The sequence below is a fragment of the Kurthia sp. YJT4 genome (genome assembly GCF_030219945.1).
GTDB classification, from domain to species: Bacteria; Bacillota; Bacilli; order Bacillales_A; family Planococcaceae; genus Kurthia; species Kurthia gibsonii.
Window position 1 is genome coordinate 674,215 of the sequence record NZ_CP126689.1, and the last position, 57,671, is coordinate 731,885.

The 57,671-nt window shown below is 36.4% G+C and carries 58 protein-coding genes and 1 other annotated feature (2 of these 59 only partly in view); of the genes, 53 read left to right on the forward strand and 5 right to left on the reverse strand.

Going from position 1 to position 57,671, the window contains the following annotated elements; translation table 11 throughout:
- The 6 genes from pyc to QN089_RS03220 all read left to right on the forward strand — a co-directional run.
- Window positions 1-1,167, forward strand: the end of a protein-coding gene (pyc, locus tag QN089_RS03195) for a pyruvate carboxylase (RefSeq protein ID WP_285215944.1). 2,268 nt of this gene lie to the left of the window's left edge; the window shows 1,167 of its 3,435 coding nt (coding positions 2,269-3,435); its start codon lies beyond the left edge, outside the window; the stop codon is at window positions 1,165-1,167.
- Between the two features lie 148 nt (window positions 1,168-1,315).
- The gene (locus tag QN089_RS03200) at window positions 1,316-2,164 is read left to right on the forward strand and encodes a cytochrome c oxidase assembly protein (RefSeq protein WP_285215945.1); all 849 of its coding nucleotides are present in this window, start codon (window positions 1,316-1,318) and stop codon (window positions 2,162-2,164) included.
- Window positions 2,165-2,189: 25 nt separating this feature from the next.
- Window positions 2,190-2,648, forward strand: coding sequence for a DUF420 domain-containing protein (locus tag QN089_RS03205; protein WP_068455147.1), 459 nt, complete (start codon window positions 2,190-2,192; stop codon window positions 2,646-2,648).
- Between the two features lie 215 nt (window positions 2,649-2,863).
- Window positions 2,864-3,922, forward strand: a complete 1,059-nt coding sequence (locus tag QN089_RS03210; RefSeq protein ID WP_285215946.1) for a CAP domain-containing protein — start codon at window positions 2,864-2,866, stop codon at window positions 3,920-3,922.
- A gap of 51 nt (window positions 3,923-3,973) precedes the next feature.
- Window positions 3,974-4,420 carry a YlbF/YmcA family competence regulator gene (locus tag QN089_RS03215; protein WP_068455141.1) on the forward strand — a complete coding sequence of 149 codons (447 nt, stop codon included), beginning with the start codon at window positions 3,974-3,976 and terminating at the stop codon, window positions 4,418-4,420.
- 61 nt (window positions 4,421-4,481) lie between these two features.
- Window positions 4,482-5,219 (forward strand): alpha/beta fold hydrolase, encoded by a 738-nt coding sequence (locus QN089_RS03220; RefSeq protein WP_285215947.1) that lies wholly within the window; start codon window positions 4,482-4,484, stop codon window positions 5,217-5,219.
- On the opposite strand, the gene QN089_RS03225 is transcribed toward QN089_RS03220, so the two are convergent.
- Complete coding sequence (locus tag QN089_RS03225; protein WP_068455136.1) at window positions 5,203-5,454, reverse strand: hypothetical protein; 252 nt, start codon at window positions 5,452-5,454, stop codon at window positions 5,203-5,205. The genes QN089_RS03220 and QN089_RS03225 overlap by 17 nt on opposite strands.
- A gap of 138 nt (window positions 5,455-5,592) precedes the next feature.
- Window positions 5,593-6,501, reverse strand: a complete 909-nt coding sequence (locus tag QN089_RS03230; RefSeq protein WP_068455133.1) for a glycerophosphodiester phosphodiesterase family protein — start codon at window positions 6,499-6,501, stop codon at window positions 5,593-5,595.
- 135 nt (window positions 6,502-6,636) lie between these two features.
- Here QN089_RS03230 and QN089_RS03235 point away from each other — a divergent pair, with 135 nt between their 5' ends.
- Window positions 6,637-6,909, forward strand: coding sequence for a YlbG family protein (locus QN089_RS03235; protein ID WP_068455130.1), 273 nt, complete (start codon window positions 6,637-6,639; stop codon window positions 6,907-6,909).
- Window positions 6,910-6,981: 72 nt separating this feature from the next.
- On the opposite strand, the gene QN089_RS03240 is transcribed toward QN089_RS03235, so the two are convergent.
- Window positions 6,982-7,371, reverse strand: coding sequence for a DUF7147 family protein (locus QN089_RS03240; RefSeq protein WP_068455126.1), 390 nt, complete (start codon window positions 7,369-7,371; stop codon window positions 6,982-6,984).
- Window positions 7,372-7,426: 55 nt separating this feature from the next.
- Between QN089_RS03240 and QN089_RS03245 the strand changes: the two genes are divergently transcribed.
- The 4 genes from QN089_RS03245 (at window position 7,427) to QN089_RS03260 (ending at window position 11,219) form a co-directional block, all read left to right on the forward strand.
- Window positions 7,427-8,863: a hypothetical protein gene (locus QN089_RS03245; RefSeq protein WP_068455123.1), complete on the forward strand. Its 1,437-nt coding sequence runs from the start codon at window positions 7,427-7,429 to the stop codon at window positions 8,861-8,863.
- Between the two features lie 64 nt (window positions 8,864-8,927).
- Window positions 8,928-9,503: a 16S rRNA (guanine(966)-N(2))-methyltransferase RsmD gene (gene rsmD / locus QN089_RS03250; RefSeq protein ID WP_285215948.1), complete on the forward strand. Its 576-nt coding sequence runs from the start codon at window positions 8,928-8,930 to the stop codon at window positions 9,501-9,503.
- A complete protein-coding gene (gene coaD, locus QN089_RS03255; protein ID WP_434784123.1) occupies window positions 9,490-9,978 on the forward strand; it encodes a pantetheine-phosphate adenylyltransferase in 489 nt (162 codons plus the stop codon). Before rsmD ends, coaD begins: the two co-directional genes overlap by 14 nt.
- A gap of 194 nt (window positions 9,979-10,172) precedes the next feature.
- Window positions 10,173-11,219: a SepM family pheromone-processing serine protease gene (locus tag QN089_RS03260; RefSeq protein ID WP_285215949.1), complete on the forward strand. Its 1,047-nt coding sequence runs from the start codon at window positions 10,173-10,175 to the stop codon at window positions 11,217-11,219.
- A 45-nt stretch (window positions 11,220-11,264) separates the two neighbouring features.
- On the opposite strand, the gene QN089_RS03265 is transcribed toward QN089_RS03260, so the two are convergent.
- Entirely contained in the window at window positions 11,265-12,452 is a 1,188-nt protein-coding gene (locus QN089_RS03265; RefSeq protein ID WP_068455111.1) for a nucleotidyltransferase, read from the reverse strand.
- Between the two features lie 126 nt (window positions 12,453-12,578).
- Between QN089_RS03265 and QN089_RS03270 the strand changes: the two genes are divergently transcribed.
- The 36 genes from QN089_RS03270 to QN089_RS03445 all read left to right on the forward strand — a co-directional run bounded on the left by QN089_RS03270 (window position 12,579) and on the right by QN089_RS03445 (window position 50,279).
- Window positions 12,579-13,109 carry a YceD family protein gene (locus tag QN089_RS03270; RefSeq protein ID WP_068455110.1) on the forward strand — a complete coding sequence of 177 codons (531 nt, stop codon included), beginning with the start codon at window positions 12,579-12,581 and terminating at the stop codon, window positions 13,107-13,109.
- A 26-nt stretch (window positions 13,110-13,135) separates the two neighbouring features.
- A complete protein-coding gene (gene rpmF / locus QN089_RS03275; RefSeq protein ID WP_068455109.1) occupies window positions 13,136-13,309 on the forward strand; it encodes a 50S ribosomal protein L32 in 174 nt (57 codons plus the stop codon).
- A 464-nt stretch (window positions 13,310-13,773) separates the two neighbouring features.
- Window positions 13,774-14,337 (forward strand): hypothetical protein, encoded by a 564-nt coding sequence (locus QN089_RS03280; protein ID WP_141272694.1) that lies wholly within the window; start codon window positions 13,774-13,776, stop codon window positions 14,335-14,337.
- 85 nt (window positions 14,338-14,422) lie between these two features.
- Entirely contained in the window at window positions 14,423-14,686 is a 264-nt protein-coding gene (locus tag QN089_RS03285) for a hypothetical protein (RefSeq protein WP_141272696.1), read from the forward strand.
- Between the two features lie 245 nt (window positions 14,687-14,931).
- Complete coding sequence (locus QN089_RS03290) at window positions 14,932-15,693, forward strand: enoyl-CoA hydratase/isomerase family protein (RefSeq protein WP_285215950.1); 762 nt, start codon at window positions 14,932-14,934, stop codon at window positions 15,691-15,693.
- A gap of 59 nt (window positions 15,694-15,752) precedes the next feature.
- Entirely contained in the window at window positions 15,753-16,148 is a 396-nt protein-coding gene (locus tag QN089_RS03295; protein ID WP_285215951.1) for a DUF3397 domain-containing protein, read from the forward strand.
- Window positions 16,149-16,230: 82 nt separating this feature from the next.
- Window positions 16,231-17,844, forward strand: coding sequence for a bacillithiol biosynthesis cysteine-adding enzyme BshC (bshC, locus tag QN089_RS03300; RefSeq protein ID WP_285215952.1), 1,614 nt, complete (start codon window positions 16,231-16,233; stop codon window positions 17,842-17,844).
- A gap of 427 nt (window positions 17,845-18,271) precedes the next feature.
- Window positions 18,272-19,210, forward strand: a complete 939-nt coding sequence (gene rsmH, locus QN089_RS03305; RefSeq protein ID WP_068455098.1) for a 16S rRNA (cytosine(1402)-N(4))-methyltransferase RsmH — start codon at window positions 18,272-18,274, stop codon at window positions 19,208-19,210.
- An 18-nt stretch (window positions 19,211-19,228) separates the two neighbouring features.
- Window positions 19,229-19,624 (forward strand): cell division protein FtsL, encoded by a 396-nt coding sequence (gene ftsL2, locus QN089_RS03310; RefSeq protein ID WP_068455094.1) that lies wholly within the window; start codon window positions 19,229-19,231, stop codon window positions 19,622-19,624.
- 38 nt (window positions 19,625-19,662) lie between these two features.
- On the forward strand, window positions 19,663-21,807 hold the full coding sequence (locus QN089_RS03315) for a penicillin-binding protein (RefSeq protein WP_121175728.1): 2,145 nt from the start codon (window positions 19,663-19,665) through the stop codon (window positions 21,805-21,807).
- A 149-nt stretch (window positions 21,808-21,956) separates the two neighbouring features.
- Window positions 21,957-22,928, forward strand: a complete 972-nt coding sequence (mraY, locus tag QN089_RS03320; RefSeq protein WP_068455084.1) for a phospho-N-acetylmuramoyl-pentapeptide-transferase — start codon at window positions 21,957-21,959, stop codon at window positions 22,926-22,928.
- Between the two features lies 1 nt (window position 22,929).
- Window positions 22,930-24,288, forward strand: a complete 1,359-nt coding sequence (gene murD / locus QN089_RS03325; RefSeq protein WP_285215953.1) for a UDP-N-acetylmuramoyl-L-alanine--D-glutamate ligase — start codon at window positions 22,930-22,932, stop codon at window positions 24,286-24,288.
- Window positions 24,289-24,300: 12 nt separating this feature from the next.
- The gene (locus tag QN089_RS03330; protein ID WP_068455081.1) at window positions 24,301-25,050 is read left to right on the forward strand and encodes a cell division protein FtsQ/DivIB; all 750 of its coding nucleotides are present in this window, start codon (window positions 24,301-24,303) and stop codon (window positions 25,048-25,050) included.
- 313 nt (window positions 25,051-25,363) lie between these two features.
- A complete protein-coding gene (ftsA, locus tag QN089_RS03335; RefSeq protein ID WP_285215954.1) occupies window positions 25,364-26,653 on the forward strand; it encodes a cell division protein FtsA in 1,290 nt (429 codons plus the stop codon).
- A gap of 57 nt (window positions 26,654-26,710) precedes the next feature.
- The gene (ftsZ, locus tag QN089_RS03340; RefSeq protein ID WP_068455074.1) at window positions 26,711-27,859 is read left to right on the forward strand and encodes a cell division protein FtsZ; all 1,149 of its coding nucleotides are present in this window, start codon (window positions 26,711-26,713) and stop codon (window positions 27,857-27,859) included.
- 169 nt (window positions 27,860-28,028) lie between these two features.
- Window positions 28,029-28,721 carry a YggS family pyridoxal phosphate-dependent enzyme gene (locus QN089_RS03345; RefSeq protein ID WP_068455073.1) on the forward strand — a complete coding sequence of 231 codons (693 nt, stop codon included), beginning with the start codon at window positions 28,029-28,031 and terminating at the stop codon, window positions 28,719-28,721.
- Between the two features lie 2 nt (window positions 28,722-28,723).
- Window positions 28,724-29,239, forward strand: a complete 516-nt coding sequence (locus QN089_RS03350) for a cell division protein SepF (protein WP_325921845.1) — start codon at window positions 28,724-28,726, stop codon at window positions 29,237-29,239.
- Window positions 29,240-29,251: 12 nt separating this feature from the next.
- A complete protein-coding gene (locus tag QN089_RS03355) occupies window positions 29,252-29,512 on the forward strand; it encodes a YggT family protein (protein ID WP_068455063.1) in 261 nt (86 codons plus the stop codon).
- Window positions 29,513-29,595: 83 nt separating this feature from the next.
- The gene (locus QN089_RS03360) at window positions 29,596-30,384 is read left to right on the forward strand and encodes a YlmH family RNA-binding protein (protein ID WP_285215955.1); all 789 of its coding nucleotides are present in this window, start codon (window positions 29,596-29,598) and stop codon (window positions 30,382-30,384) included.
- Window positions 30,385-30,477: 93 nt separating this feature from the next.
- Entirely contained in the window at window positions 30,478-30,987 is a 510-nt protein-coding gene (locus tag QN089_RS03365) for a DivIVA domain-containing protein (protein ID WP_068455061.1), read from the forward strand.
- Window positions 30,988-31,039: 52 nt separating this feature from the next.
- Window positions 31,040-31,268: a binding site (T-box leader), on the forward strand.
- 74 nt (window positions 31,269-31,342) lie between these two features.
- Window positions 31,343-34,114 (forward strand): isoleucine--tRNA ligase, encoded by a 2,772-nt coding sequence (ileS, locus tag QN089_RS03370; protein WP_285215956.1) that lies wholly within the window; start codon window positions 31,343-31,345, stop codon window positions 34,112-34,114.
- 172 nt (window positions 34,115-34,286) lie between these two features.
- Window positions 34,287-34,763, forward strand: coding sequence for a signal peptidase II (gene lspA / locus QN089_RS03375; RefSeq protein ID WP_068455058.1), 477 nt, complete (start codon window positions 34,287-34,289; stop codon window positions 34,761-34,763).
- On the forward strand, window positions 34,763-35,683 hold the full coding sequence (locus QN089_RS03380; protein WP_285215957.1) for an RluA family pseudouridine synthase: 921 nt from the start codon (window positions 34,763-34,765) through the stop codon (window positions 35,681-35,683). The genes lspA and QN089_RS03380 overlap by 1 nt, the downstream gene beginning before the upstream one ends.
- 218 nt (window positions 35,684-35,901) lie before the next feature.
- A complete protein-coding gene (gene pyrR, locus QN089_RS03385) occupies window positions 35,902-36,441 on the forward strand; it encodes a bifunctional pyr operon transcriptional regulator/uracil phosphoribosyltransferase PyrR (protein WP_068455056.1) in 540 nt (179 codons plus the stop codon).
- A 29-nt stretch (window positions 36,442-36,470) separates the two neighbouring features.
- Window positions 36,471-37,829: a uracil-xanthine permease family protein gene (locus QN089_RS03390; RefSeq protein WP_285215958.1), complete on the forward strand. Its 1,359-nt coding sequence runs from the start codon at window positions 36,471-36,473 to the stop codon at window positions 37,827-37,829.
- A 166-nt stretch (window positions 37,830-37,995) separates the two neighbouring features.
- Window positions 37,996-38,874, forward strand: a complete 879-nt coding sequence (locus tag QN089_RS03395) for an aspartate carbamoyltransferase catalytic subunit (protein ID WP_141272728.1) — start codon at window positions 37,996-37,998, stop codon at window positions 38,872-38,874.
- 1 nt (window position 38,875) lies between these two features.
- Window positions 38,876-40,153, forward strand: coding sequence for a dihydroorotase (locus QN089_RS03400; RefSeq protein ID WP_285215959.1), 1,278 nt, complete (start codon window positions 38,876-38,878; stop codon window positions 40,151-40,153).
- The gene (locus QN089_RS03405; protein WP_285215960.1) at window positions 40,150-41,253 is read left to right on the forward strand and encodes a carbamoyl phosphate synthase small subunit; all 1,104 of its coding nucleotides are present in this window, start codon (window positions 40,150-40,152) and stop codon (window positions 41,251-41,253) included. Before QN089_RS03400 ends, QN089_RS03405 begins: the two co-directional genes overlap by 4 nt.
- The gene (gene carB / locus QN089_RS03410) at window positions 41,246-44,422 is read left to right on the forward strand and encodes a carbamoyl-phosphate synthase large subunit (RefSeq protein ID WP_087682420.1); all 3,177 of its coding nucleotides are present in this window, start codon (window positions 41,246-41,248) and stop codon (window positions 44,420-44,422) included. Before QN089_RS03405 ends, carB begins: the two co-directional genes overlap by 8 nt.
- A gap of 23 nt (window positions 44,423-44,445) precedes the next feature.
- Window positions 44,446-45,213, forward strand: a complete 768-nt coding sequence (locus tag QN089_RS03415) for a dihydroorotate dehydrogenase electron transfer subunit (protein ID WP_422393535.1) — start codon at window positions 44,446-44,448, stop codon at window positions 45,211-45,213.
- Complete coding sequence (locus tag QN089_RS03420) at window positions 45,210-46,124, forward strand: dihydroorotate dehydrogenase (RefSeq protein ID WP_285215962.1); 915 nt, start codon at window positions 45,210-45,212, stop codon at window positions 46,122-46,124. Before QN089_RS03415 ends, QN089_RS03420 begins: the two co-directional genes overlap by 4 nt.
- Complete coding sequence (pyrF, locus tag QN089_RS03425; RefSeq protein WP_285215963.1) at window positions 46,124-46,834, forward strand: orotidine-5'-phosphate decarboxylase; 711 nt, start codon at window positions 46,124-46,126, stop codon at window positions 46,832-46,834. The genes QN089_RS03420 and pyrF overlap by 1 nt, the downstream gene beginning before the upstream one ends.
- Window positions 46,834-47,466, forward strand: a complete 633-nt coding sequence (gene pyrE / locus QN089_RS03430) for an orotate phosphoribosyltransferase (RefSeq protein ID WP_087682424.1) — start codon at window positions 46,834-46,836, stop codon at window positions 47,464-47,466. Before pyrF ends, pyrE begins: the two co-directional genes overlap by 1 nt.
- A gap of 163 nt (window positions 47,467-47,629) precedes the next feature.
- Window positions 47,630-47,917: a TM2 domain-containing protein gene (locus tag QN089_RS03435; protein ID WP_068455031.1), complete on the forward strand. Its 288-nt coding sequence runs from the start codon at window positions 47,630-47,632 to the stop codon at window positions 47,915-47,917.
- 123 nt (window positions 47,918-48,040) lie between these two features.
- Window positions 48,041-48,952: a VOC family protein gene (locus tag QN089_RS03440; protein ID WP_285215964.1), complete on the forward strand. Its 912-nt coding sequence runs from the start codon at window positions 48,041-48,043 to the stop codon at window positions 48,950-48,952.
- Window positions 48,953-49,439: 487 nt separating this feature from the next.
- Entirely contained in the window at window positions 49,440-50,279 is an 840-nt protein-coding gene (locus tag QN089_RS03445) for an aminoglycoside 6-adenylyltransferase (protein ID WP_285215965.1), read from the forward strand.
- Window positions 50,280-50,325: 46 nt separating this feature from the next.
- Here the strand turns inward: QN089_RS03445 and QN089_RS03450 are convergent, their stop codons facing one another.
- On the reverse strand, window positions 50,326-52,023 hold the full coding sequence (locus QN089_RS03450) for an Rqc2 family fibronectin-binding protein (RefSeq protein ID WP_285215966.1): 1,698 nt from the start codon (window positions 52,021-52,023) through the stop codon (window positions 50,326-50,328).
- A 188-nt stretch (window positions 52,024-52,211) separates the two neighbouring features.
- On the opposite strand from QN089_RS03450, the gene QN089_RS03455 reads away from it, so the two are divergent.
- From QN089_RS03455 to priA, 6 genes are all read left to right on the forward strand, one after another.
- Complete coding sequence (locus QN089_RS03455; RefSeq protein WP_285215967.1) at window positions 52,212-54,350, forward strand: M28 family peptidase; 2,139 nt, start codon at window positions 52,212-52,214, stop codon at window positions 54,348-54,350.
- A 176-nt stretch (window positions 54,351-54,526) separates the two neighbouring features.
- Window positions 54,527-55,390, forward strand: a complete 864-nt coding sequence (locus QN089_RS03460) for a YicC/YloC family endoribonuclease (RefSeq protein WP_350310918.1) — start codon at window positions 54,527-54,529, stop codon at window positions 55,388-55,390.
- 50 nt (window positions 55,391-55,440) lie between these two features.
- The gene (gene gmk, locus QN089_RS03465) at window positions 55,441-56,058 is read left to right on the forward strand and encodes a guanylate kinase (protein WP_068455018.1); all 618 of its coding nucleotides are present in this window, start codon (window positions 55,441-55,443) and stop codon (window positions 56,056-56,058) included.
- 5 nt (window positions 56,059-56,063) lie between these two features.
- Entirely contained in the window at window positions 56,064-56,288 is a 225-nt protein-coding gene (gene rpoZ / locus QN089_RS03470; RefSeq protein WP_068455013.1) for a DNA-directed RNA polymerase subunit omega, read from the forward strand.
- Between the two features lie 84 nt (window positions 56,289-56,372).
- Window positions 56,373-57,578 carry a bifunctional phosphopantothenoylcysteine decarboxylase/phosphopantothenate--cysteine ligase CoaBC gene (gene coaBC / locus QN089_RS03475; RefSeq protein ID WP_285215969.1) on the forward strand — a complete coding sequence of 402 codons (1,206 nt, stop codon included), beginning with the start codon at window positions 56,373-56,375 and terminating at the stop codon, window positions 57,576-57,578.
- Window positions 57,575-57,671: the 5' end (the start) of a primosomal protein N' gene (gene priA / locus QN089_RS03480; protein ID WP_285215970.1), read on the forward strand. 2,312 nt of this gene lie beyond the right edge of the window; only the first 97 of its 2,409 coding nucleotides appear in the window; the start codon lies at window positions 57,575-57,577; its stop codon lies beyond the right edge, outside the window. Before coaBC ends, priA begins: the two co-directional genes overlap by 4 nt.

Sequence of the window (57,671 nt, forward strand, 5' to 3'; positions counted from 1 at the left end):
GGTGTAGATATTATCGATACAGCAATCGGTTCGATGGCAGGCTTAACATCTCAACCAAGTGCGAACTCGTTATATTATGCAATGAAGGGTAGCAAACGCCAAGTACGTGCTGATATTGAAGGAATCGAAAAATTATCGTACTACTGGGAAGATATCCGTAAATACTATAAAGATTTCGAAAGTGGCATGAATAGCCCACATTCAGAAATTTATGTACACGAAATGCCAGGTGGACAATATTCAAACTTACAACAACAAGCAAAAGGTGTAGGTCTTGGCGATCGTTGGGATGAAGTGAAGAAGATGTACTCAAATGTGAACTTACTATTCGGTGATGTTGTAAAAGTAACACCATCTTCAAAAGTAGTAGGCGACATGGCATTATTCATGGTACAAAATGATTTAACAGATGAAAATGTAATTGAAAAAGGACAAACAATTGACTTCCCAGATTCAGTTATTGAATTCTTCCAAGGATACTTAGGTCAACCAGTAGGTGGATTCCCTGAAGAATTACAAGAGGTTATTTTAAAAGAGCGTGAAGCAATTACAGTACGTCCTGGTGAATTACTAGAAGCTGTCGATTTTGATGCAGTTAAAAAAGAATTAGACGAAAAATATAATCGCGATATGACATATCAAGATGTACTTGCATATGTACTATATCCAAAAGTATTTGAACAATACATGACAACATATGATCAATTTGGCAATGTGTCTGTATTAGATACACCTACATTCTTACATGGTCTACGTCTAGGTGAAGAAATTGAAGTAACAATCGAAAAAGGTAAAACGCTAATTATTAAATTAGTATCGATTGGTGAACCACAACATGATGGAACACGCGTTATTTACTTCGAACTAAACGGACAACCACGTGAAATCGTTGTTCAAGATTTAAATGTTGAAGTTTCTGGTGAGAAAAAACCAAAAGCAGATCCATCAAATCCAAATCAAATTGGCGCAACAATGCCAGGTACAACATTAAAAGTAGTTGTATCACCAGGTAGTCGCGTACGTCGTGGTGAGCATTTATTAATCACAGAAGCGATGAAGATGGAAACAACTGTACAAGCACCGCGTGACGGTATTGTAAAAGAAATCTTCGTTAAAGAAGGCGAAGCTATTTCGACAGGTGACTTATTAATCGAATTGGAAGACTAATTGCACCTTAAAACGCTGTTATTGAACAGTTATTTATGTTGAATTACAGTTCACATTTTAGACACAAAATAAAAGGTACTTATAACATAAGCTGTTATAAGTGCCTTTTTGTGTATAATAACATGTAGAAAGAAATAGGAGGTGTAAGATGTTTTTATCGCTATTTGGTTTTCGCGAATTGTGGAGTCCGGGAATGATGATTGTTTGTCTTTTTGTCCTCAGTATTTATCTACTGATGACAATCAAGTGGCGAAAAGATTTTAAAAACAGTACGCCTTTAAGTATTTCAGAAGCTTTCTCTTTCATTCTGGCACTACTATTTTTATATGCTGTAAAAGGCGCACCTATTCAAATAATGACCTATCTTATTTATACAGCCTATACTATTCAGACAGTGATTTTATTTGTTCTCGTTCCTTTTTTAGTGGTGAGAGGAATACCGAACTATTTACTCGCCTATATTCGTTCTACACCCTTTGTATCAACTTTATTATGTTCGCCCATTTATTTGAGTGTGGTGTGGAGTATTCTATTTGTGTGTAGACAAATTCCGATTGTGTTTGATTACTTACGCCTACATGAAACAGCAGAGAGTATCTATACGATTCTATTGTTTACATGTTCTTTTATTTTCATGTGGTCAATGAAAGGAAAACGATTCAACTTGGTTTGGAAGCCGCTCCTACTCATGTATATTATGATGACATTAGTTGCGTCCATCATCCTTTTTAGTCCGGTAGATTTGTATAAGACATATACAGATGGTGCAATGTGGATGCAAGCAATGGCCTTATGCGTTCCAGCTGATACGCTGAATCAATTAAGCGCTTTTTCAGGACCATCATTGTTCACAAATATGACACCAAAACAAGATCAACAATTAGGCAGTAAGCTAATCCAAGTTATACAAACCATTATTTTTGGTATAATACTAATTGCAATGCGATGGAATCAAAAAAGTCGCACATTCAGCACATCACAACACTGTGATGACTAAAATTTGATATAAGGAGCAAAAACGTATGTTACCTATTTTACCAACGATTAGTACATTCTTTATTGTATTAAGTGCAGTGCTTATCGCAATCGGCTGGATTCAAGTAAAGAATAGAAAAATTGAAGCGCATAAAAAGACAATGACAGCAGCAGCAATTTCTGCATTAACATTCTTTATCATTTATGCTTCTCGTACGATATTTATTGGAAACACAGCATTTGGCGGACCTGAAGATTTAAAAGTATATTACACAACATTCCTTGTATTCCATATTATTTTAGCAACAACAGGAGCAGTATTTGGAATTGTGACATTAATTGCAGGTTACACGAACAATCTTGTACGTCACCGTAAAATTGCGCCAATCACATCGGTTGTATGGTTCTTTGTAGCAATTACAGGTGTAGCAGTATACTTATTACTTTATGTATTTTATAAAGGCGGAGAAACAACGTCTGTAATCAAAGCGATTATTAATCCTTAAGTATGTTGGTTTACATATTGAAATAATTGAACAACATATAAAATGAATGTAAGTGAGAAAAAATCGTGCGATAGCGCGGTTTTTTCTTTGTGTTTTAAAATAAGAGGTTAAACCGTATTCGAGTAGATGGATTATAAAAGGTCTTTTACTATTTTATAAGATGTATGAAAGAGTGTTATAATAATAAATAAGAATTTTAAAAAGAAGGAGACAGAATGTTGAAGGCACTATTACGATTTTTAGTACTATTTGTCATTTTATTAATCGGATTTTTCTACTTCGATCAACCTGTAAAAGAAAACGAGCCTCTTAAAGGTCCCACAAAAACAGTGCCGAATACAACTGCGCCTCAGCTATCAGGAGATGTACAGCAACGCCCTAAAACAGGCTGGTCTACATATGTTGGAAAAGATATTTCTACATTTGAAAAGAAAATGGGGCAACCAATTCGCAAGGGCCCTTCAGCTTATGGGTTTACATGGTGGGTATATGGCGACGAAAATCAATATATGCTTGTAGGGGTAGAAAAGGATAAAATTAACCAGGTCTATGTTACAGGTACGAGAGTCGACTTTGCGCCATTTAAAATGGGACAAACACTCGATGAATTATATCGTACAACGATTACAGATATGGAAGTTAATATTAAAATTCAGCAAAATATCTATACGATGGTATTGAGCGAAGAAGATTTACAATCACGTTTACTCATCATGTATAATGGTGTTTTAGCTCAATTGTATTTTGATTCTGCAACGAAAAAACTAATGGCAGTTCGATATATTGATGGTGAGACACTTGTTAAACAGAAGCCATATGACATGACCTATGTGGGTGAAGTCATCGAAACGAAAAAGCCTTCTTCTTTTGAACAAGAAAAAATCAATCAAGAAAATGCGCAACAGTTATTTGAATTATCTAATGTATATCGTGAAATAAATGATTTACCTGCTCTTGAAAAAGATGGGAAATTAAGTGGAGTGACAAGTACACAATTAAAAGGACTTGTAATGGAACGATTAGCGAAATCAGACGCACCTGATACGGATTTGCAATCTTTATTAAAAGAAAATGATGTAGACTTTGAAGAAACTGCTGAAAATATTGCGGAAGATTATGCTGATGCAGCAGATGCAATTAGTGGTATTTTAAATTCTGAAAAACATCGCCAAGATTTACTCAATGCAACATATAACCATTTGGGAACGGCTTCTTTTGAAAATAATTTTGCGCAAATTTTTATTGAACAAAAACCAGAAAGTGACTCAAAATAACATACAACTGCCCCTGTTTTTGATATGATAGTAAAGAAACGGGGGCTTTTTATGAAAATGACATCAGAATGGGTCATGATTTTGGATGAAGTCGATCAATTAAATGATTTAATCCTTAATTCAGACGTACATCGTCAACTAGTTGACGCGACAGAAGCTGTGTACTCAAACCCGTCACTAGTTCAAAAAATTACGGAATTTAACAAAACAAAAGATTTATATGAAGATGTACAGCGTTTTGGTAAATATCATCCGGATTATACACAAATTATGAAATTAATTCGTACACAAAAGCGCGAATTAGATATGGACGAAACAATTTCAGCTTTAAAGGTTGCTGAAAATGAGTTTCAAGATTTACTTGATGAAATAGGTATCATCATAGGAAAGACCATTTCAGAAGCTGTAAAAGTGCCAGTAAGCAATCCATTTTTCCAAACGGATACGGGATGCGGTGGAAGTTGTGGAACAGGTGGCGGCTGTTCATGCTCAGCATAAAATAAACATGTTGTACGTGTAAAAGCGTACAGCATTTTTTTATAGAAGGAGAAGGGGATTAATGGAATCAATTATAGCATTGCATGGTTTGGGCGGAACAAAAGAAGTGTATTTAGAAGTGCAAAATGAGTTAGCGTCTTTTAACATAACAGCCATTGACTTACCTGGTCATGGAAAACAGCCAACTCTAGAATATTTTACAAAGGAAAGCTTAATTGAATGGCTTACGAAATATGTGAAAGAGCCGACTATTTTTATTGGCTATTCTATTAGTTGTCACATTCTAATTGATTTTGCCTATACATATCCACATCTTGTTAAAAAATTAATATTTATCGATGGTGGTTATTTTTCACCAAAGGATTTTGGACAATCTATTGAAGAAGTCATTGAACAAACAAAAATATTCGTCGACCAATCTCGAGTAAGTTCTGTTGAACAAGTTGTTTTAGATGAACAAAAAGAACTCGGACGCTTTACTGAGGAAATTGCTGAATCGATTCGCGCGCGGTATAAAATCGAGAAAGATGGGAGCGGATCATTACGAATCCAGCCAGAAGTAGCAGCTGCTTATAGTGAAATTTTTTATGAGGATGATGAAAAAATCCTCTGTGTGCCTATTTTTTTAATCACTGTAACGCAACCAAAAGAATTAACAAATATTCGAATTGCGGCAATCGAAAAGTTAAAACAAAAAACCCCTCAACTGCAACAGATTGAAGTAGAGGGATCTCATGAAATAATTGCTGAAAAACCAAAAGAAATTGCGCGAATCATTCAAACTATCTTGTGTTCATAATAATTATTGGTAATACACCGATTAATAATAAAACAAGTAAATTACCGATAATACTAATTGTTTTTAATCGACCTTTTGATAAAAATGCAAGAATTAATCCGATAATTGATACGATAATCATCGTATTAATCATTAACGTGCTAGGTATCATTTCTTTAGTAATGAATGTAAAAACAAAATAAAAAATAGCGGCTGCGAAGAAGATGACTGCGGAAACAATATCGAGTTTTTTCATCTATTTCAACTCCTTTAGGTGAAAAATTTGTATAAAAACTCTATACTTCTTTACCTTATTTGATAAAAAAAGAAACAAAGCCATAAAAATACAAAAAGAGCTTTGGCATTTTGAAAATGCCAAAGCTCTTTTTTATTTTTACTCTACAATATCAAGTAAAGCTTGCATAGCAAGGTCTGGACGGTCTGTCACAATACCTTTTGCGCCACTTTCAATTAGACGTTTCATCTCATTTACATCGTTAATTGTCCAATAATGAACAGGTACATTCAAGTTATTTAAAAATTGAATGAATCCAGGTGTATCTAATGGTAATACGCCATATTTTGTAGGGATTTGGAATACATCTACTTTTGGACTATAAAGATGACCGAATTGACTTGTAAATGCAGTATAAGCTTTACGAACTTCACCAACACCAGCACCTAAAGCTACTCGGTTTTGAGCGTATAAATTAAAGCGATCAATTTGTTCGTCATGGAAACTTGTAATGACAACTTGATCTTCAGCACCTAATTCTTCGATTAAACGCCATAGTTTAGAAGGCATTAAGCCTCCCTCGTATGTGTTTGGTGCATCCTTCATATCAATATTAATTAACTTATTTGGATAGCGTTCTAATAGTTCACGTAATGTAATAATACGTGCAGGGTCTTCGCGGTATTTTAAATAACCGTCTAAATCTGCAAAATGATAACCAAAATTTAATTCTTTTAATTCTGCTAATGTCATATCTGCAATACGTCCGCTACCTTCACTCACACGATCGACGTATTCATCGTGGAATACGACAATTTCTTCATCTTTTGTTAGTCGGATATCAATTTCAAAGCCATGTACACCTAGGCCCGCAGCTATTTCGAATGCTTCCATTGTACATTCTGGAGCTAGCAACGAACCACCACGGTGAGCAAGTATAATTGGATGCTCATATGTGAGTGCCGTTTTGTTTTCACGTTTTTGTGGATTAGAAAGTGCTTTTGAACCAGCCCATGCTGCTGCACTAGCCGCAGCGATTGCAATGGCTACTTTTGTTTTCTTTCCCATATTCGTCCTCCTCTAATTGCAGACTTCTCTTTCATATTATAACGGAAAGGAGACACATCTGTCATTTAAACGCTGGTTGATTCTAAATTCTTCGCTATGGTATTCTTGAAACATAGAAATGGGGGTAGCCTACTAATGAAAGAGCGCCAAGGATTAATTGTCTATGTACACCACTTGAAGCAAGCGAAATCTTTACGTCGTTATGGTCATGTACACTATATATCACGTAAGATGAAGTATGTTGTCATTTACTGTGACTATGATGAGATTGAAGCTACAATGAATAAGGTATCTCGTTTACCCTATGTTAAATCGGTTGTGCCATCCTATCGTCGATTTGTAAATACAGAATTTGAAAATGCAAAACCAGATAAAGCAAAAGAGTACGATTATAAAACTGGACTCTAAAACTTTTACTTCTACGGACGATACAAATAGAAAATAGTCATATTTGGCTATGTTTACGTAAGGTCGTGTAGCCTAATGAAGATAAGGAATATAGTGATAAAGTCGAAGAACACCAATTAGGTATTGATAATAAAGCGTTGGATCTACATAAATAGATGAATGCTTTACTTCTAACGTAATCAGTAATTGATCGCGCTCTTTTACAGCGTTTTCGAAAATCTCAAAACGTTTAGATTGTTTTTCAGGATTATATGGAATCCCTTCGCGACAAATATAAATTGGCATGAATTTGCTTTCGCCAACAGGCTTTAGTGCAACTGCAACTGAAGCAACTTTATTACCGTCTTTTTCTGAGACGAAGACGAAGGTATGATGAATTCGATTGTGATTTGTTTTCATTAGCTCACAAAGCTCGAATAAATCACCATAGCCTTGTCCTAGCTCGATAAATCTTTGAATCATTTTTATAACACTTCCTTTCCTAAAACATAGTATCATGATGCAGGAGGATTCGCACATGAAATTTGCAGCCATCTTATTTTCAATCTTGTTATTCATCAATGGTATTCTTCTGTCATTTCAGTACCATGTCTTTTCGACAAATCCAGCTGATACAGAAAAAGCCTTTTCTTATACACAAGATATTGAAATCAAGCATAAAGGAAATGCTTTTTACGTAAAGCATACATTTAAAAATTTACCTGAACAAGAAATGACAATTCTATGGCCGGAAGCTGCAAAGCAAAAGGCTTGTCCAAAAGATGCAGAAGGTAAAGAAGATAAAAAGAACTGTTCACGTTTTAAAAGTAATGTGAATGGTTTTAAAGAAGGAACCGAGACCACACAGTCTATCTCATATCGTATCCCACTTCCTAAAGGTGGTCTTGAATCAGGGAAGTTATATGACGAGATGTTCCTTACGTTGAAACAAGGGATTGTTTTGAACACGAAGTTGCAAATTATTGATGAAAACCGTAAAGGTGGTCAATGGTTTACGGGACTTCCGAAAATCGGAGAACAGTCACTTAATTTAGTAGACTATGCTTACTTCACAGGTAACGGTGGGGTGTATGAACTGTATTGGTCGAAAAATAAAGTGAAGAAAGCGTTCGAGAGTGACGAATTAACCGTTTATTCAACGCGAACACAGCCTGCTAATTTAACAAAAGCTTTATCAAAATTAGAGTTATTGAATAGTAACCATATGGATATTATCGAAACACCTTCTAATCAAAAAAGCGGTAGCCGTATTTTATTTACGAATACGCTTGAAAAATCAGCACTGCAAGAACGTGTAGCAGTAACGCAAGTAAAGAGGAAATACCAAATTAATCAACAAGATCAAGTGCTATCGAGTGTATTAGCATCATTTGAAACGAATACACTGATTGGAAATTCAAAAGCCCAAACAATGGTTAAAACATTAAATGATTATTTTAGTTCGAATCAACGAACACAATGGAAAGATGGTTTACAAGAATTAGAAGGTAAGAAAGTGACATCTTCTGTATTGGACAAACTGCTGAGCGATATTTTACAGTTAAAAACATCTTATTTCCAAATGAATGAAGCGAATGCGAAAGCAGTTGTGCCACTCATGTTTGAAGAAAAACGTCCGATTTATGTGAATGGACAAAAAGTGGATAATGTCAAAATTATATTAAAAGATGATATGATACTCTATACAGCAAACCCATTATTAAAACAATTAGGATATGATGCACGAATTGGAGAGAATGGATATTATGTGAAGAATGCTTCACGCTCGTTCCGATTCCCAGGAGAGCCATATGATTTTTATGTTTATAATGATTTGCGACAGGACGTTCCAGGTGTTCAGCCGCTTATTAAAATAGCAGGAACCTATTATGTGGAAGAAGGTTGGTTAATCAAGCTATTCCGTACAATACCTGAGAAAAAAGAAGATCGTATTGAACTAAACGAACAAAAATAATGTACAATAATAGTCAGTGGGGCCGTCCTCACTGATTATTATTTTATAAAGGCTTGGTGACAAAATGAGAGTAATTTCTGGCGAACGAAAAGGAATGCCACTGAAAGCAGTAAATGGTGTAACGACAAGACCTACGACAGATAAAGTGAAAGAATCACTATTTAATATATTAGGTCCTTTTTTTCATGGAGGAACTGTGTTAGATTTATTTGCAGGTAGTGGTGGACTTGGTATTGAAGCGCTAAGTAGAGGGATGGAAAAAGGCGTATTCATTGAAAAAGATAGTCGTGCATTTCAAAATTTAAAAGAAAATATCCAGAAATGTCGCTATGAAGATCGTGCAGAAATCTATCGTAATGATGCAACAAGAGCTTTAAAGCACCTCATTAAAAGAGAATTTCAAGCGGATTTAATCTTTTTAGATCCACCATATAAAAAGCATGTTTATTATGATTTAGTAAAAGAATTAATTACACATAACATCATTCATCCAGATGGCGTGATTGTTTGTGAACATGATTTTGAATTACAGCTACCTGAGCAAGTCGAAAACTTTACAAAATATCGTGAAGAAAAGTATGGTAGTACGATTATATCGTTCTATCGACTGATGGAGGAAGAGGGGGATGAACGTGGATAAGATTGCAGTCGTTCCAGGCAGCTTTGACCCGATTACAAATGGTCATTTAGACATCATTCAACGTGCAGCAGATATTTTTGATGTGGTCTATGTAGCCGTTATGAACAATTCAGCAAAAAAACCATTGTTTAATGTAGAAGAGAGAATCGATTTAATCCAACAAGTAACAAAAGATATGCCGAATGTAAAAGTAGAGTCGTCTTCAGGTTTATTAATTCATTATGCGAAAGAAAAAAATGCGCATGTCATTGTTCGTGGATTACGTGCTGTTTCGGATTTTGAATACGAAATGCAAATTACATCAATGAACCGTTATTTAGATCATCATATTGAGACGTTTTTCATTATGACGAAGAATCAACATTCATTTTTAAGCTCAAGTATTGTAAAAGAAGTATCACAGTACGGTGGCGATATCGAGAGCCTTGTGCCTGCGATTGTGAATAAAGCTTTAAAAGAGAAGTTTAAAGCGTAATATAAGGGTAAAAGAACAGTCATAACAACTTATCTAAGTTGGTGGCTGTTTTTTTGAAAAACCATGAGAACAAATGTTTCTTTTCTGGGTAGAAAACTATCTACAAGACAGAAAAAAATGATAGAATAAAAAAGAAGTGGAATCAAAATATTCATCAAAACGTCCATTTATATCGAAAGAGGAGGTGCATGAGGGTGTCGAAAAAGAAGTTTGCCTTATTTTTAGTCATTTTAGCTATGGTTGTGACGTTTTTTGTCTATCCTTTAAACTATTACATTATGTCTCCAGGAGCGGCATATGATTTAACGAAGTATGTGAAGGTAGAGGATGCGAAAACGCCGACAGATGGATCACTCAGTATGATGACTGTGGCTGTAAGTGGGGCAACGCCTTTTACATATGTATTGGCGAAGTTCTCAGATGAAAAAGATATTTTAAAAGAAGAAGAAGTACGTGCACCAGAAGAGTCCGATACAGAGTATAATTTACGACAATTGAAGCTCATGACCGACTCGCAGTTTAATGCGAAATATATGGCCTTTAAAACGCTAGGAAGACCATATAAAGTAGACTACAAAGGTGTTTATGTGATTTATGTGTTAGAAAATGCGGCTGCCTCAAATGTTTTAAAAGCAGGAGATGAAGTAACAGCAATTGATGGTGAGAAAATTAAAACACACCAACAATTAGTTGATTACTTAGCAGACAAAAAAGATGGCGAGCGTGTAAGCTTAACATTTAAACGTGATGACAAAGTTTATACAAAAGATGTCACGTTAAAACCAATACCAGGTGCAAAAGGTAAGATTGGTCTAGGTATTACGTTCTCAGACAGTAAATCCATTTCCACAACACCAGAAGTGAAGATTGATTCAGATGAAATTGGTGGACCTTCAGCTGGTTTGATGTTCACGCTTGAAATTATCGATCAATTAACAACAGGTAATTTAGCAAAAGGTTATAAAATTGCTGGAACAGGTGAGATGTTGGAGAATGGTAAAGTCGGACGAATTGGTGGTATTGATAAAAAAGTCATTGCCGCAAACAACCAAGGCATCGAAATCTTCTTTGCGCCAGATGATGAAATTACACCTGAAATGAAAAAAGCAGTTCCAGATATTCAATCAAACTATGAACTTGCAAAAGAAACAGCTGAAAAAATTGATAGTAAGATGAAAATCGTTCCTGTGAAAACATTAGATGATGCGATGGCTTATCTAAATGAATTAAAACAAAAATAAAAAATAACCTCCTATGCTACATGTTTGTAGCGTTGGAGGTTATTTTTATAAGCGTATTGGAGGTGTTTGGAAGTCGAGGCGTGTGGTATTGGCACCTGTTCCAATCATGTATAAGTCAGTTGCACGCAAATCTAGTGCTAACATGTCATCATGTTTTTTAGGAATGCGACTGATTAAAGGTAATGTTAATCTTTTCTTTTCTTGTGATAAATATTGTTGGCCTTTTTCTGTCATGCCAAGTACACGAATATACGATGGTGTTTGAAATATTGCGCGCTGTTCTTTTGTATAGCCGACAAGTATATGCGTCATCATACGTTGCAGACGCGTCCATGTATATCGTTTTGATTTTACATGTTTCATAAAGCCCTCAAATGTCGCATGCTCTTTTGCAGCTTCTAAAAATAAGAATTCAATTCCTTCTGACACATCGACATATTGACGTAAAGTCTCAGGGTTCATGCGCAATACTGTGAAACGAAAGAATGGATAAAATTGTGCCCAACTTGCGTAGTTTTGCGCTCCTTTTAATACGTCATATGCTGTAGCAGGCATAAATTTTTCAAGTGTCTCTAATTGCTTGGTTTCAAAAAGAGCCTTTCGAATTCCTGTGGCACTTGCGATTGTTTTACGGTCATCTACATCGTCATGATAGCCTGCACCTTTTCTCTTTACAGTGGTTGCTTGTAGACGATATTGATGTTTTTGTATTTGTTCATAATAATGATACCCGAGTATATTATTAGGCTGTGCTAAATCAAGTAATTTATGTTCAGTTTGGGACTGAATCTGTTCATGTGCAGTTTGAAGCGCTTGAGGATAGCTTAAACCTTTTTTAACTGCTTCTTGAATGATTTGTTGAGTTTGCTCATGATGTTGCTCAAAAGCGTCATATGTGCTTTTAAATAGCTCAATCTGCCCACTCTCGCTACCAAAAGAGATTGACTGACAATTTAATGCTTCTAATAACGTAACGCCACCATATGCAAAGTCCGTTGCATGCCCAGTTGCAAAAGCATAGGGAAGCTCAATGACGAGGTCTACACCATTTTGAAGCGCCATTTTTGCTCGTTGCCATTTGTTTAATAAAGCAGGTTCACCGCGCTGTAAAAAATGCCCACTCATCACAGCAACTAAGACATCAGCTTGCGTCTCTTTTCGTGCTGTCTCAACTTGATAATGATGCCCATTGTGAAAGGGATTATATTCCACAATAACTCCTGTTGCAATCATTGGCGTTCCTCCTTTATAATAGTAATTATGATTATAAACAGAGTTATATAGTAGTGACAAGAAAATATCTTGACATCTATTATTTCACATTATATAATCAATTCTGTTGTCTTGAGGTGATAAAATATGAAATGGGCAATCCCACAATTATCTAAATATCGCCAAAACGGGATGCCGGTTGATCAAATTGTTCAACTGGATGGTGTAATGTCTCGTAATAAAGATATTCGCCATATTACACCTGTTCATGTAAAAGGCTTTTGTACCTTTGGTGCAGAGCAAATGAACTGTCATTTTCATGTAACTGGTGAATTAACGCTTCCTTGTTCTCGTACATGGGAAGATGTCGTGTTCCCGCTTGATTTCGAATCAGATGAAATTTTCAGATGGGGCGAAATTGCTGGTGAAGACGAACAAGATAATGTTCATCCTGTAGAGGGAGATGTTATCGATGTCACACCTGTATTAGAAGAACTAATTCTATTAGAGATTCCAATGCAAGTGTACAAGGAAGACGCGCAAATCATTCAACCGAAAAATGACGCTTGGTCATATACTACGGACGAAGAACTTGCTCAACAGTCTGAAAAAGACGAAAAAAAAGTGGATCCAAGACTGGCTGATTTAGCTAAGTATTTTGATCAAACAGATGAATAAATATCTGTAAGGAGGTGCCATCATCAATGGCTGTACCATTTAGAAGAACTTCTAAAACTGCGAAACGTCAACGTCGTACGCATTTCAAACTTGCTGTACCAGGTATGGTAGCTTGCTCTAACTGTGGCGAACTAAAACTAGCTCACCACGTATGTAAAGCATGTGGACAATACAAAGGTAAAGAAGTAGTAAGCAAATAATTACAGTATTTGCACTTACAAAGACCGTTAAAGAGACCATGGCTCTTTAACGGTCTTTTTCTTTTTGTTTTTAGAAAAACTAATCATCACTTTTCTCTTCGAAAAACGTTTTCTGTGTACATAGCTTTAAGCTCCTCGTCGCTTCGATCCTGTGGAGTTTTCAGTTCATGCCACTTTCAGTAGGAGTCGTTTTCTCAGCGTTCACGCATTGTATTCTCTTTTTAGAAAATCGTGTCTTTATTATTTTCTATTCTCATTAAAATACGAAGTTTATAATTCAAAGTTTTTGTAAGGAGATGTTTATCCGATTGATATATAGTGGGGCAGTTAATAAATACGTTGAATAATCTAAATAGAAAATCAAATTTAATCAAATTTGTAATTTAAAACTAAAATAAACTTAACTTAACTTAATAAGTATTATATGTTATTATTTACTAAAAATGCATATTAGGAGATTAAATGTGAAAAAAAGTATTTATTCGTTATCCGTTTTAATTGTGTCTTTATTTTTAGTAGCATGTGGTTCGGATAAAGAATCTAATGATTCAGAAAGTTATGTTGGTTCTATTTCGGTTTCTTCGCAAGCTAATTTATCAGAATATCCAGAAGGTGTACAAGATGGAACGATATCTCCAGCTTTTTATGACGGAGTTAAAAATTATATTGATACAGAATTTATAACTTCTACAGGAGAGATTAATGAGATGATAAGAGAAATTCAAAATGATTCAAATTATCTTTCTGACGAAGAAAACCTTGCAAAACTTTTGAAACTCGTACAAGAAGGAAAAAGAAATTTAAACAGCATAAAACTTATTCCAGTAACAGAGGCAGATCAAGAACTTTATGGATTTATTTCGGAAGCTATAACTCATAGAAGTGTTTCTTATAATTATTTAATAGAATACTGCTCGAAAAATGATTCTACGTATTTAAGGATTTATAAAGACGATTATAAAACGCTTGCTACCAAGTACAATTATATTTTGGATCTCGTAGAAGAATTTAAATTAGAAAATAATTAAATAGTATGTTCAATAAGGGGAATTTAGTTACAAGTTTATTCTCAAGATGCTCCAAAACTAATAATATAATATATGAGGTGAGAAAATGCATGGAAAATATACTCGCAAATATTCTTATGAAATATCTAATATTAAACAAATTTTAAATAAGCTGAGTAAAGGGAATTATTATGAAAAAACACAAAATAAGGCACATGGCTCTTTAGCGAAAAATATTTGTGAATTAGAAGTTAGATTTGAAGAATTATTAGAGAAGTTAGATGGCAATATTGATTCAGATTTAGCGAAAACATTGCAAAAAAAGAAAGAAATTGAAAAAAGTAGTAGTATAGAAAATGAAAATCATTAATTGAAAGAAGTTTAATCTAAAGTTTTTAAATATTATTATTAGGACAATTAATATTATAAAGTTGTTGAAACGTGTAGTTATAGTAGAACCAGGTATGATTTTAGTTTAAATAGAGGCATATAAGGTGAATGATCACTTTATATGTTTTTTTATGTAAAAATTAAAAATATTGCGCTCATTTCAAAAAAACGCTACGCTATTACTAGGTAATAATGAACCATTATTCATAAAAAAGGGGTGTTTGTATGAGTTATACAATCGAAGAAAAAGAAGGCGTACTATTATTTACATTAAATCGACCAAAACGCCGCAATGCGATTAATGATGAGTTGATGGAAGGGTTTAAAGAAGTGATTCATTACGTACATACACATGATACGGTGCGTTTTTTAGTGATTACAGGGAGTGGTGAAAAAGCTTTTTGTTCAGGGGGAGATTTAGCAGAGTTCCATTCGCTTGTGACAGAAGAACAGGCTTTTTCAATGCTCAGTAAGATGGCAGAAATCTTATATGAATGGGCAACGCTACCTATTCCGACAATTGCCTTAATTAATGGTGCAGCAGTTGGTGGTGGTTGTGAAATTGCCACTGCTTGCGACTTCCGTATCATTGCACGTGAAGCGAAGTGTGGTTTTATCCAAGGTACATTAGCAATCACTTCTGGTTGGGGCGGTGCAACATATTTATTTGAACGTGGACTCCGTCATGACCGCGCATTAAAAATGTTAGTCGATGCACAAGTTTATGATAGTGCACAATTAGAAGAAGTGGGCTTTGCGACAAAGATTTATGATGGGGATAAATTTGTAGCATTAGATCAATTTATTGAGTATATGCGTAAAATTAATCCTGGTGTACATCGTGCTTATAAAGAGATTGAAATACGCAAGTGGGCGGAGAAAAATTTAAAACAACGTGTAATGGAAGAAGTAGCGCAATGTGCGAAATTATGGGAAGCAGATGCGCATTTAGAAGCAGTGGAACGATTTTTAGCAAAATCGAAATAAGGATAACATTGAAATCTAGAAATGCACTTATTATACTGATGTAAGAATAAACAGAACGGATGTGTAATCAAGTGAGTGTATTATTTAACGTCCTTCATCTCATCGTACTCTATCCTTTTCTATTGTTCTTTTTTCTTTTTTTCTTATTGAAAAGATTCAAACGTACAAAAGGAAATGCGATGCATCGAGCGATGGATGTCACAACATGTATATTACTATTTTCAATTCAAGCACTTTGTCAAACATTGTATGGATATGATTTAGGTGTTCTTATTCAGATTCTTGTTACGCTTACTTTTATGGTGATTGTACTTCGTAAATGGTACAAGAATCCAGAAGTACAAGTAGCGAAAATCTTTAAAAAATTTTGGCGGATTCTTTTTTTAGTATTATCAAGTATCTATTTAATTATGTTACTCGTCTATGCTATTTTAAAATCTGTTGAATTATTTTAAAGACAGTGAGCAGTTTTTTTCTACAACGACCTAGATAGTGCTATACTTTTTATATTCACTGTTTGAAGAGGAGAACGTAATAATGAAATTGGAACAAGTACAAGTGGAAAATACAAACCAATTACTTCAAGATTATCAAAATCAGCAAGAAGCAATTTGTCGTTTTTTTCATTTTAAAAATGAACAATCCGCTTTTAAAGCGCGTTTACAAGAATTAAAGCAACACCCGATTCGTCGAAAAGAATTAGTCGGTGTGATGCGTCAATATATGCAAAAATTTGCAACATCTGAAAAAATCGAGCAACATTTAACAGAATTAGAACAAGATGCAGTAGCAGTTGTTGGTGGTCAACAAGCAGGTCTTTTAACAGGGCCACTTTATTCGGTTAATAAAGCAATCTCTGTATTGTTGTTAGCGAAAGAACAACGCGAACAATTAGGTGTACCTGTTGTGCCGATTTTTTGGGTGGCAGGAGAAGATCATGATTTAGATGAGATTAACCATACATTCTATGCAGCAGGTAATCGTTTATTAAAACACACATATGTAGAAGAAGGTCGTGTTAAAACGATGGCTTCTGCAACGAAGCTTCGTTTAGATGAGGTAGAGGAATGGATTGAGCAGCTATTTAAGCAATTCGGTGAAACAGCTTATACAAAAGAATTATTAGCATATGTTTTAGAAGTTGCTCAAACAAGTCATACATATACCGATTTCTTCGTGAAATTAATGAATGACTTATTTAAAGAGCAAGGGTTACTATATTTAGATGCAGCAGACCCAGCAATTCGTCAATATGAAGCGCCTTATTTTAAATGTTTAATTGAGCATGCGGCAGAGATTGCTACAGTTGTGACGAAGCGTGAGAGAGACTTAGAAGAAGCAGGATACGGTTCGCCGATTGGTGCGACAGAAAATGCAGCGAATCTATTCTATGTACGTGACGGAGAGCGTTATTTATTAACACGACATGATGGGTACTTTATGAATCAATCTGCTAATGTTCGCTTTACGAAAGAACAATTAATGCAGTTAGTAGATGAAGAAGCCTGTTTAAGTAATAATGTTGTGACGCGTCCAATGATGCAAGAAATGGTATTACCTGTTTTATCATTCGTAGGCGGTGCAGGTGAGCTTGCATACTGGGCTACTTTAAAAGACGGTTTTGAAGTACTAGGCTTACGTGTGCCAATCTTCACGCCACGTATGAACTTTACTTATGTAACGAGAGAGACAGCTTCTAATTTAGAATTAATCGGTCTCACTGCGAAAGAAGCAATTGCTGGTGGCATTTCTTCGGAAAAAGAAGCATTTGATGCTAAAGTATACGATCGTGAAGCGAAAGAAGCGATTGAACGTGCGAAGCAATTGCTAGCTGAACAATACGAAGTAATTCAACGTCATATTGAAGAACATGATTTACATGTAGAGCGTGTTGTGAAAAAGAATCTTGCTTTTCATAAAGAACAGTTTGACTTCTTAATGAAACAAATTGAAAAAGATGTCCGTTTAAAACATGATGTTGCTTATCGTCGTTTTGAACAAGTGGAACAGGAATTACTTCCTATGGGTGGATTCCAAGAACGTGTTTACACGCCGTTCCCTTACTTAAATCAATATGGAGAACTATTTATTCGTGATTTATTCACATTATCTCTAAAAACATCTAAGTTGCATCAAATTATTTATTTATAAGCGTAAAGTAGGTTTTAGCACAAAAAAATGCTAAAACCTATTTTTTTATGTTTGTTATGTAAAAAAATGGGTAAATAATGAGTGTGTAACTTTTAGATGGAATAATGTTGAGTCTAAAGGACTAAAAATACTTTTAAGCGTATAGTTGTACTTTTAGGAAAAAGAGTATAGTATATTCCTAGAAATTAATAGAAAAATGTAAAAACAACTGAATAACACTGGATTCACCCATGCTAAATTTACATGTTGATGTGAAATTTAGTTAAACTACCGTATATGGTGGTGGAAAAGCAAGGAATGTGGTACATTAATTTCATACATAGGACTTTATTTACTTGTGTATGATAAAATTATTTGAATAAAAACCGATATAATTAAAGGGTTTTACGAATAAATAAAAGATTTAAGAAATATGGAGGATTTGAACATGTTCAATCACACAACAGTATTATTAAAGGAAACAGTCGATGAATTGAACGTTCGTCCGGATGGAATTTATGTAGATTGTACACTTGGTGGAGCAGGTCATAGTGAATACCTTGTACAACAACTTTCTGAACAAGGACGCTTGATTTGTTTTGATCAAGATACAACAGCAATTGAAAATGCAAAAATAAAATTAGCGCCATACATAGACCGTGTAACATTTGTTCATTCTAATTTTCGTTATTTACAACAAGAGCTTGCGAATTTAGGAATTTCAAAAGTAGATGGTGTTTTGTATGATTTGGGTGTATCTTCCCCACAATTAGATAATGCAGAGCGTGGATTTAGTTATCATCAAGATGCAGCACTTGATATGCGGATGGATCAAACAGCTCCGCTAACAGCCTTTGAAGTAGTGAATGAATGGTCATATGCGGAACTTGTTCGTATCTTTTATCGTTATGGAGAAGAGAAGTTCTCAAAACAAGTAGCACGTAAAATCGAAGAAGCACGTGAAAAATCACCGATTGAAACAACAGGACAACTTGTTGAATTAATTAAAGCAGGTATTCCAGCAGCAGCACGACGTAAAGGTGGACACCCTGCGAAACGAATTTTCCAAGCAATTCGAATTGCTGTAAATGATGAATTAGGTGCAGCGGAAGAATCACTTCAACAAGCACTGGATGTCATTGATGTAGGTGGACGTGTAAGTGTTATTACATTCCATTCTTTAGAAGATCGTTTAACAAAAACAATTTTTAAAGAGGTATCATCTGTTCCAGAATTACCACCAGGTCTACCGATTATTCCAGACCACTTGCAACCTAAATACAAGCTAGTAAACCGTAAGCCAATTCTTCCAACTGAAGAAGAACTTGCTGTAAATAATCGTTCGAGATCAGCAAAGTTACGTGTAATTGAAAAAATCAAATCATAAAAAATGAGGAGTGAGACGATGGCAGCACCACAGTTTAGACCACAAAGAGATTATACACAGACAGCACCTGTTCAACCGAGAGTTCAACCACAACAACCGCAAAAACAGGCGCCGAAGCCGAGCCATCGACCACGACGACGAAAATGGACGAAGGGTGAAAAAATATTAACAGTGATGATGATTATCGTTGTTGTTGCGACATCATTAGTTAGTTTGAATTTGCAATCTTCAATTAGCCAAACAACGATTAAAAATGTTGAAGTTGACCGAGAAATTAAAACATTGCAAAAAGAAAATGAAGTACTTGAAAATAAAATCGCTAAAAAGTCTACATATGAACATTTCTTACAAAAAGCGAAGGAATTAGGTTTAACACCAAACTCTGACAATGTTAAGGCAGTGACAAAAGAATGAATAATAATAGACGATTTGGACGAAAAGGAGCCTTTTTAATGCTAGTCATTTTTGGCTTCTTATTTTTGCTTATGTTTTTGAGAGTATTTTATATTCAAGTAGTTGGAAAAGTTGATGGACATGATTTAGTTTCAGAAGCTAAAAATCGTCATGACATTGAAACGGTACAAAAAGCAAAACGAGGCGAGATTTTAGACCGTAATGGTTCGGTAATTGCGACAAATGTAGTAAGTTATAATGTTACTGCTGTACTTACTCCTAAAGCATCTAAAGGTATGCCGGACGGACAATACCGTCATGTACATGATAAAGAAAAAACAGCAAAAGTTTTAGCGCGTTATTTAGACTTAAAAGAAACTGAAATATTGAATATTTTAATGCGTAAAACAGCAAAAGGTGAAACACCTTACCAAGTTGAATTTAAATCTGCAGGACGTGACTTACCTTACGATATTAAACAGCAGATTGAAAAAGAAAAGTTACCTGGCATTGAGTTTGAAGAAACAATGAAACGCTATTATCCAAAAGGAGTTTTTGCATCTAATATTATTGGTTTTACACAAAAAGTATGGGATGAGAAAAAACTTAAGTACATAGAAGTGGGACAAGCAGGTCTTGAAAAAACGTACAATCAGGAGTTAGCCGGAAAAGATGGTACTGCTAACTTTGAAATTGATCGATGGGGGTATTTACTTCCTGGAACTGATAAATTAGTGACACCAGCAAAAGATGGGGATGAAATTTATTTAACGATTGATCAAACGATTCAAAGTATTTTAGACAATGAAGTATCACGTGTAGATGCAGAGTACAAACCTGAATCAATTGTAGCAGTGGTTGCAAACCCTAAAACGGGTGAGATTTTAGCGTCTACTCAACGTCCAACATATAATCCGCAAACAGGTGAAGGAATTAACTCAAGTTGGTTAAATCAATTAACGCAAATTACAATTGAACCTGGTTCTACAATGAAAACATTTACGTTAGCAACTGCAATTGAAAAGGGCGTATGGAACGAGAATGCAACTTTCATGTCAGGGCAGTATCGTGTAGGAGATCGTGTTATTCGTGATGCAAATCAAGTTGGTTGGGGGCGTATTAGTTATCTTGAGGGGATTCAACGATCTTCGAATGTAGGGATGGCTAATTTATTGAATTTAATTGGTGAAGACTATTTCCTTAAATCAATTCATAAATTTGGTTTTGGCGAAAAAACAGGAATTGATTTACCGAAAGAGGCAACTGGTCAAATTTTAGATCAATACAAAATTAATAAAGTAACGACCACGTATGGTCAAGGCTCGACTGTTACACCAATTCAACTAATCCAAGCAGTATCTGCGATTGCAAATGACGGTAAAATGATGCAACCATATGTTATTCAAAAAATTGTAGATCCAAACACAAAAAAAGTTGTGAAAGAAAACAAGCCTAAAGTAAAAAGCTCACCTGTATCAGCAGATACAGCGAAAGAAGTGAGACGTATCTTAGCGACGACTATAACTTCAGAAAAAGGAACAGCGCAGAAGTTTGCAAGTACTGATTATGAAGTTTCTGGGAAGACAGGGACGGCACAAGTAGCTAACTCCTCTGGAGGCTATTCATGGGGGAAAAATCAATTTTTATATTCTTTCTTAGGTATGGCACCTGCGAAAGACCCGAAATTGGTCATGTATGTAGCAGTGAAGAAGCCAAAATTGAAGGTAACAGAAGTGGGGTCAGAACCAACTTCTAAAATTTTCAATGCAGTTATGGAAAGTAGCTTAAAATATTTAAATGTTGGTACGACGAAACAGAAAAAAATTGATTCTGTAAAAATAGCAGATTATGTACAACAAGAAACAAATACAGCAACATCAGCTATTACAAAAGAAGGGTTTGTCCCGGTTGTTATTGGAGATGGTTTAGCTGTAGCAGAACAATATCCACAAAAAAACACGCCACTTTTAAAAGGTAACAAAATATTCTTGAAAACATATGGAGATGTAACGCTACCAGACTTTAAAGGATGGTCACTTCGAGATCTTCTCACATTCAAAGAACTAAGTGGTCTTAACATCGAAATTAGTGGAAGTGGTTATGTACAGAAACAAAGCGTGCCTGCAGGAACTGTAGTAAAACCAAAACAAAAAATTAAAGTTCAGTTAAAGACACCTCAAGAGCAATATAAGAAAACAAAATAATGTAGAAGCTAAAAGGAATCACTTTTTGTCAAATGAATTCTGCAAAACACATGAAAAAAAACAAGGTTTTAAGCCATTTGACCTTTAAATTTCAATGTGAAACTACTATGATAGAACATGTACTTAAACGTAATTAAAGGAGAATTAGAATGACAATTTCAATCATGCTAATTACTTTATTTGCAGGATTTTTATTCTCTGCAATTATTGGACCATTAGCAATCCCGTTTTTAAGACGTATGAAGTTCGGACAAAGTATTCGTGAAGAAGGTCCGCAATCTCATATGAAGAAGCAAGGAACACCAACTATGGGAGGCGTTATCTTCCTATTTTCAATTGTAATCTCAACATTTGGTGTAAGTATTTATTATGGTGAATTTACCGTACAATCTGTTGTGCTATTAATCGTACTACTTGGTTTTGGTATCGTTGGATTTTTGGATGATGGTTTGAAAATTATTTTCAAAAGAAACTTAGGTTTAACATCACTTCAAAAGTTAATCGCTCAAATCGTTATTTCAGTATTAGCCTATTTCTTATTAAAAGGAACTGGCTTTGCAAATGAATTATCAGTACCTTATACAGAAATCGTATTAAACTTTGGTACGTTCTATATTTTATTTATGGTATTTTGGTTAGTTGGATTCTCAAATGCTGTGAATTTAACAGACGGATTAGATGGTTTGGTAGCAGGTACAGGTGCAATAGCCTTTGCAGCTTTTGGTGTAATTGCTTATGTACAAGACCAAACAGACTTATCGATTTTCTCTTTTGCAGTGGCAGGAGCATTGTTAGGATTCCTAATATTTAATAAAAACCCTGCAAAAGTATTTATGGGGGATACAGGTTCACTGGCACTTGGTGGTGCACTTGGAATTGTATCGATTTTAACTCATCAAGAGTTATTACTTTTATTAATTGGGTTAGTATTTGTAGTCGAAACAGCCTCTGTTATGTTACAAGTTGGAAGTTTTAAAATTCGTAAAAAACGTATTTTCAAAATGGCTCCAATTCATCATCACTTTGAATTATCAGGTTGGTCAGAACAACGTGTTGTTGTGACATTCTGGATTGTCGGAATCATTTGTGCGTTAATTGCAGTGCTGCCGGAGGTTTTATAGCATGAAAATGATTGAATCGATGAAAGATAAAAAAGTACTTGTACTTGGCCTTGCTAAAAGTGGGGTAGCCGCTGCGAAACTACTTCACAAGTTAGGCGCTTTTGTAACAGTAAATGACGCAAAGCCTTTTGAAGAAAATCAAGATGCGCAATTATTATTACAACATGGTATTACAGTTATTTGTGGACATCACCCAAAGGACTTACTTGATGATGGTTTTGAATTAGTTGTTAAAAATCCAGGTATCCCATATACAAACCCAATCATTGAAGATGCATTAATGCGCAAATTACCTGTTTGGACAGAGGTTGAGCTCGCTTATCGTATAAGCGAGGCGCCTATGATTGGTATTACGGGCTCAAATGGCAAAACAACAACCACTTCGTTATTATTTGAAGTATTAAAAGAAGGCAATTTACATCCATTAATTGCTGGGAATATTGGTACAGTTGCTTGTGGCGTTGCAGCAGAAGCGACAAAAGATGAAGTGGTTGTAACAGAATTATCTTCTTTCCAATTAATGGGTACAGAGCAATTTAAGCCGAAAATCGCTATTTGGACAAATTTATTTGAAGCACATATTGATTACCACGGTACGATGGAAGACTATGCAAAAGCAAAATTTAATGTAACGCGTAATCAAGACGAAAGTGACTACCTGATTTATAATGCGGATCAAGAGATTGTTGTAAATGAAGTAGTTGCTTCTAAAGCTACAAAAATCCCATTTTCATCTACCCGTATTTTAAAAGATGGTATTAGTGCAGATGATGAAATGATTTATTGGATGGGTGAACCTTATTTAGAACGCTCTGTAATTGCATTACCAGGTAAACATAATTTAGAGAACGTACTTTGTGTAGTAGCGACAGCTATTTTAATGGCGTGTCCAAAAGAAGCGTTAACACATGTGTTGCAAACTTTTGCAGGTGTAGAGCATCGCACACAATTTGTGGGTATGTATAATGGACGCAAATTTTATAATGATTCCAAAGCAACGAATACATTAGCAACAAAAAGTGCCCTCTCAGCTTTCCATACACCAATCATTCTTCTAGCAGGCGGACTAGATCGAGGACATTCATTCGAAGCTCTACGACCATATATGAATAATGTAAAGGCTGTAGTTGTATCCGGTGAAACAAAAGAGCGATTTGCTGAATTCGCAAACTCTTGTGGTGTATCGGTAATTGAAACAGCTGAAATTATGGAAGATGCTGTGCCAAAAGCATATGCATTATCTGAAGAAGGAGATACCATTTTATTATCTCCATCATGTGCGAGTTGGGATCAGTATCCAAGTTTTGAAAATCGCGGCGAACGTTTTGTTGAAGCGGTAGAAAAATTAAAAGTAAATTAAGGAAGTGAGACAATGCAAAAAATAATTGAATTAAAAGAGCATCAAAGTGCGATTATTGAGCGAAGAAAAAAACAGAAAAAACGTAATATAATCACACTATTCATTATTCTCGGCATTGTCTTACTTATTTTAGTGTATGTGCAATCACCATTAAGTCATATTTCAAAAGTAACTATAAAAGGGAATCATTTTGAAACAAATCAATATTACATAGAAAAAAGTGGATTAACTGTTGGAGATTCATTGTGGGGATTTAAAAAAGATCAAGTAGTACAAAATTTAGAAAAGCTAGATTTTGTAAAACAAGTAACAGTCGAAAGAAAATGGTTAAATAGCGTAGCGATTAAAATAAAAGAGAATCGACGAGTAGCTATTCTAAGAACGAGTAATGCACAATATTATGTACTTGAAAACGGTGAACTCTTACCCGGTAGAATTAAACCGAAAAGTTATGAGTTGCCTATTCTATTAAATTTACATGATGAAAAGCAACGTAAAGAACTAGTGAAACAATTAATGCAATTGTCGCCAGATTTATTGCAAATGATTTCTCAAATCGAACCAGCACCTACAAAATCAAATCCAGAATTATTAAAGATGTATATGAATGATGGATTTGAAGTGCGAATTGATATTCCAAAGATTGCATCAAAAATGAAGTACTATCCTTCAATTATTGCGCAACTAAATCAAAATAAAAAAGGGGTTATTCATTTGGAAATTGGTGGCTATTATAATTCTTTTAAATTAGAATATAAATAGACTACCTATCCAGAATATCTTTTTTTTAAAATCTATGGAATAATATGAGTAACCTAAAAATTATTTTTCTATAAGTGTGTATAAAAGAGTTTTTTAGGGTATAGAGTAGTGGTGCTTTGTCTTAATGTATGTGTTAGATATAAAGTACAATCTTCAGCATAAGTTAGTGCTAGGGTTTAAGTCGTATTTGTTTTTGTTTGTTTAATCGACAAAAAACCTAATAATGTGGTAAAAAATCCTAAAGTTACTTAGACAAATATAACAATATACAATAAAATATAAACTAAAGAGAAATAAGAGGAGGTGCTATTCATTGAGTCAGTCAGAATTGTTTGTTTCATTAGACATTGGTTCAAGTTCTGTGAAATGTATCATTGGTGAAGTTGTAGACCATACAACTATCCATATGATTGGTGTAGGTAAAGAGAAATCTTCTGGAATTAAAAAAGGAAGTATTGTCGATATTGATGCAGCAGGTCAATCGATTCGAAAAGCCATTAACCAAGCCGAACGCATGCTAGGTATTAGCGTTAAAAAAGTTGTAGTAGGTATTCCAGCAAATCAAGTAGCACTTCAAAAAGTAAAAGGTGTCGTTGCGATTAGTAACGATAATCGTGAAATTACAGATGAAGATTTAGATCGAGTAATGGAATCTGCAGAGTCAATGGTAGGAGCACATGGTCATACAAGAGTGGAGCTTATTCCAGAGCAGTTTATTGTTGATAATTTGCCAGAGATTAGCGACCCACGTGGTATGTTAGGAATTCGTTTAGAGATGGATGCTACAGTTGCAACATCTCCAGATACGTATTTACATAATATCGTACGATGTGTAGAAAAAACTGGAGTTGAAATCCAACAAATTTATTTACAGCCACATGTATCAGGTTATTATGCATTGACAGAAGATGAAAAGTCACGTGGCACATTATTTATTGATATGGGTGCAGATACAACAACAATCGGTGTTTATAAAGACAGTCGCTTTACGAATGTTGCGATGATTCCAATTGGTGGCGAAAATATTACAAAAGATTTGTCAATTATTTTAAAAACATCAATGGAACAAGCAGAGAAAATCAAAAAAGATTATGGTCATGCGTTTTACGATACAGCTTCTGACCATGAAATGTTTACAGTGCCAATCATTGGAACAGATTCTAAAGAGCAGTATAGCCAACGATTTATTTCAGAGATTATTGGAGCTCGTGTAGAAGAAATTTTTGATTTAATTTTAGACGAACTATATGCACAGCAAGTAGAAGATTTACCAGGTGGTGTCGTTATTACTGGTGGTGTGGCAAAGTTAGAAGGCTTACAAGAATTAGCAACAGAGAAATTACAATCAAGCGTTCGATTATATACACCAACTCAAATTGGTGCGCGCGACCCTGAGCTATCGGGAGCAGTTAGTTTGATTCGTTATGCTTATAAAGATAGTGAATTTTATAATGATTACTCTGAAGAAATGTCAATCGAGGTTCCAGAACAAGAAGAACCACGTAAAGAACGCAAAGCTAAAGAGTATGATGACGAAGAAGCACCACCTAAAGAGGGTATTGTTGGTAAATTGAAGCGACTTGTAAATAATCTAATCGAGTAAAGATAGAGAAACGAACTGAATATTTCTACAAAGATAAGCAAAAGAGGAGGAAATGGCATGTTAGAATTTGATACAAATGATGATGCACTAGCCGTAATTAAAGTAATTGGTGTTGGCGGTGGTGGTAATAATGCTGTAAATCGTATGATTGAGCATGGTGTTCAAGGTGTAGAATTTATTGCTGTTAATACAGATGCACAAGCATTAAAGCTATCAAGTGCTGAAATAAAATTACAAATCGGTGCTAAATCAACACGTGGATTAGGTGCAGGTGCTAACCCAGAAGTTGGTAAAAAAGCAGCGGAAGAAAGTAAAGAACAATTAGAAGAAGCATTAGCTGGAGCAGATATGGTATTTGTTACTGCTGGAATGGGCGGTGGTACAGGTACTGGTGCGGCACCTGTTATTGCACAAATCGCTCGCGATTTAGGCGCTTTAACAGTAGGTGTTGTTACACGTCCATTTACATTCGAAGGTCGTAAACGCCAATCACAAGCATTAGCTGGTACACAAGCAATGAAAGAAGCGGTAGATACATTAATCGTTATTCCAAATGATCGCTTATTAGAAATTGTTGATAAGAGTACACCAATGCTTGAAGCATTCCGCGAAGCTGATAATGTACTTCGTCAAGGGGTTCAAGGTATTTCGGATTTAATCGCTGTACCAGGTTTAATTAACTTAGACTTTGCAGACGTAAAAACGATTATGTCTAATAAGGGCTCAGCATTAATGGGTATCGGTGTAGCCTCGGGTGAAACACGCGCTGTAGAAGCGGCGAAAAAAGCTATCTCAAGTCCGTTACTTGAAACATCAATTACAGGTGCAAAAGGTGTTCTAATGAATATTACGGGTGGAGCAAGTTTAAGTCTGTTTGAAGTACAGGAAGCGGCAGCAATCGTTGCGTCTGCATCAGACGAAGATGTTAATATTATCTTCGGTTCTGTTATTAATGATGACTTAAAAGATGAGATTGTTGTGACAGTTATTGCAACAGATTTTAACGAAGCAGCTGTTGTGCCAGATCCACGTCAAATGATGCGTCCGGGTCTGAATCAGACTGCGCGCCCACAACAAGTACAACAGTCACCTCAACCAGTACAACAACCGGTTCAAGAAGAGACAGCAACAACTTCAAATAATACGATGTCTGAAGATACGTATGAAATCCCGGCATTCTTAAGAAATCGTAAAAATCGCCGATAAAATAATATAGGTGAGTATCATTTTGAGCCAACAAGTGTTGCACACTAACATTTGTTGGCTTTTATTACAAGCACATAACAGTGTAGACATGTAGGGTGCTATTCATTGAAATCTCTTTATATGCTTGATACAATGAGACTATAAGTAACTTTGAAAAGTTGGGAAGAATATGAAAACAATTACAGAGAATCTAAAAAATATTCAACAACATATAATAGACGCAGCTGAAAAAGCACAGCGTAATACCGAGGATGTTCAAATTATTGCAGTTACAAAACAAGTATCAATTGAACGCGCGCAAGAAGCAATTAGCAATGGTTTGCGACATTTAGGTGAAAACCGCCCTGAAGGATTGATTGCTAAAGAAGAAGTAATTGGTAAACAAGCAATCTGGCATTATATTGGTTCTTTACAAACTAGAAAAGTGCGTAAAGTAATTAATCAAATTGATTATTTACATTCATTAGATCGTCTTAGCTTAGCAGAAGAAATTGAAAAAAGAGCAAATCAAGTAGTAAAGTGTTTCGTACAGGTCAATGTTTCAGAAGAAGAAGCTAAGCATGGTTTAAGTGTAGAAGAAACGATTCCATTTATTAAAGATTTAGCAGCGTATTCTAAAATTCAAATTGTAGGCTTAATGACGATGGCACCAAATACAGAGGACGAAGAAATTATTCGCTACACATTTAAGGGTTTAAAAAAATTACAACAACAAGTCGTAGATTTACAAATCCCGTATGCGCCATGTTCAGAACTTTCGATGGGTATGTCGAATGATTATGCAATTGCAATTGAAGAAGGTGCAACCTTTGTGAGAATTGGTACGGCTTTAGTTGGAAGTGAAGGAAGTGTTTCGGAGTGAAAATGAAAAATGTCGTTAAAAACTTTTTTAGACTAGATGATGAAGAGTTCTATGAAGAAGAGGAAACAACATCGACACAAGTAAAATCAAAACAACAACCAGAAGCACAACCACCTGTTCAAGAAGTATCAAAGAATGCAATGGCGATTCCAAATCGACCACGTCCGAATAAGTCAAAAAAGCCGACAGCAGTACCAACTGTTATTGAAAATGAGCAAGTAGGCTCGATTCATAACGTGGTGAGTTTTACACAAAAAACATCAAAAGTGATTTTATTCGAACCATTTTCTTATACAGAAGTAGAAAATATCGGGGATTGTTTAAAAAATAAACGAGCAGCAGTTGTAAATTTACAGCGTATTGATAAAGTACAAGGAAGTCGTATGATTGATTTTCTAAGTGGTGTCATTTTCGCTTTAAATGGCGATATTAAACAAGTCGGTTCAAATATATTTTTATGCACACCTGATAATGTTGAAGTAGATGGGGCTATTTCAAATTATCATTTTGATGATTAGAGGAGATATTACATGTTAATAAACGTAATTAATATCGCGTTTGAAATTTATTTTTATGTCATTATTGCTTATGTATTGATGTCATGGTTACCGGCATTACAAGGGTCTACTTTTGGTCAAGTGATTGGCAAGATTGTTGAACCTTATTTGGAAATTTTCAGAAAGATTATTCCACCGATTGGTATGATTGATATTTCACCAATTGTTGCAATCATCGCACTGAATTTTATTCAACTTGGTGTAATCAAAGTATTATTTTATCTAATGTATTAAATAGAATGTTGAAGGGTGACCTTTTCACAGTATCGTTCGTAAGTCACTATACTGAGAGAAGGTCACTTTTTTGAGGTGAAAACATGGAAGAAATTTTACAACACTTTCGAGAAGATGAGCAGCCTTTTGTTATTCAAGCGAAAGAATGGATTGCAGATGTGGCACTACGATATACACCAAAACTAACCGCTTTTTTAGATCCACGCCAAATTGCTATTATTACATCTTTAGTAGGTCAAAATGGTGATGTAAAGATTCAAACATCTGGTGGTTTTATAGAAGCAGAAAGACAGCGTGTGCTGCTATACCCAGATTACTTTGAGCCAGAAAAGAATGATTTCGAGTTAGTGGTATATGAATTACGTTACCCCGCAAAATTCTTACAATTAAAACACGGTGATGTTTTAGGTGCGTTAATGGCGACAGGTTTAGATCGTGGTAAGTTTGGGGATATTAGAATAGATGGAGAAAAAATCCAATTTGTTATACAAAAAGCATTTGCATCCTTTATTATGGTTAATTTAGAGTCCATTCATAAAGCGAAGGTTCATTTAATGGAAGTGACAGAAGAAATTCATTATCTTTTGCCACAAGATCAATGGACGGAACAATATGATACGGTATCTTCGTTACGTTTAGATACAGTAATTGCATCTGTTTATAAAATATCACGTCAAAAGGCATCGCAATTGATTCAAGCTGGAAAAGTAAAAGTGAACCATCAGCAACAAGAGCAAGGAACGATGGAGTTAGAAGAACAAGATTTAATCTCAATTCGAGGGTTTGGTCGCTCTATGATTCGTTCAATCGAAGGACGTACAAAAAAAGATAAAATTCGTATTGTATTTGGGAAATTAGAAAGAAAAAGATAAAAATTATAAAAAAATGATAATAGTAGATGAAGTTATACCTAATGAGGGGTATAATAAACCTATCTATATTGACAGAAAAAAGGGGAGAAAAATATGCCAATATCACCAATCGATATACATAATAAGGAATTCAACCGCGCGTTTCGTGGATATAATGAAGATGAGGTTAATGAGTTTTTAGAACAAGTCATGGAAGATTTGAAAGTCATTTTAGACGAAAAAAAGGAATTGGAAAACCGTCTGGTATCGATGAATGAGCAAATTGGTCATTATAACTCTTTAGAAGATACACTTCAAAAGTCAATTATTGTGGCACAAGAAGCGGCTGAAGAAGTGCGTCGTAATTCACAAAAAGAAGCGAAGTTAATTGTGAAAGAAGCAGAGAAAAATGCCGATCGTATTGTGAACGAAGCACTTTCAAAAGCGCGTCGTATTGCGATGGAAATTGAAGAACTGAAAAAACAATCAAAAGTATTCCGCAATCGCTTTAAAATGATTGTAGAAGCACAATTGGACTTAATCGAGAATGATGATTGGGATCATTTAATGGAATATGAAGCAGATACATCAGAGCTAGAACATTTAAATTTACCACAAGAATAGTTGAGTACTACTTGACGAATGCGAAACGTTTTTTTATAATCGCATTATATGTATAAAAGTATTGATAGAGACAGTATTTTATGAGAGCAGTAAAGCGATTCGAGGATAGTGTAAGCTCGGACAACGTAATCATAAGAGAAAATCACTCTTGAACTAGATTGCTGAACAGATTTAGTAAGCAATCTCGGGCGCACACCGTTACTGTGTTCTAAGAGGCAAATTAAGTAGAATTAGTTTGCAACTAGGGTGGTACCGCGAGAATACTCCTCCTCGTCCCTTTGGGATGGGGAGTTTTTTTATTTCCTGGGAAATTTCCTAGGAAAAATATGAGATGAATTAGAGGAGGAACTTCAATATGGATTATAAAAATACACTATTGATGCCAAAAACTGATTTCCCGATGCGTGGAAATTTACCAAACAACGAACCAAAAATCCAAGATAAATGGAACGAGATGGATATTAATAAACTTGTTCTTGAACGTACAAAAGATCGTACACCATTTATCTTACATGATGGACCTCCGTATGCGAACGGCGATTTACACATGGGTCACGCTTTAAACAAAGTATTAAAAGATATGATTAACCGTCACCGCTCAATGACAGGTTATTTTGTACCGTACGTTCCTGGTTGGGATACGCATGGTTTACCAATTGAACAAGCATTAACTAAAAAAGGACATGACCGCAAAAAAATGTCGGTAGCAGAATTCCGTGAGTTATGTATGCAATATGCATATGAACAAGTAAATAACCAACGTGAACAATTCCGTCGTATTGGTGTTCGTGGTGATTGGGAAAATCCATATATCACATTAAACCCTGAGTTTGAAGCTCGTCAAATTGGTGTATTTGGTCGTATGGCTGAAAAAGGTTATATCTATAAAGGATTAAAACCTGTTTACTGGTCACCTTCAAGTGAGTCAGCATTAGCAGAAGCTGAAATCGAATATGCTAATGTAACATCACCATCAATTTATGTAGCATTTGCTGTAGAAGATGGAAAAGGCGTTGTGAACCAAGATGAAAAGTTCATCATCTGGACAACAACACCATGGACAATCCCAGCAAACTTAGGTATTTCTGTAAATCCTGAATTCACATATGTTGTAGTGAAAGCAAACAATCAAAAATATATCGTAGCAAAAGATTTATTAGAGGACGTTGCACAAAAACTAGGTTTTGAAAATGTGGAGATTGATCGTGAAATCTCAGGTGCAGATTTAGAAAACGTAACAGCGAAACATCCTTTATTTGACCGCACATCATTAGTAATGTTAGGTGACCACGTAACAGCAGAAGCTGGTACAGGTTGTGTTCATACAGCGACAGGTCATGGTGAAGATGACTATCAAGTTGGTAAACGTTATGGACTTGAAACATTATCAATCGTTGATAACAAAGGTATGATGACAGAAGATGCAGGCGAATTTGCTGGCTTATTCTATGAAAAAGCAAATGGACCAATCTGTGATAAGTTAGAAGAAGTAGGTGCTTTATTAAGCAAAACATTCTTCGAGCACTCGTACCCACATGACTGGCGTACAAAAAAACCAGTTATTTTCCGTGCAACACCACAATGGTTTGCATCAATTGAAAGCTTCCGCGGCGAATTATTACAGGCGATTCGTGATACAAACTTCACACCTGTATGGGGTGAAACACGCCTGTACAATATGATTCGTGATCGTGGTGACTGGTGTATTTCTCGTCAGCGTACATGGGGTGTTCCAATTCCTGTATTCTATGCTGAGAACGGTGAAGAAATCATCACAAAAGAAACAATTGAACACGTACAAAACTTATTCCGTGAACACGGTTCAAATATTTGGTTCCAAAAAACAGCAAAAGAATTATTACCAGAAGGCTTCACACATCCTGGTTCACCAAATGGTGAGTTTACAAAAGAAAATGACATCATGGATGTATGGTTTGACTCAGGTTCAACACACCAAGGTGTATTAGATGAGCGTCCAGAATTACGCTACCCAGCTGATTTATATTTAGAGGGTTCTGACCAATATCGTGGTTGGTTCAACTCATCATTAATCACATCTGTTGCAATCAATGGTCACGCACCTTATAAAGGTTTATTATCACATGGTTTCGTACTAGATGGTGATGGTCGTAAGATGTCTAAATCACTTGGTAACATCATCGCACCATCTAAAGTAATGAACCAATACGGTGCAGATATCCTACGTCTATGGGTTGCTTCTGTTGACTATACAGCAGACGTTCGTATCTCGATGGATATGTTAAAACAAGTTTCAGAAGTATATCGTAAAGTACGTAATACGCTTAAATTCTTACATGGTAACTTACACGACTTCAATCGTGAAACAGACTATGTAGCATATGAAGATTTACGTGAAGTAGATCAATACATGTACATGAAGTTACAACAGTTCATCAAAACAGTACGTGAAGCATATGATGCATATGAATTTGCAACAGTGTATAAAGCGATGAACAACTTCATCTCATCTGATTTAAGTTCATTCTACTTAGATCTTGCGAAAGATGTTGTCTATATTGAAGGTTACGATCAACCAGCTCGTCGTGCGATGCAATCTGTTATTGCAGATACATTAGATGCATTACTAAAGCTATTATCACCAATCATTCCACACACAGCGGATGAAATGTGGTCATATTTAGAAGATACAGATGTACCTTCTGTTCAATTAACAGACATGCCAGATGCAGTTGCAAAAGACAACTTCGAAACATTAGATGAAAAATGGTCACGTATTATGGAAATTCGTAGTGTTGTGTTAAAAGCACTTGAACAAGCGCGTAACCATAAAGTTATCGGTAAATCACTTGAAGCGAAAGTAACTGTGTATTGTGATGAGCAAACAACAGCATTGCTACAAGACCCTACAATTAACTTTGCACAATTAAGCATCGTTTCTCAATTTGTAGTAGGTGGCTTAACAAGCGAAGCACCTGATAGCGCTGTAGAGCAAGATGGTATTGCGGTAACAGTAGAAAAAGCTGAAGGTGAAAAATGTGAGCGTTGCTGGACAATTTCAGAAACAGTTGGCTCTAATGAACAACACCCTACACTTTGCGCACATTGTGCAGAAGTAGTAGAAGCTTATTACGTAGAAGCTGAATAATAAGAATTTAAACATCTTCCTATAATCGTTCATTCGGTTTGGGAAGATGTTTTTCTTTGTGTGCAATTCGTGAAAGAAGTAGAACATGAATAAAAAAATCTTTCGGTTATTTCTCAAAAAGTGAATGGGTATGGTAAAATGAGTAACATATTGTATAGACGGAGGAAACAAGGTGTTTAAATATTATCTTATTGCATTATTTGTTATTGTGTTAGACCAAGTAACGAAGTGGTTTGTAGTAGACAATATGGAACTTGGACAAGAAGTGTCGGTATTTGACCCATATTTATCTATTTATTCGCATCGAAATCGCGGCGCTGCGTGGGGAATTCTACAAGATCAATTCTGGTTATTCGCCATCATTACAGTAGTCGTGGTCGTAGGGATTATCTATTTTTACCATAAAGAAGCAAAAAGAAAACCGTTATTACAGGCGAGTTTAATGATGCTTTTAGGTGGTGCAATTGGTAACTTTATCGACCGAGTATTTCGTGGAGAAGTTGTCGATTTTGTCAGTGTATTAATCCCAGGAATCAATTATCAATTCCCGATTTTTAATATTGCAGATGCAGCGTTAACGCTCGGCGTTATTATGTTAATTATATATATTCTTTTCGAAGATCGAAAAGTAAAGAAAAAGGTGAAGTAATGTCAGAAACATTTTTAATTACAGCAGAACAAAAAGGTCAACGTCTTGATAAAGTCTTAGGAGCTTTACAAGAAGAATGGTCGCGTGGTCAAATTCAAACATTTATTGATGAAGGTCATTTATTAGTAAATGGAGAAAAAGTAAAAAAAACATATAAACTAAAAGAGAACGATGAAATTGTCGTGAATCCTCCAGAGCCAGAGCCACTTGAAATTTTAGCAGAAGATTTAAACTTAGAAATCGTTTATGAAGATGCAGATGTATTAGTTGTGAATAAGCCAAAAGGTATGGTTGTTCATCCAGCGCCTGGTCATACAACCGGTACATTAGTGAATGGTTTAATGCATCAAGTAACAGATTTATCAGGTATTAATGGTGTGATGCGTCCAGGAATTGTTCACCGTATTGATAAAGATACATCAGGTTTATTAATGGTTGCTAAAAATGGTTTAGCACATGAGTCGCTTGTACAACAACTAGTCGATAAGTCTGTAACACGTCGTTATATTGCATTAGTTCATGGTCATATTCCACATGATAAAGGTACAATTGATGCACCAATCGGACGTGACAAAAAAGACCGTCAAAAAATGGGCATTGTAGATGAAGGAAAGCACGCTGTAACACATTTCCAAGTGATTGGTCGCTTTGGTGTAGACTATACATTAGTACAATGCCGTCTTGAAACAGGTCGTACACACCAAATTCGTGTGCATATGAACTACATCGGCTATCCATTAGTAGGCGATCCGAAATATGGACCGAAAAAGACAATGGATATCGGTGGTCAGGCATTACACGCAGGTGTACTTGGTTTTGTTCATCCACGTACGAATGAATATTTAGAGTTTGAAGCGCCAATGCCACAAGAGTTTGACGCATTATTGAACGAACTAAAATCTTCATACGATAAAAAATAAAAAAGCAATTGACACTTTAAGTCATAGAGCATATACTGATAACAGTGAAAAACTAATATTCACCTTTAAAGACAGTCCAGAGAGGCTGAAAAGGATGCGAAGAATGTGGGATTACTGTATGCGTACAGTGTATTTGACATATCTATAAGTATACCTATAACCTCTCGGGCATAACGCTCGGGAGTTTTTTTATGCCACGAAATAGGGAGGTAATAACCGTGACAAAAAAAGCAGAAATTCTTGATCAAGCAGGTATGAATCGTGCTTTAACACGAATTGCACACGAAATCATCGAACGCAATGAGGGTATTGATGAAGTGATTTTAGTTGGAATCAAAACACGCGGTGCATACTTAGCGAAACGTTTAGCACAAAAAATCAATACGATTGAGAAAAAAGAAATTCGTTCAGGAGAATTAGACATCTCACTTTATCGTGATGACTTATCGACAAAGACGAATAACGGAGAAGCACTCGTACAACAAGTAGATATTACAGATGATGTAACGAATCAAAAAGTTGTACTCGTAGATGATGTATTGTACACAGGACGTACGGTACGTGCAGCAATGGACGCTGTAATGGATGTCGGTAGACCTTCACAAATTCAACTAGCCGTTCTAGTTGACAGAGGACATCGTGAACTACCAATTCGTGCAGACTTCGTAGGGAAAAACATTCCAACAGCAAGTCATGAACGTATTGTTGTAAGCATGGTGGAAGTAGACGACACAGACCAAGTAGCCATTTACGAATAAGCAAGATAGAATGTGAGGACATTATAGATATGACAAATGCAGTATTAGATATTAACGACAAGCCGAAAACGAGCCAGCTTTTAACACTTAGTTTACAACATATGTTTGCGATGTTTGGTTCAACAATCCTTGTTCCAACATTAACAGGTTTATCACCAGCAATCGCACTTTTAACAAGTGGCGTTGCGACATTATTCTTCTTATTAATTACACGCTTTCAAGTTCCAGCATACTTAGGATCATCATTTGCATTTATCGCACCAATGATTGTTGCAACAAAGTCATTTGGCGGACCAGGTGGAGCTATGCTAGGCGCCATGCTAGTCGGTGTGACATACGGTATAGTTGCACTAGTTATTTGGAAAACAGGTTATAAATGGTTAATGCGTTTATTACCGCCAATCGTTGTAGCACCTGTTATTATGGTTATCGGTTTAGGTTTAGCAGCAACCGCTGTAGATATGTCAATGAATGAAACATTACAAAACGGTACAAAAGTGTATCATGCATCGTATTTCATCATTGCGCTGATTACATTAGCAGCAGCCATCTTAGTGAACAACTTCATTAAAGGTGTAGTAAGTACAATGCCAATCTTACTTGGCTTAATTGCAGGTTATGTAGCAGCATTAATTTCAGACAAAATTGCAGGTACAAACTTTATCAACTTTTCAAAAGTAGTTGATGCGCCATGGGTTGCAGCACCAAACTTCTTAATTCCTGGTGTAGACTATGCGATTCACTTCACACCAACGATCATTCTTGCGATGGTGCCGATTGTTATCGTAACGATTTCAGAACATATTGGTCACCAATTAGTATTAGGTAAAATTGTAAAACGTAACTATATTAAAAATCCTGGTCTAAATCGTTCATTACTAGGTGATGGGCTAGGTACATTCCTTTCAGCATTAGTCGGAGGACCTCCTAAAACAACATATGGCGAAAACATTGGTGTATTAGTATTAACACGTGTATTCAGCGTATGGGTCATCGGCGGTGCGGCAGTATTCGCTATGTTACTATCATTCTCAGGTAAGTTAATGGCACTTGTAAGCACAATCCCAACACCAGTACTTGGTGGTGTATCAATCCTATTATTCGGTATTATCGCTTCATCTGGTCTACGTATGTTAGTCGAAAACAAAATCGACTTTGATCATAAACGTAACTTAGTAATCGCTTCTGTAATCTTAATTTTAGGAATCGGTGGCGGTAAGATTTTATGGCAAAATGCATTTGGTATTGAAGGTTACAACTTTGCAATCGAAGGTATGGCTTTAGCAGCAATCGTCGGTGTGATTTTAAATGTCATCTTACCAGGTAAAGCACAGCCAGATATTGAGTTACAAGCAGAAGAAGAACGTGAAAAACAACTTGAAAAATAAATAATAAATAACCTTTTAAAGATTGCCCAGAGAGGCAAAGAAGGGTGCTGTGATTTGTACGGAAGTAGTCTATACACTACCTCTCTACCTTGTCATACCCATCTTAAGCCTCCCTAACCAAATTTAGGGAGGCTTTTCTTATGAAAAATGAGGAGGATCTGCAGAAATGAAAAACTTACTGTCAATGGATGAAGTATCAACAGAAGAAATTATGACGATTTTAAACAGAGCGGCTGAATTCGAGGCGGGCGCACAACCACAACTAGAGAAAGAATACTTTGTTGCAAACCTCTTTTTTGAGCCAAGTACACGTACGAAAACATCATTTGAAGTGGCAGAGCGTCGTGTAGGAGCGACAGTCATTCCATTTGATACAGGCTTTTCAAGTGTATTAAAGGGAGAAACTTTATACGACACAGTAAAAACAATTCAGCAGAGCGGAATTGACGCAGTTGTTATTCGACATAAACAAGATGCGTATTATGAAGAGTTACTAGAAGGGTTAGACGTAGCGATTGTCAATGCAGGAGACGGAGCAGGACAACATCCATCACAATCACTACTTGATTTATATACGATTTATAAAGAGTTTGGACGATTTGAAGGCGTACAAGTAACGATTGCAGGTGATATTTCACATAGTCGTGTAGCGAAGTCAGATGCGATTGCACTTGAAAAGTTGGGCGCAGATGTGCACTTTGTATGCCCACCAGAATGGCAAGGTGAGTTTAACGCACAACATGAGTGGGATCAACAAATCGAAACGAGCGACGTGATTATGTTACTGCGCGTACAACATGAACGTGATGCAGCATATGAAGGGTTCACAACAGAGAGTTATCATGCACAATACGGTTTAACGGTTGAACGTGAAAAGCAAATGAAGGATGGTGCAATCATCATGCACCCTGCACCAATTAATCGCGGTGTAGAAATCGATTCATCATTAGTAGAATGTGAGCGCTCAAGAATCTTCGCACAAATGAAAAATGGTTTATACATTCGTATGGCGATCATGGAGCAAATTTTAAAGGGGAGAGATTAACATGACAAAACTATTAAAAAATGTACAAATGTTAAACGAGCAAGGCGAATTACAGCAAGTGGATATCTTAATGGAAGATGGAAAAGTAGCAGACATCCAATCGACGATTACGGTAGAAGGTGCAGAAGTAATTGATGGTAAAGGACTTGTCGTATCTCCAGGGTTTGTCGATGTACATACACATCTACGCGAACCAGGTTATGAGCATAAAGAAACAATCGCAACGGGTTCTGCATCGGCAGCAAAGGGTGGTTTCACAACAATTTGCGCGATGCCAAATACAAACCCAGTACCTGATTCAGTAGAGCATTTAGACATGATTAATCAATTAATCGAAGAACGCGCAGTGATTCGCGTGCTACCATACGGTTCATTAACAGTGGCACAGTCAGGTGATGAGCGTACCGATCTAGCAGCATTAAAAGCACATGGTGCAGTCGCATTTTCAGATGACGGCGTTGGCGTACAAGAAGCAGCAACAATGTATGAACAAATGAAAGATGCAGCTGCAATCGGTATGACAGTTGTCGCACATTGTGAAGATAACTCATTAATCTATGACGGTGTTATGCATGAAGGAACACGTAATAAAGAATTAGGTTTACCAGGTATTCCTTCAATCTGTGAATCTGTACAAATTGCACGCGACGTACTTCTTGCGGAAGCAGCAGGCGCTCACTATCACGTATGTCACGTATCAACAAAAGAATCAGTACGTGCTGTACGCGATGCAAAAGCAGCAGGCATTCATGTAACAGCAGAAGTTTGTCCACATCACTTACTATTAGAAGAGATGGATATTCCATCAGATGATGCAAACTGGAAGATGAACCCTCCTTTACGTGCAATTGAAGATAAGGATTCATTACATGCAGCATTACTTGACGGTACAATCGATTGTATCGCAACAGACCACGCGCCACATACAGTAGAAGAAAAATGCTGTGGTATGGTTGGTGCACCATTCGGTATCGTTGGTTTTGAAACGGCCTTCCCATTACTGTACACACACTTTGTAAAAACAGGTAAGTGGACACTACAACAATTAATTGAGTGGATGGCAACAAAACCAGCAGAAATCTTCAAATTGCCATACGGTAAAATTGAAGTTGGCGCTTCAGCAGATTTAGTCTTAATTGACTTAGAAAAAGAGCAACAAATTCATGCAGAAGGCTTTGTATCAATGGGTCGCAACACACCGTTCAACGGCTGGACAGCACAAGGTTGGCCAGTGATGACAATTTATAACGGACAAATCGTTTGGGAGGATGCACAATGACAACGAGAAAATTAATTTTAGAAAATGGCGAAGTATTTGAAGGAACAGCATTTGGTAGCGATAATGGATCAGACGGTGAAGTAGTATTCACAACAGGGATGACAGGTTACCAAGAAACAATGACAGACCCATCATTCTGCGGTCAAATTGTAACCATGACATACCCACTAATCGGGAACTACGGCATGAACCGTGATGACTTTGAAACAATTGCTCCAGCAATTAAAGGTTTCGTTGTACAAGAACTAGCAAAAACACCATCAAATTTCCGTTCAGAGCGTACAGTTGATGAATTTTGTAAACAAAAAAATATCCCTGGAATTGAAGGGATTGATACGCGTAAATTAACACGTATGATTCGTACAGAAGGTTCTGTAAAGGGCTATATTACAGCTGTTGGCGAAGAAGTAAATGTAGAAGAAGTAGTAACACGCCTACAAAATACAACATTCCCAACAAACCAAGTTGAGCAAGTATCGACAAAATCAGCTTATCCATCACCAGGTCGCGGTAAAAAAGTAGTCTTAATGGACTTCGGTATGAAACATGGTATCTTACGCGAATTAAACAAACGTGATTGTGACGTAGTCGTTGTACCTTACAATACAACAGCAGAAGAAATTCTATCATATAATCCAGACGGTATTATGTTATCGAATGGACCTGGGGATCCAAAAGATGTACCAGAAGCAGTTGAAACAATCAAAGCACTAATCGGACAATTGCCAATCTTCGGTATTTGCTTAGGTCACCAATTATTCGCTCTAGCAAGTGGCGCAGACTCATTCAAACTAAAATTCGGTCACCGCGGTGCAAACCATCCAGTTAAAGACTTAAAAACAGGTCGTACAGAATTAACGTCTCAAAATCATGGTTACGCAGTTGACCCAGATTCATTAGAAGGAACAGATTTAGAAATTACACATGTTGCACTAAATGACGGTACAGTTGAAGGAATACGCCATAAAGTACATCCTGTATTCACAGTGCAATATCACCCAGAAGCATCACCGGGACCAGAAGATTCAAATCACTTATTTGACGAATTTATCGAATTAATGAATACACACGCTGGGAAGGAGCAATCACAACATGCCTAAACGCCAAGACATTCAATCCATTTTAGTAATCGGTTCAGGTCCAATTGTTATTGGACAAGCCGCAGAATTTGACTACGCAGGTACACAAGCTTGTTTATCTCTTAAAGAAGAAGGTTACCGCGTTATTCTAATCAACTCAAATCCAGCAACAATTATGACAGATACAGAAATTGCTGATAAAGTTTACATCGAGCCAATCAGCTTAGAGTTCGTATCACGTATTCTTCGTAAAGAACGTCCAGATGCAATTCTACCAACATTAGGTGGTCAAACAGGTCTGAATATGGCAATTGAGCTACATAATTCAGGAATTCTTGATGAACTAAATATCGAAATCTTAGGAACAAAATTAGATGCGATTCACCAAGCAGAAGACCGTGATTTATTCCGTAACTTAATGTATGAACTAGATGTACCAACACCAGAATCAGAAATCATTCACACAGTGGAAGAAGCACAAGCTTTCGTAGACCAAGTTGGTTACCCTGTAATCGTTCGTCCAGCATTTACACTTGGTGGAACAGGCGGCGGTATTTGTGAAAACGAACAAGAACTTCACGAAATCGTTGCTTCTGGTTTAAAATACTCACCTGTAACACAATGTCTACTTGAAAAGTCAATTGCAGGTTATAAAGAGATTGAGTATGAAGTAATGCGTGATTCAAAAGATAATGCAATCGTTGTATGTAACATGGAGAACGTTGACCCTGTAGGGATTCACACAGGTGACTCAATCGTAGTTGCACCGTCTCAAACATTATCAGACCGCGAATACCAAATGTTACGTAATGTATCATTAAAAATCATTCGTGCATTAGGAATTGAAGGTGGATGTAACGTACAGTTAGCACTTGATCCACACAGCTTCAACTACTACATTATCGAAGTAAACCCACGTGTATCACGTTCATCAGCACTTGCTTCAAAAGCAACGGGTTACCCAATTGCTAAATTAGCAGCGAAAATTGCAGTAGGTTTAACATTAGATGAGATGATTAACCCAGTAACAGGTAAAACATACGCTTGTTTCGAACCAGCACTTGACTACATTGTAGCGAAAATTCCACGCTGGCCATTCGATAAGTTCGAAGGTGCAAAACGTAATCTTGGAACACAGATGAAAGCAACAGGTGAGGTTATGGCGATTGGTCGTAACTTTGAAGAAGCGATGTTAAAAGCAGTTCGTTCACTTGAAACAGGACACAAGCATCTTGAAATGAAACATGCAGAAGAATTAACAGATGAGTGGATTCAAAAACGTATTACAAAAGCAGGCGATGAGCGCTTATTCTTCTTAGGAGAAGCATTACGCCGCGGTGTTACAATCGAGCAAATCCATGAATGGTCACAAATTGATTTATTCTTCTTAAATAAATTTAAAAACATTGTAGATTATGAAGAAGTACTTCGTAACAATGTAAAAGACGTCGAAACATTACGTCATGCGAAGAAAATTGGTTTTGCAGATGAAACAATCGCAAAATTATGGGGCATGAAAGAAGAAGAAGTATATGACTTCCGTAAAGAACATGGCATTATCCCAGTTTATAAAATGGTTGATACATGTGCAGCAGAATTCGAATCAGAAACACCATACTTCTACGGAACATATGGCGATGAAAACGAATCAATCAAAACAGATCGTGAATCTGTAATCGTACTTGGTTCAGGTCCAATTCGTATCGGACAAGGTGTAGAATTTGACTATGCAACAGTACACTCTGTATGGGCGATTCAAGAAGCAGGATATGAGGCAATCATCATCAACTCAAACCCTGAAACTGTATCTACAGACTTCTCAATCTCAGATAAACTATACTTTGAACCATTAACAATTGAAGATGTTATGCACATCGTTGATTTAGAACAACCAAAAGGCGTTGTTGTTCAATTCGGTGGTCAAACAGCAATCAACTTAGCAGATAAACTAGAAGCACGCGGCGTTAAAATCTTAGGTACATCATTAGATGATATCGACCGTGCAGAATCACGTGACCGTTTTGAAGCAGCATTACACGAAATTGGTATTCCACAACCACTTGGTAAAACAGCTACAAACACACCAGACGCTGTAGCAATTGCTGAGGAAATCGGTTACCCTGTACTTGTTCGTCCTTCATATGTATTAGGCGGTCGTGCGATGGAGATTGTTTATAACACGCCAGAACTTGAGCACTACATGGCGACAGCAGTAGAAGCTTCACCAGAACATCCAGTATTAATCGACCGTTACTTAACAGGTAAAGAGATTGAAGTCGATGCAATCTGTGACGGCGAAAATGTATGTATCCCTGGTATCATGGAACACATTGAGCGCGCAGGTGTTCACTCAGGTGACTCAATCGCTGTGTATCCAACACAAGATTTATCACAAAAACATATCGACACATTAGTAGACTACACAACACGTTTAGCAAAAGGTTTAAACATTAAAGGATTAATGAACATCCAATATGTTATCTCAGATGACGTTGTTTACGTAATCGAAGTCAACCCACGTGCTTCACGTACAGTGCCATTCTTAAGTAAGATCACAAACATTCCAATGGCAAATGTTGCGACAAAAGCAATCTTAGGTCAATCGATTGTAGACCAAGGATACCCAGTAGGATTAGCACCTATTAAAGACGGCGTATTTGTAAAAGTTCCAGTATTCAGCTTTGCAAAACTTCGTCGTGTTGATACAACATTAGGACCTGAAATGAAATCAACGGGTGAAGTTATGGGTAAAGACTCAACACTTGAAAAAGCATTATACAAAGGTTTCGTTGCAGCAGGTATGAAGATTGAAGATCATGGTTCAGTATTAATGACTGTATCAGATAAAGATAAAGAAGAAGCAACAGAATTAGCAAAACGTTTTGTTAATATCGGTTATAGCATTTTAGCAACACCAGGTACTGCGGCAGCACTTGAAGAAGCAGGTGTACAAGTACAAGTAGTTGATAAAATCGGCTCAAACGGCCCAACATTATTAGATGTGATTCAAAAAGGTAATGCACAGCTTGTTATCAACACATTAACAAAAGGGAAGCAACCAGCACGTGACGGATTCCGAATTCGTCGTGAATCAGTAGAAAACGGTGTAGCTTGCTTAACTTCACTTGATACAGCAGAAGCAATCTTACGAGTAATTGAATCAATGACATTCACAGCAGAACAAATGTAAAAAAAGCGGAGGTGCACGAAACCATGATCCAACAAGAACGTATGAAAGTAGTTCGTCAAAAGCAGATAGCAGATGATATTTTTGAGCTGACTTTAATTGGTCAACTCACACTTGAAATGAAAGAGCCTGGACAATTTGTTCATATCCGTGTAGAAGACCACTACGAGCCTTCTTTAAGAAGACCTATCAGTATCGCGGAAATTGATCACGATGCAATGCAGTTTAAAATGATTTACCGTGCAGGCGGAAAAGGAACGAAAATATTGTCTACGAAAAAAGCCGGAGATGAAGTGGATGTTCTTGGACCGTTAGGAAATGGTTTTCCAATCGAAGAAGCTGCACCTGGTGAAACAGCTCTATTAGTAGGTGGGGGTATTGGTGTACCTCCTCTCTATGAGCTATCAAAGAGATTAAATGAACGTGGCGTTAAAACCATCCATGTACTTGGTTTCCAATCAGCAGCGAATGTATTCTATGAACAACAGTTCCAAGCGCTAGGCGATACATATATCGTGACAGCTGACGGTACACAAGGCACAAAAGGTTTTGTAACGGATTTATTAGCAGAGGTAAAACCAGAGTTTGATGTATTTTATAGCTGTGGACCATTACCGATGTTAAGTGCTTTAGAAAAATTCTATCCAGAGAAAAAAGGTTTCCTATCATTTGAAGAACGTATGGGCTGTGGTATCGGTGCTTGCTACGCTTGTATTTGCGACACAACAGACGGTGATTACAAAAAAGTATGTTCAGATGGACCTGTATTCCCGAAAGGAGTTGTCGCACTGTGAGCAATCGTTTAAATATCGAATTACCAGGGTTGTCGCTTAAAAACCCAATTATGCCAGCTTCAGGTTGCTTCGGCTTCGGTCAAGAGTATGCGCAGTTATACGATCTATCAAAGCTAGGTGCCATTATGATTAAGGCAACAACACTTGAAACACGTCGTGGGAATCCAACACCACGTGTAGCTGAAACTTCAGCAGGTATGTTGAATGCTATCGGTCTACAAAACCCAGGTTTAGAACATGTGTTAGAACATGAGTTACCATGGTTAGAAAAATATGATGTGCCAATTATTGCAAATGTAGCTGGTACAGAAACAGAAGATTATGTAGAGGTGGCAAAGCGCATTTCTAAAGCGCCAAACGTACATGCACTTGAATTGAACATCTCTTGTCCAAACGTTAAATGTGGCGGGATTCAATTCGGTACAGATCCTCAAACAGCAAAAGAATTAACAGCGGCAGTCAAAGCAGTGTCAAGTGTACCTGTCTATGTGAAATTATCACCAAATGTAACGAGTGTTGTAGATATTGCGAAAGCAGTAGAAGCAGGCGGTGCAGATGGTATTACGATGATTAATACATTAGTAGGTATGCGTCTACACGAAAAAACAGGGAAACCTGTTATTGCAAATGGTACAGGTGGTTTATCAGGACCAGCAGTCAAACCAGTAGCGATTCGTATGGTATATGAAGTAAGCCAAGCAGTAAATATTCCGATTATCGGTATGGGCGGCGTTGCCGATGCACAAGATGTCATTGACTTCTTATCAGCAGGTGCAAGCGCAGTCGCAGTAGGGACAGCAAACTTTGTTGATCATTTTGTTTGTCCAAACATCATTGAGCAATTACCAGCTAAGCTAGACGAGCTAGGTTATGCACACATTTCAGAAGTAATCGGAAGGAGTCACCGTTAATGAATACAAATCCAATTATCGCACTTGATTTATCAAGTAAAGTGGAAGTAATCGAATTTCTAGAACAATTTAATGAAAAACTTTTTGTCAAAGTAGGCATGGAGTTATATTATCAAGAAGGTCCAGCTATTATCCAAACAATTAAAGAGATGGGACATGACATCTTTCTTGATTTAAAACTACATGATATTCCAAATACAGTGAAATCAGCAATGAAAGGTCTAGCAAAGCTAGGTGTAAATCTTGTAAATGTTCATGCAGCAGGCGGTTCACAGATGATGCAAGCTGCAATGGAAGGTCTGATTGAAGGCACACCGGTTGGTCAAGAACGTCCAGCGCTTATTGCAGTAACACAGTTAACTTCTACAACAGAAGAACAAATGCAAAAAGAACAAAATATTTTAACAAGCTTAGATGCGTCGGTGATTAACTATGCCGTATTAGCAAAAGAAGCAGGATTAGATGGCGTTGTATGTTCTGTATTAGAAGCAAAAGGAATCGAAGACGCTTGTGGCAAAACATTCTTTAAAGTAACACCAGGAATTCGTTTAGCGGGCGGCGAATCACACGATCAAAAACGTGTAGCAACACCAGATTTCGCAAAATCAGAAGGTTCTACACAAATCGTTGTAGGTCGTGCAATTACAAAGGCTGAAAATCCAGTCGAAGCATATCATACAGTACAGCAACTATGGGGAGGCAACGCATAATGGCGATTCAACACGAAGTAGCAAAAGGCATGTTAGAGGCAGGAGCAGTAGAATTACGTCCACATGATTTATTCACATGGGCATCAGGTATTAAATCACCAATTTACTGTGATACACGTCTAACAATTTCATATCCAACAGTGCGTAAAACAATCGCACAAGGATTAGCAGCATTAATTCAAGAGAAATTCCCAACATGTGAAGTAGTGGCAGGTACAGCAACAGCAGGTATTCCACACGCTGCATGGGTGGCGGATATTTTGGAACAACCAATGGTATATGTTCGTTCAAAACCAAAAGGTCATGGTCGCGGAAAGCAAACAGAAGGTAAGTTTCAAGAAGGTGCAAAAGTTGTTGTAATCGAAGACATCGTATCAACAGGCGGTTCTTCAATTAATGCAGTTGAAGCATTAAATCGTGAAGGTGCAGAAGTACTAGGTGTTGTATCAGTGTACTCTTATTTATTACCAGCAGCGATTGAGAACTTCGAAAAAGCAGGCGTACCATACTATAGCTTATCTGATTTTGAAGCACTTGTAGAAGCAGCAGAAGAAACAGGTGCAATTCAAAAAGAAGATATCCCGGGCTTACTTACTTGGTATAAAGATTTAAAAGCAGGTAACTTAAAATAATTGAATAGTAGAGGGGGAGTGCTTATAAAGTACTTCACCCTTTTTTCGAAAAAGAACGTGACAAAATTCGTAATTCTTGTGAACGACGAGTAGAATCCATATCTTTTTTTATAAAAAAGGATTAAGATGAAAGGGACTATGTATGTTCAAAGGAGGTTACATAATGACAGATACAGCTCCGGCTTTAAAAAGTAAAAAAGTTGCTTGGGTTTTATGGTTATTTTTAGGTTTATTTTTCGGTGCGCATCGCATTTATTTAAATCGTATGGGTAGTGGTTTAGCAATTATGTCACTTGGCTTCTTTACATTTATTTTGTCATTCTTAGCAGTTGGTTTATACGTATTCATAATTCTAGGAATTGTTTGGATTATCGAAGGTATTCGTTTAAATAAATTAGTTGATCTTGAGAATGCATTTATTTTAAATGGTGGCTATGATCAAGAGGATTAGTCAAAAATCATTTTTCTTTTGCGTATAAGACGTAATGGAAAAATGATTTTTTATTTGACAAAATAAAGAGATTCGATAGAAGATAAAGTCAACGAATAAAGTCGGCTTAAAGGGTGAGGTAGTATGGAAACATTCAAACTAGATGAACAGACAATCATTGAACGTGTTGTATTAAAAGTAAAAGACTTAACGCGTCAAATTGCATTTTATGAACGAGTAGTAGGATTAAAATGTATTAAGCGCACACAAGAAGAAGCGTTTTTAGGAATTGACAATCATATTTTAATCGAGATGCGAAAAGTAGCTGAAAAAGAACAACCATCAAAAGGAACAGGACTCTTTCACTTTGCTTTACTCTTACCGAGTAGAGAAGCTTTCGCCACTAAATTCTTTCATATACTACAAAATAAAGAACCGATTGATAGTCCCGAGGAACAAGTGAAAGTTTTGCCGCATTTTGACAAAATAATACCAATCTCACGTTTAGATAGTGCCAGTGATCATGGTTATAATGAATCGTTTTATATCCATGATTTAGAAGGGAATGGAATTGAAATTTATGCAGATCGTCCGCAAATACAGTGGGGCAATCATGAAAGAGGCGTGAATCACCCTTTAAATTTTAAAGAGCTTGCACCATTAGCAGATTTTACAACAGATGGTGGATTACCTTTAGGCACAGTAATTGGGCATGTCCACTTGCGATTAGATCGTATGGAAGAATGTGTTGATTTTTACACAGATATTTTAGGTTTTGAGTTGAAGGAATTAGAGGAACATGTCTTTTTCGTATCATCAAGTGATTACCATCATCAATTAGCAGGGAATATTTGGTCGGGTTCAGATATTACACACCCAGTAGCTATGCACACAGGACTTCATCATATTGTGTTGGCATTACCAACAGAAGATGCACTTCAAAAGGCAAGAGACCATATAAAACAATTTATTTTAATGCAAGAAGCAACAAATGGATTTTTTGTAAAAGATCCAAGTGGGAATGTTATTTTGTTAAAAGTGAAAGAAATTATGTAGTAGATTTACTTTTTATATTCATAACTAAAGGACTAGAATTTCCATAAGCATAGAATAAAGGTGATTTCAATACTTTTTTATGGGACGAAAGGATAAAAAGTTATTAATTAGGATTTATGGGGTAACGTATGTAGGAAGGTAAAATGAGGGGGAGGTGAAATAGCCACTAGGCGAGAAAAATAATCGCTTGTACCGTTTAAATTTTTTACAGTGATAAATCATTTGAAAATGGCAGTGCATATTTTTCATAGTTGATCTATTTAGGGTGATAGATCGCCATCGCTATAAAGTGGAATAGGTTAATAATGGTTTAATGATGTTACCATATTTATAAAATGATTTTTTGTATTGGATACATGAATTTCTTTCCGTTATAGATAGTGGAAAAAGAAGCGTATGTAAACAATCGACATGTAATTCTACATCTAATTATACTCATTCATGGGCGAACATGAATGAGTATTTTTTTAAGGAGCGTGAAGGATTCATGAAAGAAGATGTATTACAACAATTTATTTATAGTCATCCAGATATTCGTGCAGTAGGTATTGAAGGATCCATCGCAACAGGTCGACAGGATCTCTATTCAGATTTAGATGTTACGCTGTTTACAACACATCTACCTAACTATCTGGAACAATCATCGTGGTTAGATTCTTTTGGACCACGTATTATTATGCAAACACCTGAACCAATTCAGTTAGAAAATGATTTTGTGTTATATCCTTTTTTAATGTTATTTGAAGATGGGAGCCGTATCGATTTAAAGATGGCATCCGTATATGCATTTGAAGCGTACTTGAATTGGGAGTCTACTGTTCAAATTGTCATGGATTTAGATCATCGTCTACAAGTTCAACCCATTCCGAATGAACAGAGTTTTATTATCCAAAAACCATCAGAGCAAGATTTTTTTGAATGTACGAATGAATTTTTATGGGTAGCTACATATGTAGCAAAGGGAATATTGCGTCATCAATTTATGTATGCAGCGAAACACCTTGAAATTATACGAGAAGAACTTTTACGTATGATAGCTTGGTCGATTAGTGAACTACATTTAGAGCGTGTCAATTTAGGCAATGCTTATAAATATTTACATGAATATATGGATGAACAGGATTTTGAAGAATTACGAACGACGTATGCAATAGGCAGTAGTACAGCACAAAAAGATGCTCTCCAAACGATGATTACCTTATTTGAACGCTATGCAAAACCATTAGTAGAATCTTATAATTATAACTACTCAGAAGAATGTGAAGCCACGAAGCAATACATCTTAAATATTCTTGAACAAAGAGGTATTGGTATGAAATCAAAATAATGAAGCAAAAAGCCTGAGACGATTTTGTCTCAGGCTTTTTTCAGATTTAAGTATTTGCTTGTAATTGCATCACAAGTGCTTCATCTGGTGTTACAAATACTGTTTTTTGTTCAAAATAAATAACAAAACCAGGTTTTGCACCACTTGGCTTTTTCACTTGTTTTACCTCTGTATAGTCAACCGGTACAGACGAAGATTCACGTGCTTTACTGAAGTATGCAGCGAGTGTTGCTGCTTCTAAAATTGTTTGTTCGTCTGGATCATCTGAGTGAATGACTACATGTGAACCAGGAATATCTTTCGTGTGCAACCATGTTTCCCATTTACGTGCAATTTTAAAGGTTAAATAATCATTTTGTTTATTATTTTTCCCAATCGAAATCGGCACACCTGTAGAAGATACATATTTTTCTGGTGTTGGTTTCACTGGTTTTTTACGACGTTTCGATTTTTTCAGGCGCATATACCCTTGTTCTGCTAACTCTTCACGAATTTCTTCAATGTCAGCAGGAGACGCTTGCTGAACTTGTTGTGCAAGTAATTCGAAGTATTCAATGTCTGCTGTCGCAATTTGAATTTGTTCTTCCACTTTGACAAGTGCATGCTTAAACTTATTGTATTTTGCATAATAGCTCTGTGCATTTTCAATCGGTGTTTTGCGTTCACTCAGTGGAATCGTAATCTTGTCACCTGTTTCGCTATAGTAATTTTCAACCGTAACAGACTTTGCACCTTTTTCGAATTGATAAAGATTTGCCATTAATAATTCACCAAATAATTGATACTGATCTAAGTTTTGAGCGCGTTTTAAATCTTGATCTAATTTTTTTAGTTTCAGCTTCAATTTATTAATCTCAGCTTGCAACCAGTTTTCTAAATCGCCTGCTTGTTGTTTTACACGATCACGTTCTGCACGTGCAAAGAATACACGATCGAGTAATTCACTCAATGTATTGTAGTAGGTTTTTGGTTCTTCAAAGCTATGCAAATCAATTGGTGAGAAAATCACTTTTCTTCCTTGTTCTAAATACGTTGGTTTTGTTCCACCAACTACAAATTCATTCACGAAATCGCGGAAGATGGAAACCGTTGGCACTTGTTGTTCTTGCGCGCGAAATAATAATTCATTCGCGTGAAGGGGAGAAAATCCAACGAATTGTTGCATGATTTCCTTTGCGTCACGAATTTCAGTGAAGAATTCTGCTAGTTGTTCATCTGTTACTGTAACAGGATTCCACTTATCTTGTTTTGGCGGTGCAATATAGATAGAACCAGGGAGAACCGTACGATAACTATTCATAGCAGGTGGTAAGTGTTTCAAACTATCCACAATTTTTTCAGTCTCTGCATCGACCATAATTAAGTTACTATGACGTCCCATAATCTCAGCATAAATATAACGTGTAATCGGATCGCCAATTTCATTCTTACTCGAAATCGTCAATTTTAAAATACGGTCTGCATCGAGCTGTTCGATTGTCTCGATGAAACCACCTTCCACATGTTTACGCAATAAAGAGCAAAACATCGGTGGTTCAGGCGGATTTTCGATTGTTTGTTCCGTCATGTGTACACGCGCATATGTTGGATGAATCGAGAATAATAACTTTTTATTTGCTCCATTTGCACGAATCGTAAAGATGACTTCTTGTGCGTTTGGTTGATGCACTTTAGCGATTCTACCTGTAACGAGTTGTTGTAATTCTTTTGTCATTGCGATTGTAAATAAACCATCATAAGCCATAGTCAAATCCTCTTTCGTTCTAGAGTTTGTCAGTACTCCATATAGTTAAATCTAGTGTACCACGTATTGCAAACAAATGTTTTTTTAAGAATTTAAAAAATTAATTTTCAAAAAAGATTGACGATTCCTGACATATACTGTTTAATTATCTTGTTTTGAAAATTTTGAATAGAAAAGGAATGTGATTGATGAAAAGGTTTTTTGGAGTTTTAGCGCTGGGAATGCTTGTTACGTCGTCGTTGGTAGCATGTACAGCAGCCGATAAAAAAGACGAGACTGAACACGACAAGAAAAAAAGTACAGAGGTTGTAACAGAACAACAATTCATGAGTAAAGTAGATGAAAATTACGCCTATGACTTTGCGAAAGGTCTCGAACAATTTAAAACGAATGAAAAGTTAGGTTACAGAACTGCAGGCTCAGAAGCAGAGTTACAAACAGGTGAGCATATTGAGAAAGAGATGAAATCACTTGGTTTACAAGAAGTAACAAAAGACGAGATTACTGTAGATTCTTGGACATTTGAAAAAGCAGATTTATCTTTTAAAACAACATCTGGAAAAGAACAGTTAGCTGTTTTAGGTGGCTATCAAACGAACTTTAATACAAATGGTAAAAAGTCGTATGAAGTCGTGTATGCAAATCGCGGAACAGCGGATGATTTAGAGAAGTTGGATGTAAAAGGTAAACTGGTGTTAATAGATATTAATCAACGTGAAGAATGGTGGATTAACTACCCAACATATCAAGCGCATTTAAAAGGTGCGGCAGCGGTTATTGCCGTACAAAATGGTGGATATGGTGAAGTAGATGAATCAGCACTGAATGCACAAGATATTTGTGGTCCAGAAGATGCACCTGCATTTTCAATGTCACAAAAAGATGCAAAAGAATTAAAAAAAGCATTGAAGAAGAACAACAATAAACTAACGGTTGATTTTGATGCGAAATCAACAGTGAAGATGAATCAAAAAACATATAACTACTACGGGAAAATCGAAGGAAAGCATAAAGATGAATACATCCTATTATCAGGACACTATGATTCATACTTTGATGGTTTCCAAGATGATAACTCGGCAATTGGTTTAATGTTAGGAATTGCGAAAGCGATGAAAGACAGTGGATATCAACCAGATAAGACGATCATCTTCAATGCATTAGCAGCAGAAGAATGGGGCGTATCGAATTCACGTTATGACTGGTCTACAGGTGCATACAATCAAATTTTCAAAGTGCATCCAGAATGGGCAAAACAAACATTTGCAAACATTAATTTTGAATTACCTGCATTTGAACATATGGATACGAATGAAATTCGCTCAGTATATGAATTTAAAGATTTCTTAACAGATTTCATTCCAACAGTTCCAGCAATTGATGGAATTTATAAAGATGGTATTCGCATCGTAACACCATTACAAACTTGGTCAGATGACTTCTCATTCTCGATTGCCGGTATTCCAGCAATCCGTAATGACTTCCAAGATAGTCAGTTCATGCATACGCATTATCATTCACAATATGATAATAATGACACGTACAATAAAAAAGTAATGAAATATCATATGAATATGTACGGTACATTAGCGATGGCGTATGACAAACAAGCTGTGACACCACTTCACTTTACAACACGTCTAGATGAAATGGAAAAAAGCGTGAAAGAAAAAATCTATAAGATGGGCGATGTCGACGCTAAAACATTATTAAATGAATTAGCAGAAACGAAAAAAGTGGCGAAAGAACTGAATGCCAAAGTGGATGAAGTGAATGCTTCATATGAAAAAGCTCATGCAGCAGGTGATACAAAAGAAGCCGATCGTATTTATAAAGAGAATGAACAATTAAATGATGCTTTACTTGCAGCATTTAAATCAGCACAAGATGCTTTTGTACGTCTTACTTGGGAAGATGAAGTAATTTTCCCACATGAACATGCACAAAATAATATCGAAGCACTTCAACAAGCTAAACAAGCATTAGAAAAAGGGAAGGCTTCAAAAGCATTAGATGAATCATTGTATAAAGTAGATAATAACTGGTATGCATATGATTATGATCGTGAAGTATATGACTATTTTACAAACTATGTAACAGATCAACCAGCAGACCGTTTAAAATGGGGTGCAGGACGCGTGATGGGACATGAAGACTTATATGATGTTATTGCATCATTACAAGCTAAAAAAGATGGTGCCAACTTCACAAAAGAGATTAAAGCAATTGATGCGGCAATTCAAACGCAACAACAATTGTTAAAGAAAACAAATGAACAAGAAGTAAAAGCAGTACAAGCACTGCGTAAACAATTAGAAGCGATGTAATATCCACCCTGAATTTCTGTCATGCTAAATAACGGAAATTCAGGGTTTCTTTTTTTAGATGCTTCGTTGTTTAAGAATTTTACGTTCCTTCATAAAACTACAAGCAAAATAAAACAGACCTATGCTATAATTAATCTATTATGCAAAGAAGGGTGTGACTGACCTTGGTGCGAAGTATGACTGGATTTGGCAGGGGTGTCACAACGACGGAACATTTTAGATTAACCGTCGAAATTCGCTCGGTGAATCATCGTTTTTTAGAAGTATCGACGAAGTTCCCGAAAGAATGGATGGAAGCAGAAATTCATACAAAAAAGCTCCTATCAACTTTACTATCACGAGGTAAGCTAGATGTTTTAGTGAATTTGAAAAAAGAAGAGCAGCAAGCACCGAAAATTAATGTCAACATTCCCGTTCTTCTAGCTTATAAAGAAGCGAGAGAACAGGTAAGTCAAGTATTGCCTGTGGAAGAGGAATGGTCGATGCAAGAAATTTTAGGGTTGCAAGATGCTTTTTTAGTAGAATCAGATGAAATACCCAATGAAACACTTTTACAAGCAGTAAGTGAAGCGGTAACTGAAGCTGCAACAGCGCTTATTCAAATGAGAGAGCGAGAGGGTCAGGAATTATATGAAGCATTACAAGGCTTCAAACAAGAACTGATGCAAGAGATTGAACAGATTCGCAGCGTATCTTCTCAAGCAGTTGAAAAATATCGCGAAAAACTCCTGCAAAGACTACAAGATATCACTTCCTCCGAAGAAGTGGAGAGCCGTATTTTAACGGAAGTTGCAGTGTTTGCAGAAAGAGTCGATATTGCGGAAGAACTCGATCGATTGTCGAGCCATTTTGAACAACTCGATGAAACACTACGAGACAATCAACCAATTGGGCGTAAATTAGAGTTTCTCTTACAAGAAATACATCGTGAAATTAATACGATTGGTTCTAAAAATCAATCGTCTGTCGCATCAATTGCAGTAGTTCAAGCAAAATCGGTACTTGAAAAAATGAGAGAACAGGTTCAAAATATTGAATAATTGTTTTTTTAGTAGTATCATTAATTATTTGTAACGATGAAGGAGACAAAATGAGAAAAGAACGTGGATTATTGATTGTTTTATCAGGTCCTTCGGGTGTCGGAAAAGGCACTGTACGAAAGGAACTATTTTCGCAGCCAGATACGAATTATGAGTATTCAATTTCGATGACAACACGTAAACCGCGCGAAGGCGAAGTGGACGGTGTTGATTACTTCTTTAAAGAAAAAGAAGATTTCGAAGCATTAATTGAGCAAGGTAAGTTACTTGAGTATGCTCAATATGTAGGGAATTATTATGGAACACCGATTGACTATGTCAACCAAACACTTGATGCAGGACGCGATGTATTTTTAGAAATTGAAGTACAGGGTGCTACACAAATTCGTGAAAAAGTTCCAGATGGTCTATTTATTTTCTTAGCGCCTCCAAGTTTATCTGAACTGCAAAACCGTTTAGTCGGTCGTGGAACAGAGACGGAGGAAGTTATTGCAAACCGTATTGAAGCGGCAAATAAAGAGCTTGAAATGATGAACTTATACGATTATGTCGTTGAAAACGATGAAGTTACATTAGCGTGTGACCGTATTAATTCAATTGTCGTTGCGGAGCATTGTCGCCGCGAACGCGTAGAAAAACAATATTTAGCAATGTTGAAGGGAGAATAATCTACATGTTATATCCATCAGTAGATGTATTAAAAACAAAAATCGATTCAAAATATTCTTTAGTAAGTTTAGCTGCAAAGCGTGCACGCGCAATGCAAGAAGGTAAAGAAGAGCGTCTATCTTCTTATAAATCAGTGAAAAACGTAGGGAAAGCTCTTGAAGAAGTAGCTGCTGGCGTTTTAACGAAAGAAAAACAAGACGAGTCAGCTATTTACGAAGACGAAGTATAATTTTCTTCCCAAAGCTTCCAGAGAGATTTATTCTTTGGGAGCTTCTTTTTTAGGATAGATTGTGCATAGAGGAGAGATAAGCATATGTTAACAAATAAAAAGATTTTGCTCTGTGTAACAGGTGGTATTGCTGTTTATAAGACAGTCGCACTTGTTAGTAAACTGACGCAAGCTGGAGCAGAAGTGAAAGTCATCATGTCAGAATCCGCAATGGAATTTGTACAACCACTTAGTTTTCAAGTCATGAGTAAAAATGATGTTTTTTATGATACATTTGACGAAAAAGACTCATCTGTCATTGCACATATTGATTTAGCAGATTGGCCTGATCTCGTATTAGTTGCACCAGCGACAGCGAATATGATTGGCAAGTTAGCAAATGGTATTGCGGACCAAATGATTACGACGACATTACTAGCAACAACTGCACCTGTATGGATTGCACCAGCGATGAATGTTCACATGTATGACCATCCAGCTGTACTACGTAATATCGACCGTTTAGCACAAGATGGCTATTCATTTATTGAGCCATCTGAGGGGTATCTTGCATGTGGTTATGTTGGAAAAGGGCGCTTAGAAGAACCTGAAAAAATTACAGCACTTGTGTCAAAGTTTTTTGAACCAAAAGAACAGCCTTTAAAAGGGAAAAAAGTTGTCGTAACAGCAGGACCAACACGTGAACGAATTGACCCTGTACGTTATTTAACGAATTTTTCATCTGGTAAGATGGGCTATGCGATGGCGACAGCAGCGCGTGATTTAGGAGCTGATGTAACACTTGTTTCAGGGCCTGTAGATTTACCTGAACCAACAGGAATGACCGTTGTTCAAGTGGAGAGTGCAGAAGATATGCTACAAGCGGTATTATCTGTCTATGAACAAAGTGATTTAGCGATTAAAACAGCCGCAGTGGCAGACTATCGTCCGAAAAATGCAATGAATCAAAAGATGAAGAAGCAAGAAGGCGACTCGGTTATTGAACTTGAGCGAACAACCGATATTTTAAAAACATTAGGCGAGAAAAAGACGCATCAATTATTGATTGGTTTTGCGGCTGAAACGAATGATGTCCTTCATTATGCACAAGGTAAACTACAAAAGAAAAATGCAGACTATATCGTAGCGAATGATGTATCACAAACTGACCGCGGTTTTGGAACAGATGAAAATACGGTGACACTCGTTGGACATGGTGATTATGTGAAAAGCTTCCCGTCTCTTCAAAAAGAAGCATTAGCAAAACAACTCCTCTTGCATATTTTAGAACGAGAAGGCCAGATGAAATGATTGCACAAGTCATTGTCGATGTTGCGGCGTATCCAGTCGACCGACCATTTGATTATGAAGTGCCCAAACAGATGGAATCATTAATTGAGCCAG

Bases quoted from the DNA above. Each gene is read 5' to 3' on its own strand.
- QN089_RS03200 (WP_285215945.1), top strand. From the start codon at position 1,316: ATGTTTTTATCGCTATTTGGTTTTCGCGAATTGTGGAGTCCGGGAATG.
- QN089_RS03205 (WP_068455147.1), top strand. From the start codon at position 2,190: ATGTTACCTATTTTACCAACGATTAGTACATTCTTTATTGTATTAAGT.
- QN089_RS03210 (WP_285215946.1), top strand. From the start codon at position 2,864: ATGTTGAAGGCACTATTACGATTTTTAGTACTATTTGTCATTTTATTA.
- QN089_RS03215 (WP_068455141.1), top strand. From the start codon at position 3,974: ATGAAAATGACATCAGAATGGGTCATGATTTTGGATGAAGTCGATCAA.
- QN089_RS03220 (WP_285215947.1), top strand. From the start codon at position 4,482: ATGGAATCAATTATAGCATTGCATGGTTTGGGCGGAACAAAAGAAGTG.
- QN089_RS03225 (WP_068455136.1), bottom strand. From the start codon at position 5,454: ATGAAAAAACTCGATATTGTTTCCGCAGTCATCTTCTTCGCAGCCGCT.
- QN089_RS03230 (WP_068455133.1), bottom strand. From the start codon at position 6,501: ATGGGAAAGAAAACAAAAGTAGCCATTGCAATCGCTGCGGCTAGTGCA.
- QN089_RS03235 (WP_068455130.1), top strand. From the start codon at position 6,637: ATGAAAGAGCGCCAAGGATTAATTGTCTATGTACACCACTTGAAGCAA.
- QN089_RS03240 (WP_068455126.1), bottom strand. From the start codon at position 7,371: ATGATTCAAAGATTTATCGAGCTAGGACAAGGCTATGGTGATTTATTC.
- QN089_RS03245 (WP_068455123.1), top strand. From the start codon at position 7,427: ATGAAATTTGCAGCCATCTTATTTTCAATCTTGTTATTCATCAATGGT.
- rsmD (WP_285215948.1), top strand. From the start codon at position 8,928: ATGAGAGTAATTTCTGGCGAACGAAAAGGAATGCCACTGAAAGCAGTA.
- coaD (WP_434784123.1), top strand. From the start codon at position 9,490: ATGAACGTGGATAAGATTGCAGTCGTTCCAGGCAGCTTTGACCCGATT.
- QN089_RS03265 (WP_068455111.1), bottom strand. From the start codon at position 12,452: ATGATTGCAACAGGAGTTATTGTGGAATATAATCCCTTTCACAATGGG.
- QN089_RS03270 (WP_068455110.1), top strand. From the start codon at position 12,579: ATGAAATGGGCAATCCCACAATTATCTAAATATCGCCAAAACGGGATG.
- rpmF (WP_068455109.1), top strand. From the start codon at position 13,136: ATGGCTGTACCATTTAGAAGAACTTCTAAAACTGCGAAACGTCAACGT.
- QN089_RS03285 (WP_141272696.1), top strand. From the start codon at position 14,423: ATGCATGGAAAATATACTCGCAAATATTCTTATGAAATATCTAATATT.
- QN089_RS03290 (WP_285215950.1), top strand. From the start codon at position 14,932: ATGAGTTATACAATCGAAGAAAAAGAAGGCGTACTATTATTTACATTA.
- QN089_RS03295 (WP_285215951.1), top strand. From the start codon at position 15,753: ATGTGTAATCAAGTGAGTGTATTATTTAACGTCCTTCATCTCATCGTA.
- bshC (WP_285215952.1), top strand. From the start codon at position 16,231: ATGAAATTGGAACAAGTACAAGTGGAAAATACAAACCAATTACTTCAA.
- rsmH (WP_068455098.1), top strand. From the start codon at position 18,272: ATGTTCAATCACACAACAGTATTATTAAAGGAAACAGTCGATGAATTG.
- ftsL2 (WP_068455094.1), top strand. From the start codon at position 19,229: ATGGCAGCACCACAGTTTAGACCACAAAGAGATTATACACAGACAGCA.
- QN089_RS03315 (WP_121175728.1), top strand. From the start codon at position 19,663: ATGCTAGTCATTTTTGGCTTCTTATTTTTGCTTATGTTTTTGAGAGTA.
- mraY (WP_068455084.1), top strand. From the start codon at position 21,957: ATGACAATTTCAATCATGCTAATTACTTTATTTGCAGGATTTTTATTC.
- murD (WP_285215953.1), top strand. From the start codon at position 22,930: ATGAAAATGATTGAATCGATGAAAGATAAAAAAGTACTTGTACTTGGC.
- QN089_RS03330 (WP_068455081.1), top strand. From the start codon at position 24,301: ATGCAAAAAATAATTGAATTAAAAGAGCATCAAAGTGCGATTATTGAG.
- ftsZ (WP_068455074.1), top strand. From the start codon at position 26,711: ATGTTAGAATTTGATACAAATGATGATGCACTAGCCGTAATTAAAGTA.
- QN089_RS03345 (WP_068455073.1), top strand. From the start codon at position 28,029: ATGAAAACAATTACAGAGAATCTAAAAAATATTCAACAACATATAATA.
- QN089_RS03350 (WP_325921845.1), top strand. From the start codon at position 28,724: ATGAAAAATGTCGTTAAAAACTTTTTTAGACTAGATGATGAAGAGTTC.
- QN089_RS03355 (WP_068455063.1), top strand. From the start codon at position 29,252: ATGTTAATAAACGTAATTAATATCGCGTTTGAAATTTATTTTTATGTC.
- QN089_RS03360 (WP_285215955.1), top strand. From the start codon at position 29,596: ATGGAAGAAATTTTACAACACTTTCGAGAAGATGAGCAGCCTTTTGTT.
- QN089_RS03365 (WP_068455061.1), top strand. From the start codon at position 30,478: ATGCCAATATCACCAATCGATATACATAATAAGGAATTCAACCGCGCG.
- ileS (WP_285215956.1), top strand. From the start codon at position 31,343: ATGGATTATAAAAATACACTATTGATGCCAAAAACTGATTTCCCGATG.
- QN089_RS03380 (WP_285215957.1), top strand. From the start codon at position 34,763: ATGTCAGAAACATTTTTAATTACAGCAGAACAAAAAGGTCAACGTCTT.
- QN089_RS03390 (WP_285215958.1), top strand. From the start codon at position 36,471: ATGACAAATGCAGTATTAGATATTAACGACAAGCCGAAAACGAGCCAG.
- QN089_RS03395 (WP_141272728.1), top strand. From the start codon at position 37,996: ATGAAAAACTTACTGTCAATGGATGAAGTATCAACAGAAGAAATTATG.
- QN089_RS03400 (WP_285215959.1), top strand. From the start codon at position 38,876: ATGACAAAACTATTAAAAAATGTACAAATGTTAAACGAGCAAGGCGAA.
- QN089_RS03405 (WP_285215960.1), top strand. From the start codon at position 40,150: ATGACAACGAGAAAATTAATTTTAGAAAATGGCGAAGTATTTGAAGGA.
- carB (WP_087682420.1), top strand. From the start codon at position 41,246: ATGCCTAAACGCCAAGACATTCAATCCATTTTAGTAATCGGTTCAGGT.
- QN089_RS03415 (WP_422393535.1), top strand. From the start codon at position 44,446: ATGATCCAACAAGAACGTATGAAAGTAGTTCGTCAAAAGCAGATAGCA.
- pyrF (WP_285215963.1), top strand. From the start codon at position 46,124: ATGAATACAAATCCAATTATCGCACTTGATTTATCAAGTAAAGTGGAA.
- pyrE (WP_087682424.1), top strand. From the start codon at position 46,834: ATGGCGATTCAACACGAAGTAGCAAAAGGCATGTTAGAGGCAGGAGCA.
- QN089_RS03435 (WP_068455031.1), top strand. From the start codon at position 47,630: ATGACAGATACAGCTCCGGCTTTAAAAAGTAAAAAAGTTGCTTGGGTT.
- QN089_RS03440 (WP_285215964.1), top strand. From the start codon at position 48,041: ATGGAAACATTCAAACTAGATGAACAGACAATCATTGAACGTGTTGTA.
- QN089_RS03445 (WP_285215965.1), top strand. From the start codon at position 49,440: ATGAAAGAAGATGTATTACAACAATTTATTTATAGTCATCCAGATATT.
- QN089_RS03450 (WP_285215966.1), bottom strand. From the start codon at position 52,023: ATGGCTTATGATGGTTTATTTACAATCGCAATGACAAAAGAATTACAA.
- QN089_RS03455 (WP_285215967.1), top strand. From the start codon at position 52,212: ATGAAAAGGTTTTTTGGAGTTTTAGCGCTGGGAATGCTTGTTACGTCG.
- QN089_RS03460 (WP_350310918.1), top strand. From the start codon at position 54,527: ATGACTGGATTTGGCAGGGGTGTCACAACGACGGAACATTTTAGATTA.
- gmk (WP_068455018.1), top strand. From the start codon at position 55,441: ATGAGAAAAGAACGTGGATTATTGATTGTTTTATCAGGTCCTTCGGGT.
- rpoZ (WP_068455013.1), top strand. From the start codon at position 56,064: ATGTTATATCCATCAGTAGATGTATTAAAAACAAAAATCGATTCAAAA.
- coaBC (WP_285215969.1), top strand. From the start codon at position 56,373: ATGTTAACAAATAAAAAGATTTTGCTCTGTGTAACAGGTGGTATTGCT.